This is a genomic window from Spirosoma litoris (genome assembly GCF_054776755.1).
The window spans coordinates 115,344-173,014 of sequence record NZ_BAAHBI010000042.1 but is presented as its reverse complement, the minus strand read 5'-3'; the positions used below and the strand labels follow the sequence as shown (position 1 = coordinate 173,014).

Below are 57,671 nucleotides of genomic sequence, written 5' to 3'. Positions count from 1 at the left end.
GAAAGAGTGAAAGAGTGAAAGAGTGAAAGAGTGAGAAACCTTCCAGCTAACTCAGTCTTTCGCTCATTCACTCTTTCACTCTTTCGCCAGTTTGTGGTGGAGACAATAACTCACCTACTTCAAAGCTAACCGCTACGCGATCGGCACTAGTGTGCAGGAGCGGATGACGCAGGTGATTGAGTGGAATTTCGTCGTCGTAATTATCGGCAATACGCTTGCGAGGAATTTTCACGAGTAGCGTATCGGGTAGGCCGCGCACTAGCCTTGCCGGACCATCAATCTGGATGCTATGGGGTGTCAGATTGATGACACTGGTCACCACAAAGCGGGGGGCCATATTAATGTGGAGACTATCGGCTTTTAACTGAATCGTTTTGGTCAATCGTCGATCGAAGTGAATGTCGAGTTTATCAGCAATAACGTAATTGACGTGTAGCTTTTTGATGTGTTCAGCCAGTGCTGCTGTTAAAGACGATGTGTTGATTGCAGATGTCTGAAGTGGGTTTCGAACAACATAGGTTACCGGGTCGATTCGAAAGGGCATCCAGGCATGACGGAGCAATCCCCAGCCATCGCTCGATACATTTACCCGGACCGTTTTAGGTAATTCCGTAGTGGGAATGAACAACGAGTCATCATAGGCAAAACGCAGCGGATAGTCGATATTCAGCGTATAGCCCGGTTTGTTGAGCGCATTCAGAATCCAGAATAACGTGGCTGCTACCAGACACAACAGAGCCTTCGTGGGTTGAAACGAATGGACGTTTTGAGGGTGAGAGTTCACGAAGGTGGGCGATGCTATAGGTTGATTAATGGAAATAGGTGGAATCAGTGGAAGAGTGACCAATTGGACTTACTTCACTTACTCCACCTATTTTACTTATTGATCAAAATTATTTCTTGTCGTCTTCGGCTGGCTTAACTGTTGCCTCGCGCGAAACCGATGTTTTTTCGAATACCATTTTAACTCCCCGGTCTACTTCCAGGGTAACGGTTGTACCATCGACAGAGGCAATTTTGCCATGCAACCCACCGATTGTAACAACGTTGTCCCCTTTTTTGAGGTTGTCGACAAAGTTCTTCTGATCCTTCTGCTTTTTCTGCTGCGGACGAATCATAAAGAAGTAAAAAATGCCAATAATGCCCACCCAAAGCAGCACATTATAAATCATGGATGTGTTAGAACCGGCTAAACCCTGTAATAAAATTGAATACATATAAATTTTGTTAAAAATCGTTTAATGTTTCAGGTTTCAAGCCAAAACCTGAAACATTAAACCTGAAACAAACTATGAGTTTTTGGTCGAATCAGCTTTCGGATTCACCATCGCTTTAAAGTGAAGGTCAGTCATGGCTGGTTCTGTATTGGCAAAGATGGTGATGGTTTTGCTCTGTTCACCACTTTTTCCGCGACTATTAAAGCGCACCCGTACCGACGATTTCGCGCCGGGAGCTACTGGCTCGTGTGGCCAATCGGGGGTAGTGCAACCACAGGAAGCGGTAATGTTATTGATGATTAGAGGAAATTCGCCAGTGTTTGTAAACGCAAACGTGTGCTCAACTGTATCGCCTTCGGTTAGTGTGCCAAAATCATAAATACCTTTTTCGGCAAATGTGATTTTGGGCATCTTTCCAGAAGCCACCTCTTTCGATTCTTTTCCTTGTTGACGATTATCGCAGCTAATCTGCCCAAAGCCAATGGTAGCTAAGGCTGTTATGAGTAGCCAATTTCTGAGATGCATTTTCAATGTACGGTTTACAGTTTATGGCTTACAGTTGATTGACACGTTAGCTATTCTCGCGTCAGCCAACTGTAAACCATAAACTGTAAACCGTAGACTATTTTATGTGTTCTGTTGCTTAATCTGGGCCATCAGCCGATCTACGTCTTCGAGTAGACGCTCGGCTTTTTCACGGGCATCATTTACGACGCGTTGTCCTTCGTTCTTCGATGAATTTTCGGGCTGATCTCTTGAGCTACCTAAATCTTCAAGCAACTGGTTGATCTGCTCTCTGTATTTTGACAAACGGAATGAAAGTCGATCACGAGTAATTTTACCCTTGTCGGGTGCATACAGTAGTCCAACCAGGGAGCCGGCAGCAATACCGGTCAGCAAAAAGGTTAAATCACGGCCAATTCTGCTCATTGTCTTTAAAGTTTGTGGTTTTGGATTTACGGTTTTTGGTTTACAGTAGTTAATCCATTAGTGATCTCGTAAGCCAACTGCTGTAAACCACAAACCGTAAACCCAAAACCATTTTATTTATTGTCCAACAACCCGCGTCCGCTTTTACGCAGACGGCCTGAGGCTTGTAACTTCTCAGACAGGTTGTCTAATATTCCATTGACAAACTTACCGCTTTTAGGCGTACTGTACGCCTTTGCTAGTTCGATATATTCATTAATCGTTACTTTAACCGGAATGTTTGGAAAACTAAGTAACTCACAAACCGCCAGTTTTAAAATGATTTTATCGAGCATAGCTACTCGTTCTACATCCCAGTTTTGAAGCTGATCGGCTAGTAACTGCTCATAATCAGCATCGTTTTCCAGCGATCGATCAAACAACGTGTTCAGGAACAATTCGTCTTCTTCCCAATCGTCGGTAAGCGGCTCCAGTTTCAGGCCAGTTGGCGTTTGGGCCGATTTAATTGTACGGATAGCTAATCCACGAACGACTTCGCTGTTTTCGGCCCAGCTTAAGTCGATTTCGGCCAGATGATCGCGAATGGTCTCGTGCTTGAATATTAAGGTACGTAGCACGTATTGTGCCAATGCCTGATCTTCATCTGCCGTGTGCGTACGCTGCTCGCAATAGGCCCGGTAGGTTTCATCGGCTTTCAGTACTTCACGGAGCGCTTTCCGAACAAAAGCGAGATCATCGGTCCACGAGATACCATGCCGAAGGGTTTCATTTTTAAGGGGCTGATGCTCGGCCAGTGCCTGCACAACCGTATTATCATTGAGGGTTGATTCGAACGGAAACGGGGCTTCGTCAACGTCCCGATATTTACGTTCGCTGTCGACATGGGCTGCGTGGCCGAGTTCGACGAGTAGCTGCATGACCAGCAAATAATCGTCGTAAATGCCGTTTACCTGCTTCAGCAGCATCTGGGCAAGGTGCTGACGATCTTTTTTTGTCCGAATCTGATAGAAAACAAAGCCATCGTTGGCTGCTTTCAGAACCTTGTTCGGAGCATCGTCGTCTTTCGCGGACTGATTGGTTTTGATAGCCTCCTCAAAGAGTAAGCTGGCGAGTTTCCGGTAGCCTTCGAGTTGCCGCTTGTCCTGCGGAAGCATCGAGTTTAGGTCGGGTTGGAAGAGATCATTAATGCCATCGAGGGCCATTTGCTGATTTGAAAATTCGGCCTGCCGAAGGGCGTATAACGCCTGCATGACCTTTATTCGGAGTAGTCGCCTGTTGAGCATCCGCCTAAGTCTAAAATCTACCGGTAAGAAAAGAACTGCATGTTTTAAATCGGGTGCAAAAATAGGGGTTATTTGGGAAAAAGGCAAGGGGGAAATTAGCAAGGGGCGGGGAGCATGGGGCAGGGAATGTAACTAGGATAGTGGTTTTTGACGTTCTTTGCCCCTGCTCCGCGCACCCTGCTCCATGCCATTCTGCAACTTTTCCAAACTACCTTCCGTTACAAATGAAACGCTGTTGGTTGTTCTGTGAAAGCACTTTCCTACCTCAATAAATATCTTCTCAAATACAAATGGTACCTGATTTTGGGAACGGTCTTTACCGCTATTTCCAATCTCTTTGGCATTTTTCCCGCGCAATTGGTGCGTTACGCGCTCGATCTGGTACGAGAAACGCTGGACGTTTACTACCTCTACGATAAATCGCCTTTGCAATCGGGACTTTATGAGGTGTTTGCCTTTAGTATCCTGCTTTTTGGTGTACTAACGCTTGTATTGGCCTTGTTGAAAGGGTTCTTTCTGTTCCTCGTTCGGCAGACGCTGATTGTTATGTCCCGACACGTTGAATACGACCTGAAAAACGAGATTTACGATCATTATCAAACGCTGCCGCTCAGTTTCTACCGGCAACACAACACGGGCGATTTGATGGCCCGGATTTCAGAAGATGTTAGTAAAGTCAGAATGTACGTTGGGCCGAGTATCATGTATGGGCTGAACCTGATTGTGCTGTTTATTCTGGTTATCAGCTACATGGTGAGCATCAATGCTCGACTCTCGCTGTATGTGCTGCTGCCGCTGCCGGTTCTGTCCGTAGCGATTTACATAGTCAATAATATTATCATTCGGCGGTCGGAGGAAATCCAGCGGTCATTGTCGCGATTGTCGACGTATGTGCAGGAAGCGTTTTCGGGTATTCGCGTTTTGAAGGCCTTTGTACAGGAGAATAATTCGGCAGCCAAGTTTGAAATTGAGAGTGACGAATACCGGAATAAATCGCTGAGTCTGACGCGAGTCGATTCATTGTTCTTTCCGATTGTCGCGATTCTGGTGGGCTTGAGTAACGTACTGGTTATTTTCGTAGGCGGTCAGGAAATTATGGCCGGACGACTCACTCCCGGTAACATTACGGAGTTCATTCTGTATGTAAACATGCTGACGTGGCCCGTGATGGCTCTTGGTTGGACCACGAGCCAAACCCAACGGGCAGCTGCCTCGCAGGAGCGTATCAACGAATTTTTGAGCATCAAAACGGACATCGTATCACAGAAAAATGTCATCCACACGATTCAGGGTGATATACAATTCAAGAATGTACGGTTTGTTTATCCTGATTCGGGAATTATTGCCATCAAGGATTTCTCGATGCATGTTCGGGCGGGCGAAACTGTCGCTATTTTAGGTACGACGGGTTCAGGGAAAAGCACACTGGCAAACCTGCTTACCCGTATGTACGATGTGACGTTTGGCGAAATTCTAATCGACGGTATTCCGATTAAAGATTACAATTTGACCTCGTTGCGGGAGCAAATGGGCTATGTTCCACAGGACGTATTCCTATTCTCGGAAACCATCAGCAACAACGTTCGTTTCGGTAAACCCGATTTGCCACAAGAGCGGGTCGATCAAGCCATTCGCGATGCTGATTTATACCAGAACGTACTGGATTTTCCGGAGCAGTTCGACACGCGTGTTGGCGAGCGGGGCGTTACGTTGTCGGGCGGTCAGAAACAGCGGTTAAGTATTGCCCGCGCCATTGCCCGAGACCCCAAAATCCTGATTCTGGACGATTGCCTGTCGGCGGTCGATACCAACACTGAAAACATCATTCTGAACAACCTCCAGCGTATCATGGCCGACCGAACTTCGGTTGTGATTTCGCACCGGGTTTCCTCCGCAAAACTGGCCGACAACATTATCATGCTTGACGATGGCGAAATCATTGAACAGGGCACGCATGAGGAACTCCTGGCCAAAAACGGTGCTTACCGAGAACTGTACGAGAAGCAGTTGCAGACGGAGGAGGTGTAGAAGAGTTACGATTTACGGCTTACGATTTTCGAATGGGCGAAGATATTTAGGTATCTTCGCCCATTGCGTTTTTAGTATAGCGTAGCCTGGACGGCCACGTCCGGGGTCAGCAGTAAGCTGACAATAGTTCCTGCTTAGAAAGGTATGCCTATAGAAAAATTCCAAATGCCTGATTTGCAAGAACCCTGTCCTTAGTAATCGTCTCAAACCACGCACAATACCTCGATCAGAAAACCGCCAGGAGCTGCTACGTAAAAGGAATAGGTTCCGCGACCGCTATAGTTATGCGGTTCTTTTCCAACATCGATGCCATCGGCTTTCATGGTCTGATAAATTTCCATGACTTGCTCAGGTGATTTTTGCACGAAACCAATGTGAAAGTCGGCTGGGTATTGGGGAATTACATCTTTCTTGAAATTACTGATCGACAGGATAAATCCGTCGTTGTCTTCCAGAATAGCGATAACATTATCGCCTTTTACTTCGTCTGTGTGAAAGCCAAAGTATTTCTCGAAAAAAGACACTGTTTGCGCCACATCAGGCACGGCTAAGTTTACGTGTTTAAGAGCCATAGTTTTATTGTTTTGTGAAGCGTTGTTGTCTGTGACGATGAGGTAATGTGAAGCGCATATAGATCCCCATCATCAGCGGCCGGGTAAATAAGATAAAGAAGGCAACGACGGGCATGAAAAAGGCAAAACCGATGGCAATCAGTCCATTAACCATACCCACGTTAAAATAAATTCGGTAGATTTTTACCTGCCTTTCAGGGATTGTGCCATCCAGATAATCAGGTTTTGCCGACACATAATCCCAAATGAAATTCTGACAGGCACTAATGCCCATTGTGTTGAGTACATAGATCATCGTAGCCACCCGCTCACCGAAGTGCGCACTTAGTAATGAGGCCGAAAAGGGTAGGAGAGCAATGAAAAATAACCAGGACACATTTATCCATACTAACGGTTCGTCTACTCGCTTTACGTAGCAGAATATTTGGTTATGAATAATCCAATACAGGGCAACAAGGATGAATGAGAGCAAAAAAGCGGCAAATTGTGGCATCAAAGTGCTTATGTCAGCCCACTGAACGATCCGCGAGGTAGGTATATCTAGCTTTAAATCAAGCACTAACAAGGTGATGGCAATAGCCACAACGGCATCACTGAAAAAGACGATTCGATCCAGGTTTAAATCCTTCTCTCTCATTTGAGTAGACGTTTAGAATGTATTGCTAGCTGTATAGATAAGAGTCTGTATTTCTTGTGACTTTGCAAATATAGTCCTGTTTGTTGACTAATTAGTAATCAATTAGGACTATATTTGTTGAAATTAGTTTAGCTGCGGAAAAATTATATCAGAAGCCAATGGGAGTGAAAAAAAAGAAAGCTATTCTGGCGGAACTAACCGACTATATGCAGCATAATGAGCGCAATTGGGTTCGGTTGATTGCCGTTACAAAACGATTGACAGATGGCTGGATGCAAAACGCCATGAATGTTTCGACAGATATACCCTTCAAGACATCGTTTATGAAGTTTCTGACCAATATTAGCCTGAAAGGAATTACGAATCAGGAGCTGGCGAAACGAGCTATGCAGCCTAAGCAAGCCATGAGCCGAACAGTGAAAGAACTGGAAGCCGAAGGCTTGATTAAGAGCGAAAAAAGCAAACTGGATGGACGTAGTTCTAAAATTATGTTGACTGATGAAGGGAAAAAATTATTGCTGGTGGCTAAACGTCAGCAGGAAAAGCTTACTGATACGTACAAAGAGTTGGTAGGTGAAGAGAACTTTGCTATTGCCGTGGAAGTGCTTTATCAGATAATTTCCTACCACGAGTCGATCAGTCAAGTGGAAGAGGATGAAGATTGATAATGAGAGATTAATTCAGATATATTTTTTGTCATCCCGACGCAAGGAGGGATCTCAAATTCGCCTGATGCTAGAGATCCCTCCTTGCGTCGGGATGACAAAAACACTCTTCAATGAAGATCATTCAATCACCCACCAGCCGTAACTCTCTGGCCCAATTTCCACCGGAATTTCCACCTCATAATTTCGATTCAGCCGATATGATTTTGCCTTACCTTCCCCCTGCCGTATCTGAGCCGTTTCGCGGAGGCCAGTGTAATAGAGAGGAAGCTTTATTGTTCGGGTGATTTTAGTTTTTAAGGGATTGAAAAGCATCACCAACCCCTTTACTTTCCCTGCTGGGTTGACGTGCAAAATGCCATCCCAATCACGGCCATCGGGTCGGCGAAGGTGAATTAAATCAGAATTGAGAATGGGACGGTATTTCTTGTACCAGCTAATCACGCGCTGAACAGTTTGTTTCGTAGCTTCAGTATCGTACAGGCGCGGACCTCGGTAACAGGCTTGAACGCCAGCCCCATAATATTGCATCATGAGTTGTTCATAATCAGACAGATGCTCGCTAAGTGGTTCCAGTACTGCTTCTGGGCCACCGCCCTGGTATTTGGTAAGCGGTACAAAACCCCAACCCATCGAAGGGGTTTTCTCCCAGGTTCCGTCGAAGATATTCTGGCGGTTCAGGAGTTTTTGCTGATCGCGGGAGAGCGAAAAATTGACTTCACGATACCCTAATGCAATCTTGTTGGTACCGTCCATGAAATACCAGTCGGGCGCGTTGATGTACACGCCTTTTTCATTCAGAAACCGATAAAAGCCTTTCTGCATGTCCATCTGTACCCACTGCGAATCGTCTAATCCTTTATGGCCTGGATGCTTGGTAGAGGCACAGACATCGCCGGGGTAAGGGCCATCGTGTTCGAGCAGATCAAAGCCGGTTTCGGTAATGAATTTTTTCAGACTGTTCAGGTAATTGATGCCCCATTGACTGGCCAGGCAGGGCGCGTGACCAAAAAAAGCACCTTTGTCGGGTAGTCCGGTTTTCGGATCAATTACATCATTCTCATCATCGATTCGGCGGCTGCTGAATAGCGAATAACCGCCCAACAAAATGCCTTTGCTATGGGCATAATCCGCCAGTGCCTTGAATTTCTGAATGTTCGCATCGCTGGCATCTTCCATGTTCAGTCCGCTGCCAAAACTAAGGATGACCATTTCATAACCCGTTTCGGCGCATTGATCGATCACGTTTTTAACCGTTGCTGGATCGGTACTGACCAGGTGCATGAAAATGGGATTCTGCGTTGTCCAGGGCGTAACCGTCGCGTAAAACCGACGACGAGCTAAGCCATTGCGTTCACGGTCGTAAGAGTCCAAAAGCAGTTCATAAGAGCGTATGGAGGTGTACGTTTGCGTTGGAGACAGATCAATGCCGACGCCCAGAGTTGGGTATACTTCCAGTAAACAGGGGGTTTCGTAGTTGTAATTTACCTGAGATGTGTAGAGCGAATCGGTTTTCCAATGCGTAGCCTGATCGGATAAATCATACCGCATAGCATTATTGAACGCGAAGTTGTTCTCGATGTAAATCCGTTGCGGCTTTTTCATCTGCTCTGGCTTGCCCACTACCGCCGATTCTTCTTCAGGTGTTGCCAGAATTTCGTTGATTACCTGATTGATATGAATCGATTTCTGACTTTTGTTCGCTATCGTTACCCATTTACAAAGCGTTGGAATTCCATCGTAAATCGCATAATGAACCTTTACTTCCACCCCTTGCAGTTCGGGTAAATTGGTGTTGAAAACCAACGCCAATTCCTGGCCGCTGGGTTGCTTTTGATTCGTCATCCAGGTTCGCGACTTCCAGTTGACGTACGGCTTAATGGGCGAAACGGAGAAAGTCTTAAACTGGAAATCAGCTGCGTTTCCAGTAAAACCATCAATCCATTCTTCGCGCAGATAAGCGTGTTCTTTCTGACCATAAAGTCCACCAACGTTATACGCTTTTCCGTTTAAAACGACCCTGGCTTCGGGCTTTACAGAACGGACAAATTGCTCGTTGGTCGACAGGTTCTGGTAATCGACTGTCGCCAGATTGGGACTAATCCGAAAGCGACGGGCAATCAACCCGTTTGATACGACTAAATCTTTGCCTCCATTAGCCTGATAGATACCCGCTTTCTGGCTGACAGGCGTAATAAGCCAGTCCTGCTTAACTGGGATAGGTTTATAAATTGGTAAAGATTGGAGTTGGGCAAACGCATTGGTTGCCAACAGCCAGCAATTGAAAAGCCAGAAGAAACGATGCATTTTTATATTTTTTGACAGGATTGACAGGATAAAACAGGATTTTCTAATTCACTTTTAAATCTTGTTTTATCCTGTCAATCCTGTCGAGAAAACAATCTACTCATCCAGTGCCTGATACACCAGTACATCGAATTTTTTGTCGAGTTCACCACCGTAGCTTGTTCCCCACATTTGCTTCATTAACACGACGCTGATTTTCTCCTTAGGGTCAGCAAAGTAGTGCGTGCTGAAAGCGCCACCCCACGAAAAGGTGCCAATGCTGTTGAGATCTTTTGAATGCCCTTTTTCCCCAATGACTTCAAATCCTAAACTGAAATAATTGCCCGGATCTGGAAACAATGTGCCGGTTTGGTTCGAATTCGTAAACAACTCAACGCCTTTTCGGCTGAGCAATCGCTTTCCATTATACACACCATCGTTGAGTAACATTTGCAGGAAAATGGCGTAATCATAGGCTGTGCTGGATAAGCCACCTCCACCCGAGTAGTACGTTTTAGCACCCATAATTGGGAAATCAGGATCGACGGGGAGCGTTTTAATCGAAGCGGTTTTAATCAACTTTTTGTCCTTATCTTCCGAATACAGTGCCACCAACCGATCCTTCTTTGCATCGGGCAGGTAGAAGTACGTGTCTTTCATGCCCAGTGGCTCGAAGATGCGTTTCTGGAAAAAATCGGCCAATGTTTGTCCCGACACCACTTCGACCAGATAGCCCAGCACATCGATGCTCAGTCCGTAAGTCCATTTTTCGCCGGGCTGGTGGTTTAGTGGCTGTTTGGCCAGTTTTTTCACCATATCGCCCAGTTTGATGTTGTCCGTAACGAAGGCGTCGGGAATGCCACCCGCTTTGGTATAAATCGCCCGCATTCTTGGATCGCTGGCAATCACATTGTAATTGATGCCCGACATGTGAGATAGCAAGTGACGAATCGTGATTTCTCGTTTGGCCGGAACGGTTGTATAGGTACTGTCTTTCTCGTTGAAGTTGTCGAGAACTACAGGTTTTGCAAACTCTGGGATGTACTTACTGATGGGATCATCGAGCATGATTTTGCCATCTTCGTGGAGCATCATGACGGCCAGTGAGGTGATGGCTTTGGTCATCGACGCAATCCGGAAAATGGCATCTTTTGCCAGTGGTTTATTGATTTCAAGATCCGATTTGCCGAAGGATTTGTGGTACACAATTTTGCCGTTTCGTACCACAATTGCGGCCACTCCCGGAAACGCACCTTTGTCGATGTAGGACTGAATAAGGCCGTCCAGTTTATTCAGTCGTTCGGGGTAGAAACCGGCGCTTTCAGGAGTGGCTACCGTCAAAACAGGTGGATTCTGTTTCGTGCCCGTTTGTGCACATAAGGGACTGGCTGTGAGCGCAACGAGCGCTACTGTTCTAACTATAGATTTGAGGAACATATCGATATGAGTAAGGCGTAGGAAATAGGTGAGTAAATTAGGGAAATGATTCAATTATCAACATCTTTTACAAGAGGTCGCGCATCGTTCAGCCGTTTTTCATAAGGTATACGAAACGCTTGTAAATTGGGTTTGTACTGGCGTTTACGCGTCAATTCGTATTGGTAAATCGTTTGCCCTAGCTGATACAAAAACGGGTGGCCGATTGTATCAAAATCATACTTGTCATCATTCAGAATGCCATCGCTGTTTACGTACAAAGTAGCTGTTAGCATGTACTCGATATTGTTCTTAAAATCGACCACGTACGACGCATCGGTTAGAAATCCATAAGCCCAACCCACTTTGTTGAACACACGAATATTGGCTGGCATCTGGTGATGCAGACTGTCCATGAAAAAGAATTTCACGTAGCTATCGTAATACTGATTCGCGTCGTATTTGGGGTAGTTGGTTTCGCTGGGGTACTGCGACAGGTATTGATACAAAAAGCGATAGTCATCTTTCGTTAGGTTGAACCGCTGCTTAGCCGGAACCGACATCGGAAACATAACCGACTGAAGAATTTGCTGGAAAGCCTCCAGCGGAAATTTATTGCGTTCGGTGAAGTCAAACGGTTGATGAACCAGGCTATCGCGGATATAATAGCCCTTGCCCAGCTTGGCTACCCGTCGGAAATCAAATGGGTCCTGATTAAAGGCTGCGGGTTGTGCGTAAATTAGTTTTCCATCGTCCTGAATAAACCGAACGGGGTTGGTATGCCGATTTTCGTCATTGGTCATGCGCACGAAACGGTGGGTGATGCGCGTGTCCAGATACCCTTTCGCATGGAGCGATCGGTTGATTTCGCTCTGCCCTACGAACTCATACATGCGGCTATACGGATCATTTTCGCTTACCAGAAACGCTTTTTTGATTAGGTGCGCTATGGATGGAAAACCGTTCTGTGCCGTTTTATCGGTCCACTCTTTCGTCTGCTTGCTATACGCGCTGTCGAACTGCATGGACGTGAATTTAGTCACGTTGGGCTTGTTGAGCCGGTTGAGCTTTTCCAGCGATAACAGCGCTAGCGGCAATTTCACCGTCGAGGCCGGGTTGAAATACTCGGTGCTATCGACGTGGAAGTAGTAGTTTGTAAATGAAGGAGTATTTGTCTTATCCCGGTTTATCTGGGTGTAAATGATTTGCAGTCGATACGTTTCCGGATGGTTGATGACCTCCTGAAAAATAGAATTCTTATTGGCCGAAAATAAGTTTGTCAGGAATGAGTCAGTGCGTGACTGGCCAAAGACGGGCAATACAAGACTGCATTGTAGCAAAAAGAGGACGAAGTGTTTCATGTTTGATGTAGCGCGGACATCCTGTCCGCATAGCTTAGGTTAAGTAATTCTTGCAAATGTTCACGGCTATGCGGACAGGATGTCCGCGCTACACGCTACAAAACCAATTGCGCAAATAACCTAGCCAGTGTTTCGCCTGCATCGGTACACAAGCCGGGGTGAACAGGCGAGGTCTGCACAACCGTACTACGAGTTGCCGTTAACCATCGGAAACGTTCAGCAATTGGTAGTTTGCCAATAGGGCCGCCCTGCGCACGACCCGCACAAATTCGCTCAAAAGCACTGAGCCGATCCGCTAGTTCCTGCATATCCAATTCTGCTGAAAACGCCCGAAGACGGTGCTCATTCAACGCAAATTTTGCTTGTAAAAAGCCCTGCGAACGACAATAAACAATGACGCCAACGTTCAGAAATTCCTCCCGATCAACACGCGGCATAACCCGAATAACGGCGTACTCAAACAAGTGCATTTCTGGCTTCGTTAGCTGCGTTGACAAAAATTTCTGATGCGGCCAGGCGATCCGTCAAAAACTGAGTATAGATGGCCCGCTGTTCGGATGGAGATTCTTCGACTCCGTTGTTTATAAGCCACTCATCGGGTACCAGCGACACAATCTGCTGGATGTGATCGGGCGTAAGCAGTTGGTGAAATTCCGTGTTAACGGCATCGAGCTGGGTGGCCTGGGACAGCAACACATGGTCCTTGATCTGCGCAAATGGTCGCCGACTTTGCTCGGGCCAGGTAGGACCGGTATGATGCACATAGAGCGATGCGCCGTGATCGATGAGCCACAATTCTTTATGCCACATGAGCATATTCGTGTTGCGGACAGTACGATCCACATTCATCACAAAAGCATCTAACCAGACAATCTTCGATGCTAGGTGTGGATCGACTTCGTTCAGAATCGGGTCGAATGTGATGGAGCCAGATAGGTAGTGAAGCCCAAGGTTCAAGCCTTCACTAGCCCGAAGCAAATCCTGAATTTCTTCATCGGGTTCTGTTCGGCCAAACGCTTCATCAAGGTTGACAAATACGATTTCGGGGATACGGAGACCAAGCGCGCGAGCGATTTCACCCGCTACTAGTTCGGCAATCAGGGCTTTGGTTCCCTGCCCGGCTCCACGAAACTTAAGTACATATAAAAACTCATCGTCGGCTTCGACAAGAGCAGGGAGTGAACCGCCTTCGCGCAACGGTTTGGCGTAGCGGGTCACATTGACGGTTCGGAGTTCAGGTTGAGTATACGGCACAATGTGTAGTTCGAAATGAATGCGTCTGTAGACTGCTGGTGTAAATGTACGTTCAGCGAAATCGTCTGGGAAATTTAGGGCTATTTTTAAAACAAACCTTTGTTAGCTGGACGAATAGAGGGTATGACCCCGACGGGGTCAAATGTTTATAGTTGCCATGGTTCTCTATAGACATCCGACCCCATCGGAGTCGTACCCAAAACATAGCCCAATTTAGACTGGCTTATTCATTCCTGCCCGATCAAGCGTTCGTATTAACTCAACATGACCCCTACGCTTTTAGAAACAATCAACCTTAATAAGCCAGAATCGGGTATCTGAGGCCTTTTCTGTACTTTTAAAGCTATTATACCCACTTAATTCAATGAAGAAAACAACAGGCTCAATCTTCCTGATACTGTGCTTTGCGATGACTATGGCACAGGCGCAAAACTGGTACAAAGGAAATCTTCATACCCACTCGCTCTGGAGCGATGGCGACGACTATCCAGAAATGATTATGGATTGGTATAAAGCTAACGGCTATCAGTTTGTGGGCCTGTCTGATCACAATATTTTGCAGGACGTCGATAAATGGGTTAACGTGCCGCACCAAAAAGACCGACGACGGACGTTTGACCGATATCTACGCACATTTGGGGCCGATTGGGTGGTGTATCAGAAAGGGCGAAATGACTCGCTTAAAGTTCGGCTAAAAAAACTGGACGAATACCGAAGTTACTTTGACGAACCGGGTAAATTTCTGATCCTGAAAAACGAGGAGCTTTCGACGGGTTATCAGGGCAAGCCTATTCACATCAACGTTACGAATGTAAAGAACCTCATTCGGCCGCTGCCAGGAAATAGTGTGGCCGATGTGATGCAGAATAATATCGATCTGGTGGTAGCCCAACGGCGATTGACTGGGCAGCCCATGTTTACGCACATCAACCACCCCAATTTTTATTACGCTATCAAAGCCGAAGACCTAATGCAACTTCGGTATGAACGATTTTTCGAGGTTTTCAACGGCCATCATCTGGTAAACAATTACGGCGATAGCACCCACGAAGGAACGGAGTCGATGTGGGATAAAATCAACCTTCATTTCGTGCAACAAGGCCGACCGTTGATGTATGGCATGGGTACCGACGATAGCCATAATTATTACTTTTTCGGCCCTTCGTTTGCCAACTCGGGGCGAAGCTGGGTTATGGTCAATGCACCTGTGTTAACCCCCAAGGCATTGATCGAGGCTATGGAAGCCGGTCGGTTCTACATCAGTTCGGGAGTGACGCTAAAGCAGTTGCCGCAGGTTGGTAATACGCTTTCTGTACGCGTTAAAACAGAGCCAGACGTAACGTATAAAATTCAGTTTTTCGGTATTCGCAAGGGGAGCCAACAGGCTGAATTACTGCGTGAAGTAGCGGATACCGTAGCCAGTTATGCCCTAACGGATGATCTGTTACTGCTTCGGGCCAAGATCATTTCCAGTAAACCTAAGTACAATCCATTTATGCCGGGTGACGTGGAAACTGCCTGGACGCAGCCTATAGCCCAGCGGGTTGTTCCGCAGCCAGTGGCAGGTGTAGTTGCTTTGCCAAACGCCCACGCACACAATGATTACGAGCAATCGCGGCCACTTTGGGACGCGCTGGACAACGGATTCACAAGTGTGGAAGCCGATGTCCATCTAATCGATGATACCTTGTATGTAGCCCACGACCAACCTTCGTTTAAAAACCCGGCGTCAACCCTTGAAAACCTGTATCTCAAGCCATTAGCCGAGCGAATCAGGCAAAATGGTGGTCAGGCGTTGGCTGGTTACAAAGGACCATTCTATCTGATGATCGATGCAAAGACAAGTGCTGATAGCACGTATCAGGCATTGGAAAAACTGCTGCAACGGTATCGCTCGCTGTTAACTACTGGAAATCCGACTAAAAATCAAGCGGGTATTGTTACCGTCGTTCTTTCGGGTAATCGACCTATACCAACGCTTGCCAAAGCCAAATCCAGACTCATGTCGGTTGATGGTCGTCCAGGTGATCTTGGCAAAGGGTACAATTCGGCAGTGATGACATTTATTAGCGATTCGTATCCCAATCAGCTTCAATGGCGGGGGACAGGGGAGATGCCTGCCGAAGAGTTCGAGAAGTTGCGTCAACTGGTTGAGCGAGTGCATAAAGAAGGCAAAAAGCTACGGCTCTGGGCGAGTCCTGAAGACCCTGTTGTTTGGGCAAAACTTCGAGAGGCTGGGGTTGATTTTATTAGCACCGATCAGCATGTGCTAGTACGGGATTTTCTGTTGAAAGGCACGGAAAAATAAGCTTATGAGGCTTTTTCTGTAGACGGTTATCAACTTAATGCCAACAACGTCTTAATTTGGGAACACGATACAACCTCTCCTCTATGAAAGCCAAAACCGCTACGATTTTAGTCATTCTCACGTCATTGCTGAATTTTATTGCTCAGGCTCAGACCAATTCGCCTACTGAATTAGGTAAAGAGTTGAATACGCTCTTCGCCAGCGTTCCCGATTTTAGCGGTGTAGTTCTCATTGCCGACAAGGGTAAACCTGTTTACCAGCAGGCATTCGGCTACAAAAATTTTGAGATGAAAGCGCCCATAACAACGTCGTCTATTTTCGAACTGGCATCGGTGTCGAAACAGTTTACCGCCATGACGATCATGATGCTAAAGCAACAGGGTAAACTGGCTTACGATGATCTGATTGAAAAATATATTCCGGGCCTGCCGTATCCAGGTATTACTATTCGACATCTGCTCAACCATACATCGGGTTTGCCTGATTATCAGGATGTAATGGATAAGCATTGGGACAAGAGCAAGGTGGCTAATAATGCCGATAACATTGCCTATCTGATTAAATACCATCCGGCTAAATTGGCTGAGCCGGGCGTGAAGTACGAGTACAGCAATACGGGGTATATGCTCCTCGCCAGCATTACCGAAAAGGCTTCTGGTCAGGACTTTATTGAATTTTGCCGGACGCGTATTTTTAAGCCAGTTGGCATGACGCATACCGACATTCGTACGCGTGCCGATAAGATTAAACTGCCTGATATGGCCTGGGGCTACATGTATGTGCCCGAGAAGAAACGCTACGTTCGGGCCGATTCCTTTCCTGAGTTCAACTATGCCATCTGGCTGGGAAACCGCAAAGGTCCAGGCCGAATTAGTTCAACGGTCGGCGATTTGTTGAAATGGGACCGTGCCCTTTACACCAATCAACTAGTGAGCCAACAAACCCTTAAAGAAGCATTTACGCCAGCGAAATTAAACGACGGTTCACTGACACACTATGGCTTTGGCTGGGAGTTGAAACAGAATGCTAAGCTGGGTAAAGTTGTCTGGCATGACGGCGATAACCCCGGCTACAAAACCCAGATTATGCGCTTTATCGATGCCGATAAAACCATCATTCTGCTTTGTAACAACGCTCACGAAAAACTGCCGGTTATATTGAAAGCTATTGAGGCATTGGTTGAGAAATAGGGTAGATACTTCTGATAGGCTCAACCCCCCTGGCCCTCCTTAGGGTAGGCGTTTTAGAGAACCTCGAAAGGCTGAAACGATGTGAGCTGATCTAGCATCGGTGTGTTTTGTCATCCCGAGGAACGAGGGATCTTCGGGTGGCTCTTTAAAATTATTCGTCCCCGAAGATCCCTCGTTCCTCGGGATGACAAAACGCTATTAAAACAAAAGTTTAAACAGACTTTTGATCAATTACCGGACAATTGGCCCTTTGTTCGAGGCTGGTTGAAGCACCTTATTGATGGAATAAACGACACCGTTGGTAGCCCGAACATTACCCTGAATGACATCGGCGACTGTACCGCGATCGTCTTCGATGGTAATGTAGTTTTCCTGCTTATGTACGGTTAGTATCTGGCCTACGAGGTTCGTAAGCGTCTGGCCATCCTTCAATTGATCGGAGGTGAGTCGCCCTTTTACAACATGGTAAGCCAGCAACTGAATGAGTCTATTTTTACTAGATGGAAGCAGTAAATCATCCAGCTCTTCCTTCGAAAATTCGGAAAAAGCGCCGTTGTTGGGGGCAAAAACCGTATAAGGTCCTGCGCCTGAAGCCTGTTTGGTCAAGCCAGAGGCTTTCAATAGCTGGAGCAACGTAGTATGGTCTGGCGATTCGGCGGCACTGAGGGCGAGCGTAGTACCCGTTTTTACCCCACTTGTTGTTAAGGTAGTATTGGTTGAAGCAGCTGCTGCTGAGGTCGTGTTCTGGGCAACCGCTTGAAAGCCGAAAATGACGAGTCCGGCCAGGCAAAAAACAATCGTATGAATCGATTTCATGGTAAGTCAGTTTTCATAATCCAGTGTAGGATACTAGACCATTGAGCGTAAGCTTAACCTTGACAATCGCTGATTGTTTTTTGCCGTATAATCAGTCGGGCGGATTTAAATCATTTTTAATGTGCGATACCTTGCTACAGCGTCATTTCCATGCGGATATCGGCGCGGCTGTACGGCGTAGGCACACTAGGAACTTCGCGAAAACCTACACTCGCATACATGGTTAGGGCGGGCGTAAGTATCCGATTCGATTCAAGCCAAACAGTTTTGACGCCCAATTGTCGAGCGTAGTCGATAGCGGCAATGCATAGTTTTTTGCCAATACCTTTTCCCTGTGTATTCGGCGAAACTGCCATTTTCGCCAGCTCGAAACCGGTTTCGCCCATGTTAACCATGGCTACACAACCAACAATTTCATCGCCAATTTTGGCCAGGAAAATCTGCCCATTGTTCGGCAGAATATAGGTTTCGGGTTGATCTAACTGCTCCAGATCGTGTGGTTCAACAGTAAAATAATGAGAAATCCACTCAATGTTCAGACGCTTGAAATCCGGTTGGTATTCGGGTGAGTAGGGAATGATAGAGATAGTGCTCATGGTTTTTTTTGTGTATTAATGAATAATGGTTGGCGTTTAACTTGTTGATATTCATTATTCAGTGTCATTTATTTAGTTCGGTTCAACTGATCCTGAATTCGGTCGTAGAAGTTACGTTTGGCCAATTGGTCTTCCATCTCCTGAAGCGAAGTCAATAGGTTATGCGTCTGATTACCAAGCATCTCCTGATTAACCGCAATAAAGGCATCCCACAGAGGCTGGAGCTTAGGAAGCATCGCCTGCCCCGTTTCGCTTAGTGTCAGCAATCGTTTTCGGCCATCCTGCTCCGACTTCGTTGAGGTAATCAGGTCTCGTTTCTCTAACTCGTTAATTACCTGAATAACAGCCGGGTGGGTAATGCCTAATCGTTCGGCTATTTCCATAACGGCTACTGGTCCCTGACGCGCGATGAGCACAAAAATGGTGGCCCAGCGCACATCAAAATCCACTCCCGATTGTCGGTAAGTGGCAGTTACTCCCTGCCAGTATAAATCACTTAATCGCCTGAGTCGGCTGGCAAGCGCTAACTCGGCCATTTCGGCCATAAAATCCATAGTATGTAAGAGCTTACGTAAGTTCTTACATAATTAGATAAAACTTTTATCTATCTCAAGAAACTGGTCAATTTTTTTATTATCGAGACTGTTTAAACTTTTGTTTTACTAGCATTTTTGTCATCCCGACGCAGGAGGGATCTTCGGTAGAGCCCATATACCTTCCACTTACCGAAGATCCCTCCTGCGTCGGGATGACAAAAACACACCGATTACAGCTTGATAATAGAAAGTTTCAAGAGCTTCATCCTTTGACAAAAGCGGAGGGCGTTTGCTGATAGAACTCCCGGAAAACTTTAGTGAAATAGGAGGGCGAGTCGAACCCCACCATATAGGCCGTTTCGGAGGCTCCGTGACCCGCCCGCAATAGATCGATGGCCTTCCGCAGTCGATACTGTCGGATGAGTTCAATGGGCGACAAATGTGTCAGACTTTGTATTTTCAGGTACAACGCTTTGCGGCTTAGTGCAAGTTCTTCCGCAAGCCATTCGACGCTCAACGTCGAGTCGTCCAGTCGTTGGTCAATCAGCCCATAGAATCGACGAAGAAATTGATCGCCAACGGGCTGGAGCGAAGACGAATTGGTGGGTTGAGCGAGCTGATTCCGATAATGATCCCGTAATCGTTGTTGGCGATCTAACAGGTTTCGAAGCCGCAATTGCAATTCTCCCAGGTGAAAAGGCTTGGTCAGGTACTCATCGGCCCCTACCGCCAGACCTTTGAGCCGACTCGCTTCATCGGCGCTGGCCGTTAGCAGCACTATAGGAATATGATCGGTAACGGGGTCGGCTTTGAGCTGTTCAATTAGCCCATAGCCATCCAGACGAGCCATCATCAAATCGGTAATAATTAGATCGGGCAATTCTTCTTTAGCCACCACCCAGCCCTGATGACCATTGGCCGCTGTCCGAACTCGGTATAGGGTGGTTAGCTCTGCTACCATGTATTCCCGTAGCTCAGTATTTTCCTCAACAATCAGAATCAACGGCGGAGCGTCTGACTCTGATTCTATTGGTCGGCCGGTTGATGGTTGAGGTAAGACGGGTAGTTCAATCAACAGGGAGGAAGCCGACAGTGACTGAACGGATTGATTGCCCCCAATCCGATGAAGCGGCAGTTCGACACTAAACTCGGTACCCACGTCGACCTGACTCGTCACCTGGATATGCCCGCCCATGCGTTGCGTTAAGGCCCGGACTAATGCCAGGCTGAGTCCTGTTGGATCGTTCGACCGAATGCGCTGGTTATCACCCTGATAAAACGGGTCAAAGACATGGGGAAGCTTATGGGCCGTAATGCCAATACCCGTATCCTGTACTACCAAACGAACACCCTGGGGTGACTCCTGTAACAGTACGGTGACTGAACCGGTAGGGGTGAAGCGAATGGCATTGGTCAGGAGGTTATAGAGAATGGTTTCCCACTTTCCCGCATCGAAGCGGTAGTTTCCGGTTGGTAGGTCGGTGTGAAAGTTGAGCGCCAGCCGTTTAATCTCTGCCGAGGGGCGAAACAGATCGACAATCTGGCTTAGAAAGCCCGCTAAGTCGCCCACTTCATGGACTTCCTCAAGCGGCTGGTCTTCAAGTTGGTGGAGGTCCATTAACTGATTAATGAGCCGCAATAGTTGCTGCGCGTTTCGGCGAATACTCAGTAACCGTTCCTGTTGAGGTGGGGTCAGCGTTGCTTGTTCCAGGAGTTGGTCAACGGGAGAAAGTATTAGCGACAGGGGAGCGCGCAATTCGTGCGTCATATTGACAAAGAACCGCGTTTTCATGGCATTAAGCGCTTTAAGCGCCTGGGTCTGCCGAAGCTGCTCGGCGTAGCGTCGAGCTTTGTCAATGGTGGCTTTAAGGTCGGCGAAGTCAATTGGTTTGGTAATGAAATCAAAAGCCCCCCGGTTCATGGCGGTCCGAATGTTGGCCATATCGCCATAGGCAGTGACCATCACAGTTGGCACTTGAGGGTAGCCAGTCGTAATGTGTTCCAGCAACGTAAGCCCGTCCATGCCAGGCATATTAATGTCGGTCAGTACTACATCAATCTCTGGTTGCTCCTGAAGTAAACTCAGTGCTTGCTGTCCATTTTGCGCCACGAAAATCTGGTAGGTACCTGCTATGATCAGTTGGCGGAAACGCTGCCGGAATAGCGCTTCCCAATCGGCTTCATCATCAACCAAAAGTATTTTCGTCGTCATCACGCAGAGCTGTTCTTTCTAACCAGTATGGCCGGTCCCGAGGCTAAGGTACGAATGAAGCGCTGATCTAATGTCAACAATCGGCCAGGTAGATACCTTAACCAGTTGTTGACATTAGATCAGCGCTTCGAGAACTGTTTGGATAAACTATCCTTAGTTAATGGCTACCAGTCGATTAACATCCACCGGTTTCTGAGTTTCCAGCGTTACGGTGTGTTGGTTGATTTCCTTGCCATCGGTGATGGTCAACTGATAAGCGCCATCGGGCAAATCACTAACATCGAATACTAAACGGACAGCGGTTTGTTTTTTGCCTACTCGTTGGGAAAAGACCATACGACCATCGGCACTAGTCAGGCGAATTTGCAGGGGTTGGCCTGATTGTTTATCAAGGGCAACCTGAAGTTTACCAGCCTTATTTGTAAAGATACCGCTTTGGAAAGCAGCAGGTTGTGGGTCGTTGGTTGGCTTGGCTAAAGAAGCATAGCTAGTAGACAGAACCAGAGCAAAAGCAACGAACAGAGGTTTGATGAGGGTTTTCATGATAGTTAATATTTAAGAGTTTGTTTTCGTTTTCCGTTTTGGATAGGTCAAAGGTCGGGTGAGTTCGGAAAACGGATTAGCTCAAATGAGTCAATTACTAGCACTTTTGAGATTGAGTGTTAAATCGGGGTGGACAACACTGACGAAAACACCCTTTCGTCGCTCAAAACGGTCTTTTTAACCTATGTCAACCGACAAAAACGCCAGTGCATTACTGTAATTTCAGCATAAAGATGTTCCGTCTCACCGGGTTAAAACCCGGCGCAAAAAACAAAATGGATGAACTGCGCCGGGTTTTAACCCGGTGAGATTGAAAAAGAAACTTGAATCGATACGAGTGAATCTTTGTCTTATAATAGCCAGATACTAAAGTATTTTGATTCAAATAGGGATTCTGCTGACGGCTTCTTATTTTTGCACTTTACTAAGAAACCAAGATCGCAGAGCAATACAGATCATATTGACTCTCGCTAATTCAAATTAATATGCAAACTTCAACCTACGTCCCCTACAAGGTTAAGGACATCGCGCTGGCCGAGTGGGGCCGCAAGGAAATCAAACTTGCCGAAGCCGAAATGCCCGGTCTGATGGCTCTTCGGGCTGAATACGGTCCATCGCAACCATTGAAAGGTGCACGTATTGCAGGCTGTCTGCACATGACCATCCAAACCGCCGTTCTTATTGAAACGCTGGTCGAATTGGGTGCTCAGGTAACCTGGTCGTCCTGTAATATCTTCTCGACGCAGGATCATGCCGCTGCTGCCATTGCTGCCGCTGGTATCCCAGTGTATGCGTGGAAAGGTATGAACGAAGAAGAATTCAACTGGTGTATCGAGCAAACCTTATTCTTCGGTGAAGAGCGTCAGCCATTGAACATGATTCTTGATGATGGTGGCGACCTGACTAATATGGTTTTCGATGTGTATCCTGAACTGATTCAGAACATCAAAGGCTTGTCGGAAGAAACCACAACGGGTGTTCACCGTTTGTACGAGCGGATGAAAAATGGCACGTTACACTTGCCTTCGATCAACGTAAATGATTCGGTAACCAAATCGAAATTCGATAACAAATACGGCTGCCGTGAGTCGCTGGTTGATGCGATCCGTCGCGCTACCGACCTGATGCTGGCTGGTAAAGTAGCCGTTGTAGCTGGTTATGGTGATGTAGGTAAAGGATCGGCTGAGTCGCTGCGTGGCGCTGGTTGCCGGGTTCTGGTAACCGAAATCGATCCAATCTGCGCGCTTCAGGCGGCTATGGATGGCTACGAAGTTGTACCCATGGACGAAGCCGTTCCTCGTGCACAGATTTTCGTAACGGCGACTGGTAACGTTAATATCATTAAAGGTCGCCATTTCAAAGCGATGCGCGATAAGGCTGTTGTTTGTAACATTGGCCACTTCGATAATGAAATCGACATGGCATGGTTGAACGAAAACTACGGTCATACCAAAAGCCAGATCAAACCACAGGTCGATATGTACAACGTTGACGGTCAGGAGATCATCGTACTGGCCGAAGGTCGTTTAGTGAACCTCGGTTGTGCAATGGGGCACCCATCGTTCGTGATGTCTTGCTCGTTCTCGAACCAGACGCTGGCACAATTGGAACTGTGGGCTAACTCGGACAAATACGAGAACAAAGTGTATGTTCTGCCAAAAATCCTTGACGAGAAAGTAGCTGCATTGCACCTGGCTCACGTAGGAGCTAAACTGGAGCCGCTGGAGCAGGTACAAGCCGATTATATTGGTGTTCCGGTTGCAGGTCCGTTCAAATCGGAAATGTATCGGTATTAATTGTCTGAACCGCACGGGCGGCCCCGCAGGATTTTTATGATTTAACTGATTCCCTTGATTTCTTTTGATTGCGCTTTCCTTGAAAGCCTTGTTATACAATCATATTCATTCAGTTAAATCATAAAAATCCTGGCTCAGAACTAAGCGCGACTTCGGAAACGGGGTCGCGCTTTTTTGTGTTAAATTTGTTAGTATTGATCGATGGAAACGACGCTCGACTATGATGTTCCCGTTAAACCCTACAATTCGCCGGGATGACCGCCTTACTGACGATGAGTTTTACGCATTCTGTCAGGCAAATCCCTCGCTTCGTATTGAACGCGAAGCAGATGGCCAGATTATTTTTGAAATGCCCACCAACACGAAAACTGGATTAAGAAATGCAGACCTCATTACGGAGGTTGTTCTATGGAACCGTAAAACGAAATTAGGATTGGTAGCAGATTCCAGCGCCGGATTCACCTTGCCCGATACCTCTGTTCGGGCTCCAGATGTTTCCTGGATTAGCCATGAGCGATGGAATGCACTTACTGAGAAAGATCAGGATAAGTTCGCCAAGATTTGCCCGGATTTTGTGGTTGAATTAATGAGCGACTCAGATGAGAAATATACGCTGCCTGCTAAAATGGAAAAATATCTCCAAAATGGCGTTCAATTGGGCTGGGTAATTGATCCATTTAATCAGCAAACAACAATTTATCGACCTGATAGCGAGCCCGAAGTACTAAATTTTGCCGAAACTCTGTCTGGTGAGGCTATTCTGCCTGGTTTTGAGTTGACGTTAAGTGACTTGTTATAAGTGACTTAGCGGTGTATTTTAGCCTCCCATTCGTGCATATGAAACACCTGTCTCTACTCCTGTTACTGTCTCCTTTACTCGTTTCGGCACAGGTAACGATCGATACACTGCACTGGAGTGCGACCAGGCGTTTGCAACTTTCTGACTTTCATTCCCCCACGCAACTAGGTTTAGGCGGTTCCGAGTTTTATTATCAGATTGGTTACGAAGTACGCCCAACGTCTATCTGGAGCCCACCAGCCATCGAGTCATTTTGTTTAATGTTTCGGAATCTGTCGTGGGTATCAGAAACCGCCAGAAATGAGCGAACCCTGGCCTATAATCAGATACTCTTCGATCTGGTAGAGGTGCATACGCGTCAGATGAAGGCTAAATTGATTGCGCTGGAGACTGATCGCCGTTTTAAGGAAAAAGCGCGGCAAATTGAGTATCTGACGAATTCTGAACTAGGGGCTGAGGTCAATCGGTTTCGCGCAGAAACCGGTGGGGGCGATGATTTACAAGCGCTGGAGCGATGGGAGAAGCAGATTGCTCTACGACTTTATGATACGCCCGATCTCGTGACTACGTTTAGTATGTCAAAATTGGGGTATGGTGTATTTTTGGGGGGTGGGGGAGTTTTGACAACGGGTTTGCTGGCACAGACGCTTAATAAGTCGGTAGGGGCTGTATTCGGGATCGATATTGCCTTACAGCGAACCATGATCATGCTGCATCCTACTCTGTACAACGGAACATTACGGTCGGGCTTCTGGCACAATAACCAACAATGGGAAAAGGATATGCCCATAAGCCCGATGCTGTTCGAACTAGGTTTGGGGCGGGTTATTTACGAAAGGCCACGCAGTCGGTTAATTCCGTATGTCGGCTATCTTTTGTTCGATTTATCACCCCGAGACAAGAACGACGAACGCTATAAGGGATTGTCGCTACTGACGCATTCACCAACGCTCGGGCTTGTGTTCGATGTTAAGCTGGGCGATAACACACCTAAGCCGGATCTCTCCGAACATAGCTTCTGGTTTATCCGAACGAAAGTATCCTACAGCCCACTATTAGACGAAAAGCCGTTTACAGGGGGGATTTTTAACATTCAAATCGGCTTGGGCGGTTTTGGGCGAATGCGTAAAGTACACTACAAACCAGAGCATACCGTGATTATGGTACCGGGTAAGGTCATATAAGACCAGTTCATCAACTTCTACGAATGCATTCTAACGATTTGTTAACGCAGGTTTGCCAAGAGTTTCCGAACTTGCGAATACGTATGAAAAAATACCTTCTACTGCTGGCGTTAGCTGGCTTGTCGGCCTGCCACTCGGGCTATCACCTTTCTCAACGAACGGCTAACCGCATTGGTGTAGACTCGCTGGCTGCGTCGTCTGATCCGGCTGTTGCCAGTTTCCTAGTACCTTATCGGGAGAAACTCGATAAGGCTATGAACGAGGTACTGACCAGTTCAACCAAGCCTGTTGAAAAAGCCTTACCCGATGGTCCACTCAACGATTTATTGACCGACGCGTTGCTCCAGCAGGCATCGCAACGATACGGCAAACCCATTGATTGTTCGCACCTGAACTACGGGGGTATTCGGGATAATTTACCCCAGGGCAATATCACCATCGGTTCGGTTTTTGGTGTCATGCCGTTTGATAACCAGTTAGTTATTTTGACTGTCAAGGGCGATATGTTGTTGCAGTTACTCAATCATTTTGCCAATTCGCACGGACTGGTTGTGGGTGGCTTACGGGTTAAAATTCAGAATAAAAAAGTGCAGTCCGTAACCTTTACCAATGGCCGGACGCTACAGCCGAATGAAACCTATACAGTGGCTATGAGCGACTACATAGCCGATGGGGGCGACAATGCTAACTTTCTGAAAAACGCCGTCAAACGCGAAAATATGAATTACTTAATTCGTGATTCCCTAATCGATTATTTCCGGCAACAGGGCAAAAGCGGTCAACCTATTAATCCCGTTTCTGATGGACGCATTAGCATCGAATAGACGCCAGTTTCTGAAACTATTGGGCACGGCTGCCGTTGTCGGCTCTGTGGCGCCAGACGTGCTTGCTACTACAGGGCGGGCCAATAAAACAACCTCGCTGACGGTTCTGCATACCAACGATGTGCATAGTCGGCTGGACCCATTCCCGATGGATGGAAGTCGGAATGCGGGTAAGGGTGGTGTTGCCCGACGAGCGACGCTGATCAAAAAAATCCGACAGGAGCAACAAAACGTCTTGCTGTTCGATGCGGGAGATATTTTTCAGGGAACGCCTTATTTCAATCTCTACAAAGGGGAGCCCGAAATTCTGGCCATGAACCAGCTTGGCTACGACGCTGGAACTATCGGTAATCACGATTTTGATGGCGGCATTGACAACATGGTCACCCAATTCGGGAAGGCTACGTTCCCTTTGCTGATTGCCAATTACGACTTCAAAAACACGGTTATGGACGGGCGAACCATGCCGTACAAAATCTTCGAGAAAGATGGCGTTCGGATAGGGGTGTTCGGTTTGGGAATTCAGCCGGCAGGTTTGATTCCGAAAGAGGCTTATAAAGAAACCAAATACCTCGACCCCATTGAGTTAGGTGGGGATACCGCTGCTCAGTTGCGGAATGACAAAAAATGCGACTACGTAATTTGCCTGTCGCACTTAGGATTTAAATATAACAATGAGCCTACGGTTTCTGACAACGTACTGGCGGCCAAAACCAAAAATATCGATCTGATCATTGGTGGCCATACGCATACATTCCTGGATGCGCCCGTAGCCGTCAATAATCTCGATGGGCAGCCCGTCTGGATTAATCAGGTTGGGTTTGCAGGCATCAATCTGGGACGAATTGACCTGTCATTTGAGCGAGGTAAAGCTGTTTCAAGTGCTGGAAAGTCCGTTGAAGTGAAGTAACTTTGCAGAAAGAGCGAAAGAGTGAATGAGCGAAATGCTAGCGCCGAATGATTCACCCTTTCGCTCATTCACTCTTTCGCTCTTTCACCATTATGAAATTTGGCGTTGTTGTTTTTCCCGGCTCTAACTGCGATCAGGATGCAGTGGATACGCTGGAATTGATGGACCAGAAAGTCGTTAAACTCTGGCATAAAGATCACGATCTGCAAGGATGTGATTTTATCATCCTACCGGGTGGGTTTTCTTACGGTGATTACCTTCGTACAGGGGCTGTGGCCCGGTTTTCGCCCATTATGAATGAAGTCATTGCTCATGCCAATCGTGGCGGCTACCTGATGGGCATTTGCAACGGATTTCAGGTGCTGGCCGAAGCGCGATTGGTACCAGGAGTATTGCTGCGTAATGCGAACCAGCAATACGTCTGCAAAAATATTTACCTAACTCCCCAATCGCCCGACGCGTTGTTGACGGCCGGTCTTGATCGCCCCGCTTATAAAATTCCGATGGCGCATGGCGAAGGACGTTATTTTGCTGATGCCGATACGCTAAAATCGTTGAATGATAATGGGCAGGTACTGTTCCGGTATTGTGACGAAACCGGAGCCATTACCGATGCGTCTAACCCAAATGGCAGTCTGGAAAATATTGCCGGTGTGACCAACAGTGGCAAAAATGTATTTGGCATGATGCCTCACCCCGAACGTGCTGCCGATCCAGCTCTTGGCAATACAGACGGGCGACTAATCATGGATCAAATTCTCAAAGCCGTACTGGTTTAATAGTCAAAAATAGTCAGGGGTTGTCAAGACTAGTCAGGTGTTGAAAAACAATGCTTGACTAGTCTTGACAACCCCTGACTATTTTCTGACAACTTTACTTCGCTGGTTCGTTAGGTCTTGCTGGTCGGGTGTCGATGACCTTTCGGGTTTGCAGATCAAATTTTTGCCCTTTGCCTAAAAAATAAAAAGGCCCGCCCGTGCTATTCTGACCAGACGGATACTTGGTGCTATTGGCAATTTGATTCGCTTCGTAGATGCCCACATAGGAGACGCCCAGCACCTCGAAGGTATTTTGCTGCACAACAATGGCCGTCCCTTCGTCAATCGCAATGCCGAGTAATTCGGGACGAGCTTTAATGACGTCGATGAGATCAAATTGACGGTTTCGTCGCAGGAAATGCTGATCGATGGTGACATTATGGATAAAATCCAGCCCTTGTGTGTGATCTCCTACCATAATTGAGTTACCCTTTGTATCGCCACGAACCATAAATGATCCCTGAATCGTAGCCCCCGCCGATGTACCACCAATAACACCCCCTCGACTCAGAACGGCGTTAAATTCTTTGTGCGCCAACGTATTTAAATACGAATCCGTCAAACGCCAATGGCGACCACCAACGAACCAGATACCTGTGGCTTTCTTCAACGGGGCTACAAATGATTCCTGGTTTGCTACTTTCGGATCGCGGGTATGGAGGATCGTTATGTTTTGGACACCTAAACTGATTAATTTTTCCTTCTCACGGGGAGCACTTGCAGCCGACGAGTCTTCGCCTGCGGTTGGAATAATTACAATATTGGCAGTAGCTGGGCCGCCCGCCAGTTCGACGAAACGAGTCCATAAGTCGGTGCCCATAGCACCTCCTCCCACAATCATCAACGAACCTTTTTCGGGACCTACCATCTTGGAGAGAGAGGTAGTTTGGGCATGGCTTAAGCTGGCCAGCAAAGCAAGGAGGAAGAAAAGAGTAATGCGCTTTTTCATATCAGATTGTCGTTTGGTTTTACGGGTCGGACACCTCGTATCCAAAGTTAACCAATACGCCTGATTTTGCGCAAATTACCTGATTATGTTGTACTCACGGGCTGAAGCTGTGAGTACAACCTAGTAATCCAATACGAATATGGTTTTAAAGAAAAGCTTAGGTCAGCTTCGCTAGGAAATCGGATAATTGCCGGGTTGTGTCTTTGTTCAAACGTAGATGAACATTACGCCCTTCTTTGGTCGCAGCAACCAACTCGCTTTCCGTCAGCAGGCGAACGTGGTGCGATACGCAAGGCTGCGACAAGCCCGTTAACTCCTGAATCTCAGACGGAGTCATGCTTTCTCGTTGGGCTAATTCCAATAAAATCGAGAGCCGGTATTTATCGGCAATAGCGCCCGTTGCTTTCTCGCATGATTTAGAATCCATAGTACAAACCTAACAAAAAACGGTTTAGTAAGGTGCGTTCAATACAGAATGAGTAGGACCACTAGTGCTTTGGCAAAATAGATTCTATAGCTTCTCGGGGCCGCCCGCGCGGTTGATTCTATCGTTTCTGATTGTCAGTACAATAGAATTGAAAGAATCAAAAGAATCTATTTTGGACGAGTACTAGGTGGCCAAATACTCCCAAATATTTGATTTTGTACATTTCATGTGAATAGCAATTATGACTTAGTAACAAATTGAGGGCTAATTAACAATTGGTACGTAATTTGTTAGGGAATAATAGCAGTGGAAAACCAAAACACTAAGTATACAGATTAGAAATCGGGATAAACCAATTGACATAGAGTAATAGATTAGTCATGCGCTTATATGGCCATTTGGCCATTTGGCATAGCCTTTGTGTTCATTTGAGGAGCACAAAGGCTATTTCTGTTTGGCGCTTTTATATCTATTTATCTCCCACCTCTATGATTAATTTTACTGATTTAATTCTCTATTATCTCTATTGTATAAGAAAAAATTACACAAGCTTTTTAGGTAGATTTATACAAATTCAGCTAACCTGTAGAGCTGTAGCATTAGGAATTTTCGGTCTATTTTGCCTTGGGAGTGGCATTGTACAGGCTCAGTCGCTACAGTGGAGCATGGCAATCTCGAATAGATCCTCAAATCAGGGAGCGGTACAGAAAATTGGTTCGGATGGTTCTATTTATGTGTTAACCGAAGGTCGAAATAATGCTTCTGGTTATTCTGTTGCCGATATTAAAGAGTTTGGTCCCCCTTTGTCGGGGGCTAACGATGGCTACAATGCAGTGTTATCCAAGTATTCGCCGGATGGCAATACCTTACAATGGGTACGCTTATTCAATGGTGATAATAGTAGCTTCACTCCCCTTGCTTTTGATTTTTCGCCAACGGGCGAAATCGTCCTCTTGTGCGTAAGTAATGGAGGGGCTTCGGCCTCTGCCCTGATCACCCCTAATGGTTTTCAAACAAGTCGCCCTAATACGGCGGGGGGTAATCTGGCCGTTTTGATGAAATTATCGGCTGATGGGAAAACGATTAACTATGGCTCCTATCTGGGGGCTGTTGGTGGTTCGTCTAACGTGCGTGTTCGATTGTGGAATGAAGATCCCTATTTTCAAAATCTGATTATTACGCCGGATGGATCGATGATTCTAATGCTACAGAACAGTGGCTCGGGCGTATTGCCGACTACATCAAATGCCTACCAATCAACGCCAAAAGGGGGTAACGATGATCCCTATATGGCCATTTTTAACGCCGATGGCACCCTTCGTTACGCATCTTATTATTCGACAAGCGCTTCGGTTCCGGTTCAATACGCGACCGATATTGTTCCTGATACGGATGGTAGCTTTTACGCAACGTACCGGAATGGCAACGGAGCCATATTGCCAATAACAGCAGGAGCCGCTTATGCGAATGTTTCGCTGGCAAATCAGGTAGGCTACATCGCGCATTATGGCGCTTCGGGGCAATTGTTACAATCAACGGCCTTGCCGGGTACGCAGGTCATGGGCATTCGCAAGCGCCCCAACGGAAATATTGTAGTCATGGGCGTTATCACAACGCCCGCAGAATTTGTACAGGTCGGTTCATCGCCAAATATGGCCTGGACACAAGGACAGCTAACCCTAACCGAATTCAACTCAACCCTTACATCCGTAATCCGAAGTGCCGTGGTAGGGAATGGGAGCGTAGAAGCATCGGATATGGAACTCGATGAGCAGGGAAGAGTGCACATCAGTGGCAAAGCAAATGCGGCTTCCAGTATTAGTCCAACGGCTGGTGCCCTGTATTCTATATTTGGCTCGAGCAACGCTACTTACCAGATTATTGACTGCGATTTTAGTAAAGTACTCTATGCTACCTATTTGAATTCGGGAGAGAATGGGAGCACTACCGGAAACTATGATGTCGAATTAAAGGGTTGTCGGGCAACGATTCTGGCAACGGCAGGCTCTAGTGTTAATTATCCAGTTACGCCAGCTGGTCTGGCTAGTGATGGCACGACTACCTTAACAGGCTATAACGTGGTGCCGAACTCTGGCGGGATGACGGTTTACCTCACCGCTTTTAACTATGCGAAGTACGTAGAGAATACCAACACAATTGCAGCAACAGTTACCAACTATTGCGAAGGAGCCGGTTTGTTTCCCATAATAGGCTCTAAACCAACGTACAAAACGCCAAACGTTAGAGGTGCTTCCGATGCGAATCCAGCCCCTGCATCAATTTATTATCAGTGGCAACGCAGCGGTTCCGCGGCCGGTCCCTGGGTTGATATTGTCGGAGCAACGGCAAAAGATTACACACCTAATGGCCTAACTGTGGCAGGATCGGTGTTTTTTCGACGAGCGGTCCGTCAGTCGCCTTTCGATGCGGTTTGTTCGGTCGCGGGTAGTTGCGATTTGGTTAACTACAGCAATACGGTTGAATACATCCTGTCGACCAGTAAAGTCCATTCGACTGATTTGGCCAGTAAGCCCTACGGATTTTGTGCGGGGACGACATTAGCCATAACCGCTACCATTACCCCTGGGGGGGATGGCGATCAGGGGGCTTATACCTATGCACTGACTCCATTGGCTGGAGGAACCCCCATCCTTTCGGGAACTGTGGCAACGGCGGCAACACCAATTTTACTAAACCTGACCACCGAAGGGACTTATCGGTTAAGCGTGACGGATAGCCGGGGATGTACGAGTTATGATACCCTGAAAACGGTTCAGTTTAAGGTAACAGTGCCTTCGAGAACGATCTTTACCTGTGGCAACCCGACGGTAAAACTTGGACCTGTTTCGGTGCCCCCAGCTTATGCCAACGTGTCGACAAACACATTTACCTGGACGCCATCAACGGGCTTAGATACGCCTAATGGCGTTAATCCTACCTTATCGGACTTGCCAGCTAATGGAGCGTCGAAGGATTTCTACCTGGATTTTAACGGTTGCCGGGTTGATACCGTAACCGTGACAGGCCAGAGTGTAACGCCTTTGCCAGCCTTGCCTAGCCTGACGTTATGCCAGGGAGATAGCGCCCGGTTAGGGCAGGGACTTACCGAACAGGCTGGTGTTAGTTATGGCTGGTTTCCGGGCATTGGTATTAGTCAGCCTACCGTTATACGACCCGTGTTTACGGCTACCTATGCGCCACAAGGGGTAAACATACTACCGTTTACCGTTCAGGCATCAAATGGTATATCGGGTTGCGTGCAGACGACAACCCAGCAGGTTACGGTTTATAAAACACCAAACAACGTATTTAATCAGAAAGAACCCTATGTCTTCTGTCCTACCTCGGGTTTTGTGGCGAAGACTAGTTTCGGGACTCCCAACGAGAGTGGGATCAGTTATAGCTGGCGCGCTGTCATTACCAGCGTGTCGGCAACACAGGGAGTACCCTCGCCCGAACAAGCCCTTACATACCTGAGTAGTACAACGGCTTCGCAGGTATCAATGCGCATGCCCGGTACCAGTATACCCAATGGCGGACTGGCCGATGGACCGTACACGATTTTATACATTCGGACTAGTCAGAATGCGATAAACCCATCCTGCGCACGGGCCGATACCGCCGAAATCAGATACATCGTAGGCTGCGGCCCCGGCGGTACTGACTTCTGTAAATTAGATCAGCAGGGGGGAGCCGATGGGCAATGTGGCGGAAAAACTACTACCATTGGGCCTATCACTGCTGCCAGCAACGGAACCTATACCTGGTCGCCAGTGGCCGGATTGTCGGACCCGAACACCGGATTGCCTTTAGTGGAGGGAGTACCCCACCCAGCTAAAGTTATTGCGAATCCATCGGGGCTGGTTGCTGTTACTTATACGCTTTCGCTGGTATTAGAAGGCGTGCCGGATACATGCCGGATTTTTGTGAAAGTATTTCCGGGACAATCCTCATTACCCGTTACAAACTACACATCGCCGTTAGCTGCTTGTAAAGGAGGTACCGTACAGATTCAGCAGAATGCTATTCCGGGCTACACCTACAACTGGTCTGCCGGAACACTGGTCTCGGATTCTACCATTGCCAATCCGACCACAGTCGCGTTGACTACCGATAAAACGCTCTACGTAAAAGTAACAGATGCGTCGACAGGCTGTTCGATTCGGGATACGGTGAATATTCAGGTTACACCAGTCGACAACAATGCAGGATTGGATGGAACCTTTTGTGTGACATCGGGTGGTACCTACACCGTTGGCTCTGCGGCAAAAGCAGGTTATACCTATGCGTGGACTTCGCCAACGCCGGGGGTTGTGTTTACCTCGCCTGGTAGCGCTACATCATCTGTCACAATTCCACCGAATGCCGATAGTCCCGTACTTTTGATTCGTAATGCCACGAATGGAAATACGGCAGCTAACTGTGCGTATGCCGATACAGTTCAATATACATCTTTCACGGCCCCGGCATTGACTATTCACGCGCCCGGAAGTTTATGCGATGGGGGAGGAGGATCGGTAACCATAGGCCCCGTGCCTGATCCCAATATGACCTATCTATGGTCGACTGGAGAAACGACTGCGCAAATCAGCGTATCGGTAACGGGACCGTATAACCTAACGGTTGGGCAGGGTTCCTGTTCGGCTACAACGACGATAAACGTTAACTCCGCTACGCCACCGACTGTCAATTTTGCCAATGATCCAATTCCCGCTCCGTGTAATGGACCGATTACAATTGGTGTAAACAACTCGCCCGATGGCGGATGGAGTTATTCATGGGCTCCATTTACAGGCATCGTAGCATCGGCTGGTAATTTGTCTACTGTACAGGTTTATCCCGAAACACCCACGTCCTATACATTGACTGCAACGCATGCGACGGGCTGCGTAAAAACGTTTGTATTTCCTGTACCAGCAGCCACCTATGTGGCCACGCTGCCCGGTTCACTCAACTTCTGTGAAGGCGATGGGGCATCAACCGTATTGCCTTTAAGTAACCCACCTGCCGGAAGTACGGTAGCGTGGACGGCCAGCCCATCCAGTGCATTGGCCTACTTAAGTTCTACGTCGGCCAGTCAGCCAACACTGGATGTTACAGCAGCCGCTACGGGAACCTATACCTATACCGCTACCGTAACCTACGGAAGTGGCTGTACAACATGGGCGTCGATAACGGTGAAAATTGGCAAGCAGAAACTTAATCTCGCTGGCGACGATCAGTCTGTTTGTTTAGGAAACTGTGTTCAGATTGGCTCCTCTCCTCTACCTGGGTTTAGCTATAGTTGGACGACATTGCCTTACAACGCAACGAAAGTAGGGCAGATTTCGAACCTCAGCTCATCGCAGCCTGTCGTTTGTCCCAGCGAGACAACAGTTTATAAACTAAGTTATTACGATGCCAATACAGGTTGTACGTTCGGCGATGAGATGATAGTTCAGGTAACGACAGTGAATCCAACTCTGACGGTCAAAGCGCTGAACACCACTTGTCAGACCGCCGAAGGAAACGCCACCTTCGATTTGGCCAACGCGGTCATTTCGAATACCGGGGGCAGTATCGGTTATTATGCCGATGCAGCCGCTACCATTCCGGTTTCGAACCCGGTATCGTTGCCAATCACGTATTACATCAAGTCGTCATCAGCCGATAACTTCTGTTCGACTGTTAAACCCGTTAGCGTTTCCTTTACGGCTTACTCGAACTTTGTGGTAACGCCAACATCGCCGGTTTGTAGTACCAATGGAACCGGTACTTCGGTGAAAGGTAATGTCACGTTGTCGAACTATGCGGCTGGTAGCACGTATCAGTACGTAGAGGGAACGGATTTCTCGGTAGGTACCAAAGTACCTGCTGCTGCCACGTTGCTGAGCGGCAACTCGCAGGTAATTATTGCCAATTTAGACGACAGTGTATTGCCGAAAACCTACACCGTTCGGGTATTTAATCCGGCTGATCCGACCTGTTATGCCGAGCAACAAGTAACGGTACTACCGTCAAATTGCTGTATTAAGCCCAATTTTCAGGCGAGTACAGTGGCCGCTACCTGTTTAGGCAGTACTGTACAAAACAATGGACAGATTGTGTTAAGTGGCTTCTCGGCTGGTCATACGTACCAGTACTCGGCAGGAACGACCTTTACCACTTCGTCGTCGGGACCCACTCAGGTGATTCCGGCCAATGGGGTAATCGCGAACAATCTGGCAAATCCGGCAACGGCTCAGGATTATACCATTCGCGTGTACAGCGGTTCGGGTTGCTACACGGATGTGACCGTACAACTGACATCAACCTCCTGCCCTTGTCCGCCAAACGTGTGTGTGCCTTTGGTCATCACCAAGATACGATAAGTCTGCAGTAGCGATTATGGGAAAGCGATTCATGGAGAAAGGAACTCTTCATGAATCGCTTTTTTGTTGGCCTTTGGATTAAAATTCAGACTAGAGGAAAAGGTTTAACCACATAGACCAAGAGGATATATAGCCTTACTAATGAAGGTGTTTAAACTTTTCTTTTCTAGAGAATACTAGCCAATTTTTTGTCATTCCGACGCAAGGAGGAATCTCGAGCTTGACTAATACACAACATTGAGATTCCTCCTTGCGTCGGAATGACAAAAAATGCTACCCTTTCTGGAGGGCATCCTGAAGTTTAAACAGGTTCAGGATAATAGCCAGGCTTTTACTCCCTTGTGATCCCTGCGTCTCGGTGGTTAAACAATATACTATCAGGTATTTTTGTTAACCTTCTTCTTTTTCCATAGTTATACTAGAGTAACTAAATTCTCAACGTATTATGGAAACGCAGCAACGATTGCAGGGTAAGAAAGTGGCGATTCTGCTAACCGATGGATTTGAACAGGTCGAAATGACCGAACCTCGTGAAGCATTACAGGATGCCGGTGCTACAACGCACCTGATTGCACCAAAAGGGGGCGAGGTAAAAGGGTGGGACGAAACCGATTGGGGTGATACCTTTCCTGTTGATTTACCCGTCGCCGGAGCTGACCCCAACCAGTATGATGCCTTGCTTCTGCCCGGTGGTGTCATGAATCCTGATAAACTACGGACAGATCCGAAGGCGGTGCAGTTTGTGCGTCATTTCTTTGAAGCCCATAAACCCGTAGCCGCCATTTGTCACGCGCCAATTATGCTCATCGAAGCGGGTGTGGTGAAGGGACGAAAACTTACGTCGTACCCATCGATTCAAACCGATCTGAAAAATGCCGGAGCGAACTGGGTTGATGAAGAAGTGGTGACCGATCAGGGCTTAGTAACCAGTCGTAGACCTGACGATATTCCGGCCTTTAATCGGAAGATGATTGAGGAAATTCGCGAAGGTGAACACGCTCGGCAGCATGCATAGCTAAATTGATTCTGTAGATTCTATGGGTCCTTACTTTAGTATTAAAAGGACCCATAGAATCTACAGAATCAATTCATTACTCGCTTTTCAAACTTTTTACGGGATTTAGCGACCCGGCTTTAATGGCTTGGTAACTAACTGTCAATAACGTAATAACCATCGCCGTCACAAGAACTATCAGGAATACCCCAGCCCCGATGTTTATTTTGTAGGTATAACTTTCCAGCCACTGATTCATAGCATACCAGGCAATGGGCGAAGCGACCAGACAGGAGATCAGGACGAGCTGAATAAAGTCTTTGGATAGTAATCCCCAGACGCTGGTAACACTGGCTCCCAATACCTTACGGATACCAATCTCTTTGGTGCGTTGCTCGGCCATAAACGAGGCCAGACCGAATAGACCCAGGCACGAGATAAAAATAGCCAGGAGCGAAACAATGGCCGACAGATTACCAACGAGTTCTTCGTAATAGAATTTCTTGGCGTATTCAGTATCCGAAAAGTTATAATCGAAGGGATAGGCCGGATTGTATTTATCAAAAATGGGCTTGATTTTCTGGATAGCCACCGAAGGCGACATGTTCGGATTGATGCGCATGTCGATAAAATTGACCCAATCCTTTGCGAAAATAATCGTCATTGGTGCTACAGAACGGTAAGGAGACCATTCCAAAACAATATCGGGAATGACCCCAATGACCGTCCAGGTTCTTCCCGCCCATTTTACAAGTTCGCCCACCGGATGTTTTAAACCCATGCGTTTAACAGCTGCTTCATTTAAAATGACACCCGACGAATCGGTGGTAAAGTCCCGCGAAAAATCACGTCCTTGTTTGAGTTTGATTCCCATCGTTTTCGTGTAGTCGTAACTTGTAGCGATGGTCGTGAAAATGACTGATTTATCTTCGAGCGTTGATCCTTTCCAATCCCAGCCGCTGTTGCTGCTCCACCATTGCGTTGGTGGTGAATTCGTTTTACACATAGAGGCTACTGCTCCCGTAGCCAATAACTCGGCCCGAAGCGCTTCAAAATGGTCGAGTAAGTCTTTCGAAGAATTGACAGAAATGAGGCCCTGTTTGGTAAAACCAAGCGGGCGGTTTTTGCCGTGTTGGATCTGCTGATAAATAATGATGGTACCAATCATCAGCACAACCGAAAAGGTAAACTGCACAACCACCAGAATTTTACGAGGCAACGAAGCACGTTGACCAACGTGAATCCCTCCTTTCAGAATCCTGACTGGGTTGAATGACGACAAATAGAGCGCTGGATAACTGCCTGCCAGTAAGCCGGTAAATAAGGTAAAGACTAGTGTAATAGCCCAAAAAATAGGATTGCCGAATTCAATGGACATTGTTTTGTTGGTCAGCGTATTGAAGTAGGGCAACGAAATCAGGACAATACCCAATGCTATTACCAGGGCCAGGAGCGCAATCAGGATAGACTCACTCAAAAACTGCCCGATTAACTGCTCTCTACCTGAACCAACTGCTTTTCGAACGCCCACTTCTTTGGCTCGTTTTTCGGAACGGGCCGTGCTCAGGTTCATGAAATTGATGCAGGCAATCACCAGAATAAATAAGCCGAAGACGCCGAAAAGCCGAACATATTTAATGAAGCCGCCTGTGTTTTTTCCTTCTTCAAAGTCCGAATAAAGCCGCCATTTGGCCATCGGATGCAGGAAGATCTCGGGTTTGACCAGGCTCTTTGCATTAGGGTCCGTGTTTTGATGAGCCAGCACCACATCTTTTATTTTGGCGTTGGTTTGGGCTGGATCAATACCCTCTTTGAGTTGGGCGAAAACACCCCAGTCGTTATTTCGCCAATCCGTTTTTGCTTTGTTTCTTACCCAATCATACCTGGCCTCCTGCAATTGCCAGGGCAGTAAATAATCAAATTGAAGCGTGGCATTCGTGGGTTGTTTGGCGATTACGGCAGTTACTTTTAAATCGACCGAATTATCGATTTTTACAATCTTGCCAATCGGGTCCTGATTCCCAAAAAGAGTATGGGCGGTTTCATCCGTCAGCACAATTGAATAAGGCTCCTTCAATGGTTTTTTATCGCCATTGAGGATGTTCAGCGAAAACATATCGATGGCATCTTCGCCAATGTAAATCCCGTGTTTGAGGAATTTCTGATTGCCAACGATTAGCGAACGCTTATTATCTGAACGCTCATACATCGCTACAGCCTTAAAGTCGGGGTATTTTGCCCTTAATTCATCGCCGAGCGGAAATGGTATAGCGTCCTGCGTGCCCCGGTGCCCATCGAAGGTTTGATTCATTTTGACCTGATACAAGGTCTCGTAATTTTTGTGGTGCTTGTTGGCCGATGCTTCATCATCGATCCAGATGCCAATCAGCATCGCCACCGCCATGCCTACAGCCAATCCACCAATGTTGATGGCCGAATACGATTTGTTTTTGAACAGATTGCGAAAAGCAATTTTTAAATAATTTCGGATCATGGCAAGTTGAAAAAATGAGGGGTTAGAAACATCATTATATCGGCTGTAACGGGGTTTGAAGGCCGTCATGGATTCTTGTCGCCAGAGTCGGGGATGCAGCAACAACAGAAAATCCCACACATATAGGAGCCGGGCTTTGGCATAGCCATAACGCCGAGCTCGTTTATAAAATAGCTCATCCAGATCGCCCGCGAGTTCTTCGTACAGATGCGGGGCCGTAATGCACGCCATTAGGCGTTGCACCCAGCGGGGTGGGTTTTGTGGCATAGTACGAGGGTTTATTGTAACGCGGGTGGTCCATCGCAACGGCAGAGCATCCGAGTTACAACATTATTCGCTTTTTAGACTCTTCACAGGGTTTAATAAAGCGGCTTTGATGGCCTGATAGCTAACCGTTAATAAGGTAATTGCCAGGGCCATAATAAGGACTATCAAAAACACACCAAACTGAATATCAATTTTGTAGGTGTAATCTTTGAGCCACTGACTCATGGCATACCAGGCAATGGGGGAGGCCACTAAACAGGAAATAATGACGAGCTGGACAAAGTCTTTCGAGAGTAATCGCCAGACATTGGCAACACTGGCTCCGAGTACTTTACGAATACCAATTTCCTTAGTGCGCTGCTCAGCCATAAACGAGGCTAGCCCAAATAAACCCAGACACGAGATAAAGACCGCTAGCAGCGAAACAATGGCCGACAGGTTACCAATAAGTTCTTCATAGCTGAATTTCTTAGCGTATTCGGTATCCGAAAATTTATAATCGAACGGAAAGCCTGGATTGTACTTATCGAAAATCGGAGCGATTTTTTTGATAGCTTCCGAAGATGCTACAGTTGGATTTATACGTACACAAACAAAACTTACCCAATCCTTCTCAAAAACAATCGTCAGCGGTGAGATGGCCCGATAAGGCGATTCCATCATGATATCGGGGATAATGCCAACTACCTTTCGATCTTTCCCATTCCATTTGAGTATTTCACCTACCGGATGCTTTAAACCCATGCGTTTAACGGCGGCTTCATTTAAAATGACGCCGGAAGAATCGGTCGTGAAATCCCGCGAAAAATCCCGACCTTCCTTGAGCTTAATACCAATGGTTTTGATGTAATCGAAATTGGTGGCAATCGTACTGAAAACGACAGATTTGTCTTCGGGCGTTGAGCCTTTCCATTCCCAGCCATTGTTGTTGCTCCAGATTTGTGTTGGCGGTGAATTGGATTTGCAAATAGACGTTACCGCTCCCGTAGCCAGCAATTCATTACGAAGTGCGTCAAAATGCTCAATTAAGTCTTTGGAGGAATTCACCGAAATAAGGCCGCTATTGTTAAAGCCAATTGGTCGGTTTTTGCCGTGTTGGATCTGCTGATAAATAATGATGGTACCAATCATCAGCACAATGGAAAAGGTGAATTGAACAACCACCAGGATTTTTCGGGGTAAGGAAGCACTCTTCCCGACATGGATACCCCCTTTCAAGATCTTGACGGGATTGAACGACGACAAATAAAGCGCCGGATAACTGCCTGCCAGCAGACCCGTGAAGAGGGTGAAAATTAGTACAATGCCCCAGAAAACAGGATTCCCGAATTCGATAGCCATCGTTTTTTCGGTGAGGGTATTGAAGTAAGGCAGCGAAATTAATACGATCGCCAGCGCCAACACCAATGCCATAGAGGCAATCAAAATCGACTCACTCAAAAACTGCCCAATCAACTGCTCCCGACCCGACCCAACGGCTTTCCGAACACCCACTTCTTTGGCTCGTTTTTCGGAACGGGCCGTGCTGAGATTCATGAAGTTAATGCAGGCAATCACCAGAATAAACAGGCCGAAGACGCCAAACAGTCGAACATATTTAATGAAGCCTCCCGTATTTTTTCCTTCTTCAAAGTCCGAATAAAGCCGCCATTTGGTCATCGGATGAATGAAGACTTCGGGCTTGATGAGCTTTACCGTGTTAGCATCATTTGATAAATGAGACAAGACCACATTTTTTATTTTGGCATTGGTTTGCTCGGGACTGATGCCGTCTTTGAGTTGGACGTACGTTGCCCAGGAGTTATTACCCCAGTTTGTTTTATGGAATTTGGCGATCCAGTCATACATTTTTTCCTGTAGGTGCCAGGGCAGCAAATAATCAAACTGGAGCGTGGCATTTTTGGGTTGCTTGGCCACTACGGCTGTTACTTTCAAGTCGACGGTATTGTCGAGTTTAAGCATTTTGCCAATCGGGTCCTGATTTCCAAACAGAGCATGAGCCGTTTCATCTGTCAACACAATTGAATAGGGCTCTTTTAAGGGCTGCTTATCTCCATTGAGAATGTTCAGCGAAAACATGTCAATAGCATCTTCCCCAATAAAATGGCCATCTTTTAAAAACTTCTGATTGCCAACAACCAGCGAGCGATTGCTCCCCCAATCGCACATGGCTACGGCTTTAAAATCAGGGTATTTAGCCTTCAATTCGTCGCCCATTGGAAACGGTAGCGCATCCTGCGTCCCCCGATGACCATCGAAGGTCTGGTGCATTTTGACCTGATAAAGGGTCTCGTAATTTTTGTGGTGTTTATTGGCCGATACCTCATCTGTTATCCAGATACCAATGAGCATTGCCACCGCCATACCTACGGCCAATCCACCAATATTGATAGCCGAATACGACTTGTTTTTGAGTAGATTACGAAAGGCGATTTTTAAATAATTACGGATCATAGTAGGGTGAAAAAAAAAGGTTTTAGAAATGTCATTATATCGGGTGTGTCGAGGTTTGAAATAGGGGGTAGGCTCTTGTCGCCAGAGTCGGGGATGTAGCAACAACAGGAAATCCCACACATACAGGAGCCGGGCTTTGGCATAACCGTAACGCCGAACTCGTTTATGAAACAGCTCATCCAGATCGCCCGCTAGTTCTTCGTATAGATGCGGGGCTGTGATGCGCTCCATCAGGTATTGCGCCCAGCGGGGAGGACGAGGAATTTCTTCACGCTTTGGGGTTGACTGTTCTTCGTTCATAAAACACCCCCTCCAAAAGCGGCTTTAGAAATGCCCGCCCACAACTCATCGCGGACTTTACGAGCTTCCTGCAAAATCTGCTCGCCCGCTGTGGTGACGGTAAAGAGCCGTTTGCGCCGACCTCCCCGCTCGGCTGTTGACTCCCCGAAACGGGATTGTACGAGTCCTTTTTCTTCCAGCCGCTGCATGGTTCGATGAACGGCCCCTAAACTCATTGGCCGCTCTAATCGCTGAGCGAGTTCTTCCACTACGGCCACGCTGTAGGCGTCATCGTAAAGCAGCGCAATAGTTAGCAGAACCAATTCTTCAAATTCACCCAGTTGTGTGCCTTTCATAACTATGGGATGGCGTAATTTCTGGCATAGACTTATATGCTCCACATTTGTATAGCAAATAAATTGCCAACTCCCTAAAAGGCCATTCTGAGCGTATTAATAGGCTTTTTGACTAAAATAGAGCAGAAAGGCTTGTCCATTAACGGACATATTCTGTACGATACAGGACAGCTTCCAAAGCTGGAAACTTGCCTGTGCGCAATTCGTTACAGTCAATAGGTTGACTAATGAACACTAGAAGATAATGTGAGTTATATGGTTTTTTATCATCCCGACGAAAGGAGGGATTTCAAGGTCTCTTGGCTCTCTAACAGGGATGCTTTAAGATCCCTCCTTTCGTTGGGATGACAAAAAAGTCTAGGCTTTACAGGAATGCTAAGAGTCGAAAAGTAGGCCATATTGTTTTACTGCCTGGAAATATTATCCATTTTTCGTCCCATTTTTAGCTCAATTCATCCCATTTTTTCATTCGATTTATAGTTGCCGAGTATACTTGCAGTAGGTTAATCAACTGGATCATGATCGGAAGCTATATCAAAACGGCACGACGCAACTTACTGCGCAACAAGCTGTTCTCGTTCATTAATATTGTTGGCCTTGCCATCAGTATGTCCGTCGGGTTACTACTCATCGCGTTCGTACTCGACCTGCGTTCATACGATAAATTCCATAAGAATGGGGAGCGTATTTATCGCATCACTAGCGTACTGACCGAAAATCGGGAACAGAACCAATCGCGGTCCGGCAACAAGTATGCTACCACATCTTTAAAGACCGGCAAGCTTATTCGGGAGAAAGTCACGGGCGTTGAGCAGGTGGCAATTCTACGTAACGACTTTTCGCAGGACGCAACGGTTGGCGATAACATTCTCCCGATCAAAGGCTTTTGGGCTGAGCCTTCTGTATTCAGGGTCTTTACCTTGCCGATGTTGGAAGGCAATCCCGAAACGGCGTTGAAAGATCCTTACTCAATTGTTCTGACGGAGAGCGCAGCGAAAAAGCTATTCGGTAACCAATCGGCGCTGGGTAAGGCAGTCCGGTTCGATACGCTTGATTACCAGGTGACTGGCGTCATGAAAGACGTTCCTTTCTTTTCGCACATCAACTTCGAAGCGTTAGTCTCGCTGTCGACGGCTGAGCAACTCAACCGGAACAACCACAACTTCGAAAAATGGAGTAACATGTCGTCGAACTCAGTGTACCTCCTGCTACCAGAAAACGCCGACTTAGCGTCAATCCAAACACAGCTCGATGCCATTGCCGAGCAGGAAAACCACGCCGAAGAAAACACGAAAATCCAGCTCGAACTGCTGCCGTTACACAAGATTGTGGTTGGCGAGAACCTCCATCGCTCCGAGGGAGGGCCTGGCTCCGTGGGTCCTCACATGCCGCCAATTGTGCTGTGGATACTGGGCGGGCTGGCACTCGTGGTGATTCTGTCGGCCTGTTTCAACTATACCAATCTGTCGATGGCCCGCGCCATACGACGCTTTAAGGAAGTGGGTATTCGTAAGGCGATCGGCGCCGGGAAGAGTCAGGTGTGGCAACAGTTTCTGGCAGAGGCCATCCTGATTTCTCTGGTAGCCCTGCTACTTTCATTCGTGCTATTTCTGGTACTACGGCCACAACTGATAAACCTGGCCCCCGAGATGCAGCGTACGGTGAAGCTTGAGCTTACGCCCACTATGGTCATCACCTTCATCCTATTTTCAGTTACCGTAGGGGGTATTGCTGGTTTTATGCCTGCCCTATTCTTTTCGAAAGTCAGTGCGATCAATGCGCTTAGGAACGTATCCTCTGTGAAAGTATTCAAACACCTAACACTTCGGGCCGCGTTCGGTCGGTGGGCTCTGGTAGTGGTCCAATACACGCTCACACTGATCTTTATCACAACAACTGCCATTGGCTATGTTCAATATAAAAACATACTGGCCTTCGACTTGGGATTCAATACCGCGAACATCTTGAATATCAATATGCAGGGTAACAAGCCCGACGCATTTATGAAGGAATTGAGCGAGATGCCCGAAGTAACGTTTCTATCCCGCTCGTTAATTGTGACCAGTGTTGGAAACGCCTGGGGTGGCTATATGAAATATGCTGATTCGCGCGACTCTGTTTTGGTGATGACCAACCACGTCGACGAGAACTACCTGCCGTTGCATGGGTACAAGCTTATTGCCGGGGGAAATTTCAGGGCACGACCCACGACAACCGCAGCCGCCCGAGAAGTGATCGTTAACCAGCAAATACTAAAACGATTTAACATTGCGAACAACGATCCCGAGAAAGCTATCGGGCAGGAGATCACCTTCAGCAACTTTCATGGAACACGCAAGATGACCATTATTGGGGTCATGAAAGACTTTCACTATGGCAAAGTCGACAACCTCATTGGGCCGGTAGCGTTCATGTTCTGGACGCCCGAAGACCGAGCCATTATCAATGCCAAAATACAAAGCAAAGACATGCTGACCACCCGAGCCAAGATCGAGTTGGTCTGGAAGAAACTAGATCGTGTGCATCCATTTCAGGCTGAATTTTATGACGAAGCCATCGAAGAAGCTTACAGTGAGTTTTCGACAATGATCAAGATCATTGGCTTTCTGGCCTTCCTCGCTATTTCAATCGCATCGATGGGCTTGTTCGGCATGGTGGCGTTCACGACCGAAACCCGGCTGAAAGAGATCAGTATTCGTAAAGTGATGGGTGCAAGTTCTGGTAGCCTTATTTACTTATTGAGCCGTGGTTTTCTCGCGCAGCTGTCCATATCGGCATTGATCGCGCTACCTGTAACGTACTTTTTCTTCGAAAACGTGGTACTTACCCGTTTCCCGTATCACACACCCGTGCATGTCGTCGAGCTACTAGCTGGCTTGTTGGTCGTCTTGTCGATCGCGTTCCTACTAATTGGCTCACAGACGATGAAGGCGGCAAAGAGTAATCCAGTAGACGTTTTGAAAAGCGAGTAAGGGTTGCGGATTTCCTAGATGACGTGGATGATGGTGTAAAACTGGACTGGAGGCTATACCGCTGTAAGCTTTGAACAGTGAACCTGTTTAAACTTTTCCTTTTATAGGAAATGCTAGATTGTTTTTGTCATTTCGACGTCAGGAGAAATCTCAAGGTCCCTTAGAAGTCAAGTTTAAGATTTCTCCTGACGTCGAAATGACAAAAAACTATTCACTTACTCGCGCTATCCAAACGTTGCAGATCATCGGCATCCAGCACCAATTGGGTTGCCTCAAATAAGCCTTTCAATTGCGTACTGGATGTCGCGCTGGCAACGGGTGCCAGAACCTGATCCTGCGCCAACAACCAGGCTAAAGCAACCGTGCCGGGTTGCGAGTTGTGTTTACCCGCAACCTGATCAAGCGCGTTTAATACGCCAAGACCTTTTTCGTTCAGATACTTTGCGGCTCCACCTCCGCGCACACTTTTTCCTAAATCAGCCTCCGATCGGTATTTGCCCGTCAAAAAGCCAGCGGCTAATGCCCAATAAGGCATCACCGACAAATTATATTGTTTGGCAATAGGAGCTAAGATTTCTTCGTACGATTGTCGTTCCAGAAGATTATAGTGTGGTTGAAGCGCCTGGTATCGCGGAAGTCCTGATTGTTCAGCTAGTTGCAATGATTCAATCAACCGGGGGGCCTTCACATTGGAAGCCGCTATATAGCGAACCTTACCCGCCTGAATCAACTCAGCGTAGGCCCCCAGGGTTTCTGCCACCGGTGTTACTTCGTCATCGATATGGGTGTAATACAGATCCACATAATCCGTCTGCAATCGACGTAATGAATCCTGAATAGCAGACTGGATATAGGGAGCATTGATACCCTTTCGACCGTCTCCGAAATCCCAGCCAACCTTGGTGGCGAGCACGATCTTATCTCGATTTTTCCGAAGCTGCATCCATTTGCCCAAAATAGTTTCCGACTCGCCACCCTGATTACCGGGTTTCCAGGCGGAATAGACATCGGCGGTATCGATAAAATTGAAACCATTCGCTACAAACTCATCCAGAATCGCGAATGATTCCTTTTCGTCCAACGTCCAGCCGAACACATTCCCGCCCAAATTCAAAGGGGCTACCAACAGGTCTGAATTACCAATTCGTTTTTTCATAACTACGCTATACGTTTCATTTTTACGCTTGTAATCAGGCAAGCGTAGTTCAGGCTGCTTAGTTCATTTACAAACTAGTGCTTTATCATAGTGGATTCTCGGGTTCGCCCGTGCGGTTGATTCTATCAGATTCTATTGATGATATTCTACTGGTAATCAATACCTAAACTGTCAATTAGAATCATAGGAATCTCTAGAATCTAAATTGAAAGAGTACTAACAGGAACAGCCCCTTCGATGAGCATTCGGAGGGTTGTTTTTTCGTAGACAGCCAGATTCGCGTCGCGTACACGGACCATAATGGGCCGGATTTCACACGTTTCCTCGTCGTCGCAGTCATCGCAACGAACGTAGAAGTTGAGTGAGACACAGGGTGTTGGCGCAATTGGGCCATCAATGACTCGAATTACCTGAGCCAGATTGATTCGTTCGGGCTCAATTCTCAAGCTGTAGCCACCACCTTTCCCTTTCTGACTTTGTAGCATGCCATGATTCCGTAATTCGAGCAGGATGCTTTCCAGGAATTTTTTTGGGATGTTTTCCTGAGCCGAGATAGCGGCAATCAATACAGGCCCATTCCCAAATTCCTGGGCTAGCACTTTCAGCGCCTTGATGGCGTACTTCGCTTTTTTTGAAATCATTTTTGTGGGTAGTTAATGAATTGTGTCCCTTGATGTAAAGGAAAATGTAAATTTTATGGCTAATAACGACTGCCCTCACTAGGCAGCAACGTATACTGGTATATCTCGATAGGGTATTAGGTAATAGTCTGTTTTTCAGATTTTTGCATCATTTCTTGTGAAAAGAAAAATTGATAACCACCTTTGTCTATAAATATAGGGGATTTATAAAAAGTTTCCAATTGTCGAATTAAAAATCGAAAAGCAGGTGATCTCTTTAGAAAGTAGGCCAGCCAACACCATGAACTGGCACCAGATAAGCTACCGAGTCGCTGGGTTCGACCGACTGAATTTTGTTAACGACGTTACCAACGCCATCCCGCAGGACGATGCCTGCCAAATTGCCCGACTGGATTTTGAGGCTGATGGCGTACAAGCCCGCGGCTGGCTTATTATCCGGGTACGGCACCAGCAATGGCTTACGACCATACACGACCGATTACGATCGGTTCGGGGCATGGTAAGCGTGCAGGCTGACCCAATTCATTCGGTATAACCACACTGATTTAAGGATAAATTGTTGATTTACTGCTCACTGAAATCTCGACTCAACACAGTGAATGGTTGGTTTCGGTATCTTTGGCGCAGTGCCGCAAATCGACAAGGATAAATAGGGGTAAACTTGATGGAGAAGCGTGATTACGATGCAGTCGTTGTAGGTTCTGGGCCAAATGGTTTGAGTGCAGCCATTGTGCTGGCGCGGGCTGGTTTATCCGTAATTGTCCTCGAAGCCAGACCAACAATTGGCGGAGGCACGCGCTCTGCTGAACTGACGCTTCCTGGTTTTGTGCATGACATTGGCTCAGCGATTCATCCATTGGCGGCTGGTTCGCCTTTATTCCATAGTTTACCCTTAGCCGAACATGGTCTGGAGTTTATTTATCCACCTGTTGCAGCCGCTCATCCTTTCGATGCGGGTAATGCAGCCACCTTGGTTGGCTCGGTAGCCGAAACCGCCCAAACCCTCGGGGTTGACGAACGGGCCTATCATAAACTGTTCGATTCTGTTGTGCGGCACTGGCCTACGATGGCTGCCGATGTGCTGGGGCCGCTACGTTTTCCTAAACACCCGCTCGACCTGGCTCAGTTTGGCCTGGATGCCCTGCTTCCATCAACTGTCGTCGCGAATCGATTTCAAACAACAGAAGCAAGAGGATTGTGGGCAGGCATGGCCGCTCATTCGATTCAGCCACTGACAAATCTGACTACGGCAGCCATTGCGCTGGTGCTGATGACGGCGGGGCACCTTCACGGTTGGCCCATGCCCAAAGGTGGTGCCCAGTCAATTGCCCATGCGCTGGCTTCGTATTTTAAATCACTAGGGGGGAGCATTGAGGTTGATCGGCCTGTTCGTTCCCTGAATGATCTGCCTAAATCCCGAGTTGTGCTCTTCGACCTTACACCGAAGCAACTTTTGTCGATTGTCGGGGATCGATTTTCAAGTGGCCTGACGAACCAGATTTACCGAAAACAGCTCGAACATTACCGCTACGGGCCGGGTATCTTCAAAATAGATTGGGCATTGGATGGGCCCATTCCGTTTACGGCTTCCGAATGCCATCGGGCCGGAACGATTCATCTGGGCGGTACGCTCGAAGAAATTGTTGATGCTGAGCAACGTACTTATAACGGCCAGCATCCCGATCGGCCTTTTGTGCTGCTGGCTCAACAAAGCCTGTTCGATCCGACCCGTGCTCCGGCGGGCAAGCACACCGCCTGGGCGTATTGCCACGTGCCCAACGGCTCAACACTTGATCGTACCGACGTTATTGAAAAGCAGGTTGAGCGGTTCGCACCGGGTTTTCGCGACCGAATTCTGGCTCGTCATACCATGAACACGGCGCAAATAGAAGCCTGGAATCCGAATTATGTTGGGGGCGACATCAACGGGGGAATCATCGATATTGGCCAATTGTATACCCGCCCAACTATTGCGCTGTCGCCTTACCAAACGTCGGAACCCGGTATGTTTATCTGCTCATCAGCCACTCCTCCAGGTGGTGGCGTTCATGGCATGTGTGGGTATCATGCGGCCCGCGTTGCGTTGCGAGAAGGCTTTGGGAAATCCGTGCCTATTGAATTAGCTAGGGGGTGATTCTAAGTGAATAGTTAAATTAGCGTTCTGTCTTTCTTTCCTTCGAAGTGGTTGCTCATTCCGAAAGCAATCCTTATTGTTGTATAAACTCTAAAAACGGCTAATAAATAGTACTAATGCTTCGAATTTCATTGGGTCTGGTGTATGCCTTGCTGGCGCTGATTGGTTTTGTTGATAAATTAGGAACTACGGAACCGCTACAAGCGCGGCAGTTCAGTGTACCGATGGAAGGCCCTGCCGATATTCGACTTACTAATTTCGCGGGTCCCGACCTGACCCCAAGCCCTGCCTGCCTGGCGGTTGCTCCAACCGGCGAGGTTTTCGTGGGTGTTGATATGATTGGATCGCTGGGAAAAGAACCTGGTAAAGGCTACATTATCAAGCTCGTTGACAAGGATAACGACGGCAAGGTAGATCAACATACCAAATTTGCTATGGTCGATAATCCTCGCGGTATTATTGCCCTTCGTGATCAAGTTTTTGTGCTGCACACGACGTTCTCGAAAGAAACCGGCAAAGCCAGCAATATGGATCTGGTTGTCTTTGAGGATGCCAATCAGGATGGTGTTACCGATGGGCCATCCAAGCCGCTTATTCAGAACCTGAGCAATCCGAACTTCCTACAGAGCCGGGGAACCGACCACGCAACGAATGGCATTCGTATGGGCATTGATGGCTGGATTTACATTGCCGTTGGTGATTTTGGTTTCCACGATGCCGTTGATCGCAGTGGTAAAAAACTGACAATGCTCGGTGGTGGGATTGTTCGGGTGCGGCCCGATGGCACCGAAATGGAGATTTTCTCGCACGGTATGCGCAATATTTACGACATCGCCATCGATCCGTACATGAATATTTTCACGCGGGATAACACCAACGATGGGGGCGGCTGGAACATTCGGTTTAGCCATCAGATTCAATCGGGTGAATACGGCTATCCCGTTTTGTTCAAGCACTTTACCGACGAAATTATTCCGGCGCTGGTCGATGTAGGTGGCGGTTCGGGTACGGGGTCGTTGTTTATGGACGATGCCAGTTGGCCAGACAAGTACAACCATGTGCCCATGATGGCCGACTGGGGACGAAGCCAACTGTACATTCACCGGGTTACGCCCGATGGGCCAAGCTACACCCAAAAGGAAGAGGAGTTTATTAAGTTGCCTCAGATTACGGATGTCGACATCGATGCGTCAGGCCGTATGTACCTGGCCGCCTGGGATGGCGCGGGCTATTCGGGTAGCCCATCCAAAGGATATGTTATGCGAGCCGTTCCGGCCGACTGGACATATAAAGCGTTTCCTTCGCTTAAAAAGGCGTCGGTAAAAGAGTTGACCAACTACCTGAAATCGGGGAGTGCCGCAGCCCGACAGTATGCTCAGCAGGAATTGCTGGCTCGCCCTGCCGATAAAATTACGAAAGCCGTCTGGAAACTAGCTGCCGACAAAAGCGTTCCGCTATATGCCCGAATCGCTGCGATGTACACCTATGCACAGGCTGCGGGCGAAGCAGGAATTGCTAATCTGGTTAAACTAACCGAAGAACCTGAGTTTAGAGAATACGCCTTACGTGCGCTCAGTGACCGAATGCCATACATCAAATCAGTTCCGGTTGAACCATTCATGCAGGCGCTGAAAGACCCATCAGATCGTGTTCGGCTAGCAGCTATGATTGGTTTGGGTCGGTTGGGTAAGGTAGAAGCGGCACCTGCGCTGCTACAAGTTGCCGTTCCGGCTTCGTTTGTTGAACCCGCTAAAGGAACAGAAGGTCCACATGCTACACCCAATGCAGCTCTTGTACCTGCCCATATTGCCGTTCGAACCTTGGTGAAATTGAACGCTGTAGATGCTTGTTTGAGCGCCATCGGAACGGGTAATTCGACCCTCGCGCTCTGGGCATTGCGTTACATGCACGATCCGAAAGCAGTAGACGGCTTGATTGCCGTCTATCAGCGTGCTACTGATGCAATTTTGAAAAAACAGATATTGGTTACGTTGGCACGTCTGTACAAAAAAGAAGCTGATTACGACGGCTCGTGGTGGTGGGGCACGCGTCCTGATACGCACGGGCCTTATTATAAAGGCGTTACCTGGGAATCATCGACGGCTATCGAAAAACTATTGAAATCAGAATGGGCGAAAGCCGATGCCAATGGAAAGCCATTTTTCATTGATCTGAATAGTCGCCTTCGGATGGACATTCCTGAATTTGGGGTCGAAGAAGTGGTTGCGACCAAAGAAGAACCCAAAGTTGATCTGGAGAAAATCAGAAACCAGAAAGGTCAGATTGGTAAATCGTCTATCGAGGACATCATGCTGGCAATGGCCAAAATTCCCGGCGATCCCGTGAAAGGAAAAGCACTATTTACCCAACAGGGTTGTATTGCCTGCCATAGCCTCACGAAAGGCGAAACCATGAAAGGTCCGTTTATGGGACAGATTGGGTCGATCATGAACCGTGAGCAGATTGCCGAGTCGATTCTGAAACCTAATGCCTCTATCTCGCAGGGTTTTGCCACGGTGTTCATTACAGCTAAAGGGAATAAGAGCTACACCGGTTTTATTACCGAAGAGTCGGCAAACAGAATCGTTCTGCGGACAATTACAGGAGAGGTATTCACGATCAAAGCCAGCGACATTCTGACGCGTAAAGAGATGGAAACATCCATGATGCCAGATGGGCTGGCCAATGCGCTGTCGTACGAAGAGTTTGCCTCGCTGATTACGTTCCTGTCGCAGCAGAAGAAGTAGAATAGGGGAGAGCAGTGGTGTCAGCTACTAATAGCTGACACCACGCCAATGGTAGTCACGGTGATCATCAGGGAATGTGTTGGTTTTCGTTACTTTTATATTGATAGTGTTCAGTCGAAAATACTGAACGAGAAGCGGAAGGTCTGGGTCCATATTCCCGATAGTGGACCTGATGGTTTGTATAGCAAAAAGCGCTATCCGGTTGTTTACCTGTTAGAAGGTTTCAAAAATAGGTTTACTATCTCGCCACTTGAATTATCGGCAAATAAACCTGAAAGGTGGAGCCTTCGCCGGGCTGGCTGGTGGCCGTAATCGCACCACCGTGATTGATCGCCACTTTTTGGCAAATGGCCAGCCCGACACCCGTGCCCACAAACTCATTCTTGCCGTGTAATCGCTGGAAAACCTGGAAAATGCGGTCCAGGTATTTTTCGTCAAAACCAATCCCGTTATCACGAACCTCAATTCGGTGATAGATTGACGATTGGCGTGCTGGCTTAACGGTGTCGGGTAAATCGGTAGCGGAAATTTCCTGCGATTGGATGTGAATTTGGGGAGGTACGCCCTGTTTATGAAACTTAAGGGCATTGCTCAATAAGTTTTGAAACAACTGGCCAAGCTGCGACGCTTCTCCTTCAATAATCGGGAGCGTGCGTATATGAATTTGTGCCTGCGTTTCCTCGATCGGTAAAGATAAATTCTCCAGACAGCTGTTAATCAGGGCTGTAAGTGCCACTGGAGTTGGCGCTTCACGACGGGTAGATAAACGGGAGAAACTCAACAAATCTTTGATCAGAACCGACATCCGGTTGGCCGCAGACTGCATCCGACTCAGATACGTTCGTGAATCACCTGATAGTTCATTGTTTCGAGTCTGGAGCAGATCGCCGAATTGCTGGATTTTGCGTAGGGGCTCCTGTAAATCATGACTGGCAATGTAGGCAAACTGACTTAAATCCTCATTGCTCCGGTTCAGTTCACGCACTGTTGATTCTAATTCTCGTTGCGATTGTTCCAGTTTTTCTTTTGCCTGAGCTAGTTCTTCGTTTTGTTGAAGTGTCTGTGTAACAAGTGTCTGTGCGTGGATGTTCACCACAAAGCCCGTCCAGGCGGCTACTTTTTCAACGTCGCTTTTTACGGGTTGCGCGGTGAACAGATGCCACAAATAGGTTTGCGTGGCTGCGTCGCGCAATCGACACTCATACTGAAACGGCAAATAGTTGGCGGCTTGTTTATTCCACAATGCCCAGAAACCCTCGTAATCGCTGGGATGGATGATTTTTGCCCATTTGGTCTGATTAATGGCCTGGAGGGTGTGACCGGTAAGTTCTGTGAGCCAGGAATTGGCATACAGCAACTGCCCCGCCTGATTCGCCGTAAAAATGAGTAATGGCAACGAGTTGGTTACCCGTTGGTAATGCTGCTCACTGGCTTGTAATCGCAAAGCAAGCTCCTGTAGCTGCTCGTTTTTTCGTTTGATTTCATCATAAGCCGAAAGAGAGTGATTGACATCGAATTGGGCCCGCCAATAATCGATCTGCTCAGGACTCGGTTTTCGGGAAGTGGGTAGACTATAGTACAGGATGATTTTCCCCCCTTTGCCCGTGTTGGTGATCTCCATTTTCTCGACTAGCCGTTGCGCATAAAGCAACCCCTGATTGAGTGGATTTGCCACGGGAAGATTCTTGTCTTCGATAACCGCCACTAGGAACTGTTTGCCCCGAAGCCGATCGGTGCTGAGCGACAATAGCGGGCCGGTGCCCTGCTCAATGGCATAACGGGCTACTTCTGATACAGCCGTAGCAAAGGTAGTTTGGGAGGCTAAGGACAAACCAACCAATTCGGCCAGTTTCATGGCCCGTTTATGAGCCAGAATCAGGTCCATCTCGTTGTCGAGCGAAATCTTAATTAGTTCCTCCATGATCTCCGTGAGCACGCCCAACAACTAAGGATGTATCGTCCGTTTGTCGGGAATAATCTTTGTATAAAGCTGCGGCCAAAATAGTCAAATCATACCGATGAATTAGCGGATATTTGGTGTGATCCCAGCGCGATTGTAACCCATCTGAACACATAATGAGTAATTGCCCTCGCTCGAAAGGCAGCATGTGGTCGTTCATGGTATTCGGCAGATTCATCCCAATAATTCCGTTATAAGACAGGAAGTTTTTGGAAGACGTTGCACCACTAAGCCGGGTTGAAATATTACCCACACCACACCAGTTCCATTGCTGAGTTGCTACATCATAAACAATCACCGATCCCACTAAGCCGCGGGTTTTAGTAACCGAGCGGTGCATCGACCGTATAATATCGACCGGGCGATGATCCGGACATAGCCGAAATGAATTGATGGCAGTTTGTACGGCTAGGTTAGCTTCGGGGCCGTGACCTAAACCGTCTCCCAGAAATAGCTTGATGTGGCCCGGTGTCATTTTCAAATAACAACCATCGCCACACATAGTTTCGCCGGGTTTTGCAACTAGTAAGGAGCGGAACTCAAATCCAGACGATCGTTCGGCTTTAAGCGCAGCAGCTGGATTGAGAAATATCCGGGCTAACAGGATTGTGCCCCAGCCCTTTAATGAGTAAATCTGCGTCTGATCTGCCAACCGGTTGATTGTTCCCAGGCCGTGTCCCAGCGTGCTGGTTGTCGAAACGCCATCCTTTGCCATTTTGGCGGTATCGGCCATGCCGGGGCCGCTATCAATGCTAATCAGTTCAAGACCCGACTGGTTGGTTGACTGGATATGGCGTACGAGGATGTCGCCCCCTCCTGCATGTTTGATTAGATTCGTGGCCATTTCAGCCACAATCAGGTCAATTTCGCTAAGACGTTGGTACTGAAAACCAGCCTGTACCGCTAGCTGATTAATTCCTTTCTTGAGTAGCGCTACATAACTCCGATCGGGTGCCTGAAAGCGTACATGTACGGAGTTATCCATTTTTCCATTTTAAAATGGTAATTGTTGTTCCCTGACCAACGGTGCTTTTAATGTCAAATTCATTGACCAGGCGTTTGGTACCAGGTAAGCCTAAACCCAGGCTTTTACCAGTAGAAAATCCATCCTGCATAGCCAGATTAATATCGGCGATACCAGGGCCTTTATCTATAAATGTCAGGCGTACACCCGACTCGCGTCCTTTGCTTACGGCTTCGATCAAGACTTCTCCACCGTTGGCGTAGCGAAGCATGTTGCGTAATAACTCACTGGCTGCCGTAATGAGCTTCGTTTGGTTAACGAGGCCCATCCCGATCTTAACCGCCACCTCCTTAACCCGATTGCGGCAGGGAACAACGTCCTGCTCGCGGGTAATGGTCATACTGTCTTTATTCAGTATCGTCAGCGTCGTCGTCATCATCCGTCAGTTCGTCGTTTGGGCCAAGCTTTGTTTGTAACAGACTCATCCCCCGTTCTACGTCGAGTGCGGTATACACGCCACTGAGTGATAATCCTAACTCAATCAGAGTAATAGCTACAGCTGGCTGCATACCAACTACCACTGTTTCGGCATCCAGCACCCTGGTCATGCTGGCAATATTTCCCAAAATTCGACCCATGAATGAGTCTACAATGGATACAGCCGAGATATCGATCAATACACCACGAGCTCCTGTTTTGTGGACCATATTGATCAAATCGGTTTCCAGAGTCAACGCCAGCCGGTCATATAAATCAACTTGAATGGTGACTAGCAGAAAGGCACCCATTCGAAGGATAGGTATTTTTTCCATGGGCAGGGTGTTTTAACGTATAGACTTGTCCGTTCCCACTTGCTTAACGATCAGCTTATGCATACTAAACGCATGTTTAAGCGCACTGGCGAGGGAGGCTTTGGTGATGATATTGGACAAGTCGATGCCTAGATGAACAACTGTTTGGGCAATTTCGGGCCGAATGCCGCTAATGATGCAGTCGGCTCCCATCAAGCGGGTTGCGCTAACGGTCTTCATCAAATGCTGCGCTACCAGCGAATCAACGGCGGGTACACCCGAAATATCCAGGATGGCAATGCTACTGCCAGTATCAACAATTTTTTGCAGTAGACTTTCCATCACAACCTGCGTTCGGGCGCTATCCAACGTGCCAATGATGGGAAGTGCCAGAATGCCATCCCATATCTGAATCACTGGAGTCGATATATCGGTGATTTCTTCGGTTTGACGGAAAATGACTTCTTCCCGGCCTTTAATAAATGTCTCGAATGTAACAACGGAGAAACTGTCGAGGAGCTGGTTTATTTTTCGGACCTCTGTAAAAAGCTGCGTTGGGTCATCAGCTAATTTATCCTGTAGCAAATCCAGAATAGCCTCTTTCAGACCGAAGATATACAAGCCTGTTTCGCGGGGAGAAAAACCTTGTCGGGCGCGGGACAGTGAAATGGCCGATAAGATTTCAAATATCTCGTCGAAGTCTGTAGAATCGACTTGATTTATATTGGTTTCTGTAATGGTCTTGGCCAGGGCATTGACTAACTCCTCCGATTGCGCTCGCAATTCGTCGTTCGTCATCAGATCGTCCCGCAGGCTTTCACTGGCTAATTGCTTTTGAATCCAGCTATCCAGTAACTGGGCCTTGTTCTTTTTAAGTAATTCCGAAATTGTAGTAGCCATTAGTAGAGATGGAAGAGGGAGTGAGTGGCAAAAATAGATGACATATGATTAAATCAGAATTAAATAATATCAAGATCACTAATCAGGGCTTTTATTCGATCAGACAGGAACCAGTGAGGTAGTACCGTTAAATCGTGAGCTGATAATGTTACACTTTGTGCTCTTGTATTTCTTATTAAATTAACAGGAATCCTTGCAATGGTTTACATGAACGCAAGTTAAGAAATATGACGCTTTATGGGTAACATACATGTTTATAAATCCACTGGAAGTATAATTTTACTACTTCCCCAACCCAGCCAAATTAAGGAACGAACTCATCAGTTAATAGTTTCGTATCAGCGTTATTTAAGTTGACGTAAGGCAGTACATTAGAATGTTGTAGGTTGGACTGAATAGGGCTTACGCAAAATCAGAGTATGAGAATGGTGTTGGTTAGCAAGTTATTACTGTGTTTTTGTGCCTGCCAATGGATAGCCGGTAGCTATTGCTTCGGACAAGCCCCTGAAATGCGCTCGTCCGGTCGTGCTGTGTCTACTACTAAGCCCGCTGAATTGCCGCTGAGTATTTACATTCTGTACTTTGACCAAAGTAGTCCCAAACTACGACCCGGCGTTAAAGTCACACTGGATTCAATAGCCCAACAACTTGCTGA

46 protein-coding genes (1 of these 46 only partly in view) are annotated in these 57,671 nt (G+C 47.3%); 17 read left to right on the top strand and 29 right to left on the bottom strand.

The genetic code is table 11. From position 1 onward, the window contains the following. Positions 1-67: 67 nt before the first annotated feature. The 5 genes from ACYVGR_RS25730 to nusB form a co-directional block, all read right to left on the bottom strand. Entirely contained in the window at positions 68-784 is a 717-nt protein-coding gene (locus tag ACYVGR_RS25730; protein ID WP_460962186.1) for a YbbR-like domain-containing protein, read from the bottom strand. A gap of 109 nt (positions 785-893) precedes the next feature. Then, complete coding sequence (gene yajC / locus ACYVGR_RS25725; RefSeq protein ID WP_460962184.1) at positions 894-1,217, bottom strand: preprotein translocase subunit YajC; 324 nt, start codon at positions 1,215-1,217, stop codon at positions 894-896. Positions 1,218-1,289: 72 nt separating this feature from the next. Beyond that, positions 1,290-1,742, bottom strand: a complete 453-nt coding sequence (locus tag ACYVGR_RS25720; protein WP_460962182.1) for a DUF1573 domain-containing protein — start codon at positions 1,740-1,742, stop codon at positions 1,290-1,292. 102 nt (positions 1,743-1,844) lie between these two features. After that, positions 1,845-2,147: a YtxH domain-containing protein gene (locus ACYVGR_RS25715; RefSeq protein ID WP_460962180.1), complete on the bottom strand. Its 303-nt coding sequence runs from the start codon at positions 2,145-2,147 to the stop codon at positions 1,845-1,847. Between the two features lie 113 nt (positions 2,148-2,260). Further along, complete coding sequence (nusB, locus tag ACYVGR_RS25710) at positions 2,261-3,397, bottom strand: transcription antitermination factor NusB (protein ID WP_460962178.1); 1,137 nt, start codon at positions 3,395-3,397, stop codon at positions 2,261-2,263. Between the two features lie 279 nt (positions 3,398-3,676). Between nusB and ACYVGR_RS25705 the strand changes: the two genes are divergently transcribed. Then, a complete protein-coding gene (locus ACYVGR_RS25705; RefSeq protein ID WP_460962176.1) occupies positions 3,677-5,458 on the top strand; it encodes an ABC transporter ATP-binding protein in 1,782 nt (593 codons plus the stop codon). Between the two features lie 203 nt (positions 5,459-5,661). On the opposite strand, the gene ACYVGR_RS25700 is transcribed toward ACYVGR_RS25705, so the two are convergent. After that, on the bottom strand, positions 5,662-6,030 hold the full coding sequence (locus ACYVGR_RS25700; protein WP_460962174.1) for a VOC family protein: 369 nt from the start codon (positions 6,028-6,030) through the stop codon (positions 5,662-5,664). A 4-nt stretch (positions 6,031-6,034) separates the two neighbouring features. Further along, positions 6,035-6,667 carry a TMEM175 family protein gene (locus tag ACYVGR_RS25695; RefSeq protein WP_460962172.1) on the bottom strand — a complete coding sequence of 211 codons (633 nt, stop codon included), beginning with the start codon at positions 6,665-6,667 and terminating at the stop codon, positions 6,035-6,037. Positions 6,668-6,831: 164 nt separating this feature from the next. Here ACYVGR_RS25695 and ACYVGR_RS25690 point away from each other — a divergent pair, with 164 nt between their 5' ends. Next, complete coding sequence (locus ACYVGR_RS25690; RefSeq protein WP_460962170.1) at positions 6,832-7,332, top strand: MarR family winged helix-turn-helix transcriptional regulator; 501 nt, start codon at positions 6,832-6,834, stop codon at positions 7,330-7,332. A gap of 120 nt (positions 7,333-7,452) precedes the next feature. On the opposite strand, the gene ACYVGR_RS25685 is transcribed toward ACYVGR_RS25690, so the two are convergent. From ACYVGR_RS25685 to ACYVGR_RS25665, 5 genes are all read right to left on the bottom strand, one after another. Beyond that, positions 7,453-9,639 carry an alpha-galactosidase gene (locus ACYVGR_RS25685; protein WP_460962168.1) on the bottom strand — a complete coding sequence of 729 codons (2,187 nt, stop codon included), beginning with the start codon at positions 9,637-9,639 and terminating at the stop codon, positions 7,453-7,455. A gap of 96 nt (positions 9,640-9,735) precedes the next feature. After that, a complete protein-coding gene (locus ACYVGR_RS25680; RefSeq protein WP_460962166.1) occupies positions 9,736-11,055 on the bottom strand; it encodes a serine hydrolase domain-containing protein in 1,320 nt (439 codons plus the stop codon). A 50-nt stretch (positions 11,056-11,105) separates the two neighbouring features. After that, positions 11,106-12,395, bottom strand: a complete 1,290-nt coding sequence (locus tag ACYVGR_RS25675) for a serine hydrolase (RefSeq protein ID WP_460962164.1) — start codon at positions 12,393-12,395, stop codon at positions 11,106-11,108. 95 nt (positions 12,396-12,490) lie between these two features. After that, positions 12,491-12,865 carry a DUF3037 domain-containing protein gene (locus tag ACYVGR_RS25670; protein WP_460962162.1) on the bottom strand — a complete coding sequence of 125 codons (375 nt, stop codon included), beginning with the start codon at positions 12,863-12,865 and terminating at the stop codon, positions 12,491-12,493. After that, on the bottom strand, positions 12,852-13,649 hold the full coding sequence (locus ACYVGR_RS25665; protein ID WP_460962160.1) for a HipA family kinase: 798 nt from the start codon (positions 13,647-13,649) through the stop codon (positions 12,852-12,854). The genes ACYVGR_RS25670 and ACYVGR_RS25665 overlap by 14 nt, the downstream gene beginning before the upstream one ends. A 364-nt stretch (positions 13,650-14,013) precedes the next feature. Between ACYVGR_RS25665 and ACYVGR_RS25660 the strand changes: the two genes are divergently transcribed. Both ACYVGR_RS25660 and ACYVGR_RS25655 read left to right on the top strand, forming a co-directional pair. After that, positions 14,014-15,957 carry a histidinol-phosphatase gene (locus tag ACYVGR_RS25660; RefSeq protein ID WP_460962158.1) on the top strand — a complete coding sequence of 648 codons (1,944 nt, stop codon included), beginning with the start codon at positions 14,014-14,016 and terminating at the stop codon, positions 15,955-15,957. A gap of 83 nt (positions 15,958-16,040) precedes the next feature. Beyond that, complete coding sequence (locus ACYVGR_RS25655) at positions 16,041-17,147, top strand: serine hydrolase domain-containing protein (RefSeq protein WP_460962156.1); 1,107 nt, start codon at positions 16,041-16,043, stop codon at positions 17,145-17,147. 231 nt (positions 17,148-17,378) lie between these two features. Here ACYVGR_RS25655 and ACYVGR_RS25650 read toward each other — a convergent pair whose 3' ends face one another. From ACYVGR_RS25650 to ACYVGR_RS25630, 5 genes are all read right to left on the bottom strand, one after another. After that, on the bottom strand, positions 17,379-17,963 hold the full coding sequence (locus tag ACYVGR_RS25650; RefSeq protein ID WP_460962154.1) for a fasciclin domain-containing protein: 585 nt from the start codon (positions 17,961-17,963) through the stop codon (positions 17,379-17,381). A 134-nt stretch (positions 17,964-18,097) separates the two neighbouring features. Then, a complete protein-coding gene (locus tag ACYVGR_RS25645; RefSeq protein WP_460962152.1) occupies positions 18,098-18,559 on the bottom strand; it encodes a GNAT family N-acetyltransferase in 462 nt (153 codons plus the stop codon). A gap of 68 nt (positions 18,560-18,627) precedes the next feature. Beyond that, positions 18,628-19,113: a MarR family winged helix-turn-helix transcriptional regulator gene (locus ACYVGR_RS25640; RefSeq protein WP_460962150.1), complete on the bottom strand. Its 486-nt coding sequence runs from the start codon at positions 19,111-19,113 to the stop codon at positions 18,628-18,630. Between the two features lie 244 nt (positions 19,114-19,357). Further along, positions 19,358-21,307 (bottom strand): hybrid sensor histidine kinase/response regulator transcription factor, encoded by a 1,950-nt coding sequence (locus ACYVGR_RS25635; RefSeq protein ID WP_460962148.1) that lies wholly within the window; start codon positions 21,305-21,307, stop codon positions 19,358-19,360. Positions 21,308-21,460: 153 nt separating this feature from the next. Next, positions 21,461-21,850, bottom strand: a complete 390-nt coding sequence (locus ACYVGR_RS25630) for a hypothetical protein (protein WP_460962145.1) — start codon at positions 21,848-21,850, stop codon at positions 21,461-21,463. Between the two features lie 485 nt (positions 21,851-22,335). On the opposite strand from ACYVGR_RS25630, the gene ahcY reads away from it, so the two are divergent. The 6 genes from ahcY to purQ all read left to right on the top strand — a co-directional run bounded on the left by ahcY (position 22,336) and on the right by purQ (position 28,142). After that, on the top strand, positions 22,336-23,646 hold the full coding sequence (gene ahcY, locus ACYVGR_RS25625; protein WP_460962143.1) for an adenosylhomocysteinase: 1,311 nt from the start codon (positions 22,336-22,338) through the stop codon (positions 23,644-23,646). Between the two features lie 220 nt (positions 23,647-23,866). Then, positions 23,867-24,445, top strand: coding sequence for a Uma2 family endonuclease (locus ACYVGR_RS25620; RefSeq protein ID WP_460962141.1), 579 nt, complete (start codon positions 23,867-23,869; stop codon positions 24,443-24,445). A 38-nt stretch (positions 24,446-24,483) separates the two neighbouring features. Then, positions 24,484-25,629, top strand: coding sequence for a hypothetical protein (locus tag ACYVGR_RS25615; protein ID WP_460962139.1), 1,146 nt, complete (start codon positions 24,484-24,486; stop codon positions 25,627-25,629). 83 nt (positions 25,630-25,712) lie between these two features. Then, positions 25,713-26,453, top strand: a complete 741-nt coding sequence (locus ACYVGR_RS25610; protein ID WP_182460845.1) for a 5'-nucleotidase C-terminal domain-containing protein — start codon at positions 25,713-25,715, stop codon at positions 26,451-26,453. After that, positions 26,431-27,363 carry a bifunctional metallophosphatase/5'-nucleotidase gene (locus ACYVGR_RS25605; protein ID WP_460962137.1) on the top strand — a complete coding sequence of 311 codons (933 nt, stop codon included), beginning with the start codon at positions 26,431-26,433 and terminating at the stop codon, positions 27,361-27,363. The genes ACYVGR_RS25610 and ACYVGR_RS25605 overlap by 23 nt, the downstream gene beginning before the upstream one ends. Positions 27,364-27,455: 92 nt before the next feature. Further along, positions 27,456-28,142 carry a phosphoribosylformylglycinamidine synthase subunit PurQ gene (gene purQ / locus ACYVGR_RS25600; RefSeq protein WP_460962135.1) on the top strand — a complete coding sequence of 229 codons (687 nt, stop codon included), beginning with the start codon at positions 27,456-27,458 and terminating at the stop codon, positions 28,140-28,142. Between the two features lie 94 nt (positions 28,143-28,236). Here the strand turns inward: purQ and ACYVGR_RS25595 are convergent, their stop codons facing one another. After that, the gene (locus tag ACYVGR_RS25595; RefSeq protein ID WP_460962133.1) at positions 28,237-29,130 is read right to left on the bottom strand and encodes a cyanophycinase; all 894 of its coding nucleotides are present in this window, start codon (positions 29,128-29,130) and stop codon (positions 28,237-28,239) included. 157 nt (positions 29,131-29,287) lie between these two features. Continuing rightward, entirely contained in the window at positions 29,288-29,557 is a 270-nt protein-coding gene (locus ACYVGR_RS25590) for an ArsR/SmtB family transcription factor (protein WP_182460849.1), read from the bottom strand. A gap of 665 nt (positions 29,558-30,222) precedes the next feature. Between ACYVGR_RS25590 and ACYVGR_RS25585 the strand changes: the two genes are divergently transcribed. Next, positions 30,223-35,907: a hypothetical protein gene (locus tag ACYVGR_RS25585; protein WP_460962130.1), complete on the top strand. Its 5,685-nt coding sequence runs from the start codon at positions 30,223-30,225 to the stop codon at positions 35,905-35,907. A gap of 445 nt (positions 35,908-36,352) precedes the next feature. Further along, positions 36,353-36,922, top strand: a complete 570-nt coding sequence (locus tag ACYVGR_RS25580; protein WP_460962128.1) for a type 1 glutamine amidotransferase domain-containing protein — start codon at positions 36,353-36,355, stop codon at positions 36,920-36,922. 76 nt (positions 36,923-36,998) lie between these two features. On the opposite strand, the gene ACYVGR_RS25575 is transcribed toward ACYVGR_RS25580, so the two are convergent. From ACYVGR_RS25575 to ACYVGR_RS25565, 3 genes are all read right to left on the bottom strand, one after another. Next, positions 36,999-39,662 (bottom strand): ABC transporter permease, encoded by a 2,664-nt coding sequence (locus ACYVGR_RS25575; protein WP_460962126.1) that lies wholly within the window; start codon positions 39,660-39,662, stop codon positions 36,999-37,001. A 63-nt stretch (positions 39,663-39,725) separates the two neighbouring features. Continuing rightward, positions 39,726-42,416, bottom strand: a complete 2,691-nt coding sequence (locus tag ACYVGR_RS25570; RefSeq protein ID WP_460962124.1) for an ABC transporter permease — start codon at positions 42,414-42,416, stop codon at positions 39,726-39,728. Next, entirely contained in the window at positions 42,413-42,751 is a 339-nt protein-coding gene (locus ACYVGR_RS25565; protein WP_460962122.1) for a PadR family transcriptional regulator, read from the bottom strand. The genes ACYVGR_RS25570 and ACYVGR_RS25565 overlap by 4 nt, the downstream gene beginning before the upstream one ends. 518 nt (positions 42,752-43,269) lie before the next feature. Between ACYVGR_RS25565 and ACYVGR_RS25560 the strand changes: the two genes are divergently transcribed. Then, on the top strand, positions 43,270-45,723 hold the full coding sequence (locus tag ACYVGR_RS25560) for an ABC transporter permease (protein WP_460962120.1): 2,454 nt from the start codon (positions 43,270-43,272) through the stop codon (positions 45,721-45,723). Positions 45,724-45,934: 211 nt separating this feature from the next. Here ACYVGR_RS25560 and ACYVGR_RS25555 read toward each other — a convergent pair whose 3' ends face one another. Together ACYVGR_RS25555 and ACYVGR_RS25550 are read right to left on the bottom strand one after the other, a co-directional pair. Continuing rightward, the gene (locus ACYVGR_RS25555) at positions 45,935-46,879 is read right to left on the bottom strand and encodes an aldo/keto reductase (protein WP_460962118.1); all 945 of its coding nucleotides are present in this window, start codon (positions 46,877-46,879) and stop codon (positions 45,935-45,937) included. Positions 46,880-47,079: 200 nt separating this feature from the next. Continuing rightward, on the bottom strand, positions 47,080-47,520 hold the full coding sequence (locus ACYVGR_RS25550) for an RrF2 family transcriptional regulator (protein ID WP_460962116.1): 441 nt from the start codon (positions 47,518-47,520) through the stop codon (positions 47,080-47,082). Positions 47,521-47,800: 280 nt separating this feature from the next. Between ACYVGR_RS25550 and ACYVGR_RS25545 the strand changes: the two genes are divergently transcribed. The 3 genes from ACYVGR_RS25545 (at position 47,801) to ACYVGR_RS25535 (ending at position 52,401) form a co-directional block, all read left to right on the top strand. Beyond that, positions 47,801-48,055, top strand: a complete 255-nt coding sequence (locus ACYVGR_RS25545; protein ID WP_460962113.1) for a hypothetical protein — start codon at positions 47,801-47,803, stop codon at positions 48,053-48,055. 129 nt (positions 48,056-48,184) lie between these two features. Then, positions 48,185-49,654 carry a phytoene desaturase family protein gene (locus ACYVGR_RS25540; RefSeq protein WP_460962111.1) on the top strand — a complete coding sequence of 490 codons (1,470 nt, stop codon included), beginning with the start codon at positions 48,185-48,187 and terminating at the stop codon, positions 49,652-49,654. Positions 49,655-49,770: 116 nt separating this feature from the next. Further along, positions 49,771-52,401: a DUF7133 domain-containing protein gene (locus ACYVGR_RS25535; RefSeq protein ID WP_460962109.1), complete on the top strand. Its 2,631-nt coding sequence runs from the start codon at positions 49,771-49,773 to the stop codon at positions 52,399-52,401. Positions 52,402-52,639: 238 nt separating this feature from the next. On the opposite strand, the gene ACYVGR_RS25530 is transcribed toward ACYVGR_RS25535, so the two are convergent. Genes ACYVGR_RS25530 through ACYVGR_RS25510 form a run of 5 tightly spaced genes read right to left on the bottom strand, consistent with a single transcriptional unit; the run spans position 52,640 to position 57,016 of the window. Then, complete coding sequence (locus tag ACYVGR_RS25530) at positions 52,640-54,322, bottom strand: sensor histidine kinase (protein WP_460962107.1); 1,683 nt, start codon at positions 54,320-54,322, stop codon at positions 52,640-52,642. Then, positions 54,306-55,346, bottom strand: a complete 1,041-nt coding sequence (locus ACYVGR_RS25525; RefSeq protein ID WP_460962104.1) for an ATP-binding SpoIIE family protein phosphatase — start codon at positions 55,344-55,346, stop codon at positions 54,306-54,308. Before ACYVGR_RS25525 ends, ACYVGR_RS25530 begins: the two co-directional genes overlap by 17 nt. Next, a complete protein-coding gene (locus tag ACYVGR_RS25520; protein WP_460962102.1) occupies positions 55,339-55,764 on the bottom strand; it encodes an anti-sigma regulatory factor in 426 nt (141 codons plus the stop codon). Before ACYVGR_RS25520 ends, ACYVGR_RS25525 begins: the two co-directional genes overlap by 8 nt. Further along, a complete protein-coding gene (locus tag ACYVGR_RS25515) occupies positions 55,733-56,137 on the bottom strand; it encodes an STAS domain-containing protein (protein ID WP_182460876.1) in 405 nt (134 codons plus the stop codon). Before ACYVGR_RS25515 ends, ACYVGR_RS25520 begins: the two co-directional genes overlap by 32 nt. A 12-nt stretch (positions 56,138-56,149) precedes the next feature. Continuing rightward, the gene (locus ACYVGR_RS25510; protein ID WP_460962100.1) at positions 56,150-57,016 is read right to left on the bottom strand and encodes an STAS domain-containing protein; all 867 of its coding nucleotides are present in this window, start codon (positions 57,014-57,016) and stop codon (positions 56,150-56,152) included. A gap of 530 nt (positions 57,017-57,546) precedes the next feature. Here ACYVGR_RS25510 and ACYVGR_RS25505 point away from each other — a divergent pair. Continuing rightward, a protein-coding gene (locus ACYVGR_RS25505) for an OmpA family protein (RefSeq protein WP_460962098.1) crosses the window boundary here: on the top strand, positions 57,547-57,671 show its 5' end (the start). 241 nt of this gene lie beyond the right edge of the window; only the first 125 of its 366 coding nucleotides appear in the window; it begins with the start codon at positions 57,547-57,549; its stop codon lies off the right edge, out of view.

What these genes read in the sequence shown, in the direction of transcription:
- yajC (WP_460962184.1), bottom strand. Translation starts at nt 1,217, where the DNA reads ATGTATTCAATTTTATTACAGGGTTTAGCCGGTTCTAACACATCCATG.
- ACYVGR_RS25720 (WP_460962182.1), bottom strand. Translation starts at nt 1,742, where the DNA reads ATGCATCTCAGAAATTGGCTACTCATAACAGCCTTAGCTACCATTGGC.
- ACYVGR_RS25715 (WP_460962180.1), bottom strand. Translation starts at nt 2,147, where the DNA reads ATGAGCAGAATTGGCCGTGATTTAACCTTTTTGCTGACCGGTATTGCT.
- nusB (WP_460962178.1), bottom strand. Translation starts at nt 3,397, where the DNA reads ATGCAGGCGTTATACGCCCTTCGGCAGGCCGAATTTTCAAATCAGCAA.
- ACYVGR_RS25700 (WP_460962174.1), bottom strand. Translation starts at nt 6,030, where the DNA reads ATGGCTCTTAAACACGTAAACTTAGCCGTGCCTGATGTGGCGCAAACA.
- ACYVGR_RS25695 (WP_460962172.1), bottom strand. Translation starts at nt 6,667, where the DNA reads ATGAGAGAGAAGGATTTAAACCTGGATCGAATCGTCTTTTTCAGTGAT.
- ACYVGR_RS25685 (WP_460962168.1), bottom strand. Translation starts at nt 9,639, where the DNA reads ATGCATCGTTTCTTCTGGCTTTTCAATTGCTGGCTGTTGGCAACCAAT.
- ACYVGR_RS25680 (WP_460962166.1), bottom strand. Translation starts at nt 11,055, where the DNA reads ATGTTCCTCAAATCTATAGTTAGAACAGTAGCGCTCGTTGCGCTCACA.
- ACYVGR_RS25675 (WP_460962164.1), bottom strand. Translation starts at nt 12,395, where the DNA reads ATGAAACACTTCGTCCTCTTTTTGCTACAATGCAGTCTTGTATTGCCC.
- ACYVGR_RS25670 (WP_460962162.1), bottom strand. Translation starts at nt 12,865, where the DNA reads ATGCACTTGTTTGAGTACGCCGTTATTCGGGTTATGCCGCGTGTTGAT.
- ACYVGR_RS25660 (WP_460962158.1), top strand. Translation starts at nt 14,014, where the DNA reads ATGAAGAAAACAACAGGCTCAATCTTCCTGATACTGTGCTTTGCGATG.
- ACYVGR_RS25655 (WP_460962156.1), top strand. Translation starts at nt 16,041, where the DNA reads ATGAAAGCCAAAACCGCTACGATTTTAGTCATTCTCACGTCATTGCTG.
- ACYVGR_RS25650 (WP_460962154.1), bottom strand. Translation starts at nt 17,963, where the DNA reads ATGAAATCGATTCATACGATTGTTTTTTGCCTGGCCGGACTCGTCATT.
- ACYVGR_RS25645 (WP_460962152.1), bottom strand. Translation starts at nt 18,559, where the DNA reads ATGAGCACTATCTCTATCATTCCCTACTCACCCGAATACCAACCGGAT.
- ACYVGR_RS25640 (WP_460962150.1), bottom strand. Translation starts at nt 19,113, where the DNA reads ATGGATTTTATGGCCGAAATGGCCGAGTTAGCGCTTGCCAGCCGACTC.
- ACYVGR_RS25635 (WP_460962148.1), bottom strand. Translation starts at nt 21,307, where the DNA reads ATGACGACGAAAATACTTTTGGTTGATGATGAAGCCGATTGGGAAGCG.
- ACYVGR_RS25630 (WP_460962145.1), bottom strand. Translation starts at nt 21,850, where the DNA reads ATGAAAACCCTCATCAAACCTCTGTTCGTTGCTTTTGCTCTGGTTCTG.
- ahcY (WP_460962143.1), top strand. Translation starts at nt 22,336, where the DNA reads ATGCAAACTTCAACCTACGTCCCCTACAAGGTTAAGGACATCGCGCTG.
- ACYVGR_RS25620 (WP_460962141.1), top strand. Translation starts at nt 23,867, where the DNA reads ATGATGTTCCCGTTAAACCCTACAATTCGCCGGGATGACCGCCTTACT.
- ACYVGR_RS25615 (WP_460962139.1), top strand. Translation starts at nt 24,484, where the DNA reads ATGAAACACCTGTCTCTACTCCTGTTACTGTCTCCTTTACTCGTTTCG.
- ACYVGR_RS25610 (WP_182460845.1), top strand. Translation starts at nt 25,713, where the DNA reads ATGAAAAAATACCTTCTACTGCTGGCGTTAGCTGGCTTGTCGGCCTGC.
- ACYVGR_RS25605 (WP_460962137.1), top strand. Translation starts at nt 26,431, where the DNA reads ATGGACGCATTAGCATCGAATAGACGCCAGTTTCTGAAACTATTGGGC.
- purQ (WP_460962135.1), top strand. Translation starts at nt 27,456, where the DNA reads ATGAAATTTGGCGTTGTTGTTTTTCCCGGCTCTAACTGCGATCAGGAT.
- ACYVGR_RS25595 (WP_460962133.1), bottom strand. Translation starts at nt 29,130, where the DNA reads ATGAAAAAGCGCATTACTCTTTTCTTCCTCCTTGCTTTGCTGGCCAGC.
- ACYVGR_RS25590 (WP_182460849.1), bottom strand. Translation starts at nt 29,557, where the DNA reads ATGGATTCTAAATCATGCGAGAAAGCAACGGGCGCTATTGCCGATAAA.
- ACYVGR_RS25585 (WP_460962130.1), top strand. Translation starts at nt 30,223, where the DNA reads ATGGCAATCTCGAATAGATCCTCAAATCAGGGAGCGGTACAGAAAATT.
- ACYVGR_RS25580 (WP_460962128.1), top strand. Translation starts at nt 36,353, where the DNA reads ATGGAAACGCAGCAACGATTGCAGGGTAAGAAAGTGGCGATTCTGCTA.
- ACYVGR_RS25575 (WP_460962126.1), bottom strand. Translation starts at nt 39,662, where the DNA reads ATGCCACAAAACCCACCCCGCTGGGTGCAACGCCTAATGGCGTGCATT.
- ACYVGR_RS25570 (WP_460962124.1), bottom strand. Translation starts at nt 42,416, where the DNA reads ATGAACGAAGAACAGTCAACCCCAAAGCGTGAAGAAATTCCTCGTCCT.
- ACYVGR_RS25565 (WP_460962122.1), bottom strand. Translation starts at nt 42,751, where the DNA reads ATGAAAGGCACACAACTGGGTGAATTTGAAGAATTGGTTCTGCTAACT.
- ACYVGR_RS25560 (WP_460962120.1), top strand. Translation starts at nt 43,270, where the DNA reads ATGATCGGAAGCTATATCAAAACGGCACGACGCAACTTACTGCGCAAC.
- ACYVGR_RS25555 (WP_460962118.1), bottom strand. Translation starts at nt 46,879, where the DNA reads ATGAAAAAACGAATTGGTAATTCAGACCTGTTGGTAGCCCCTTTGAAT.
- ACYVGR_RS25550 (WP_460962116.1), bottom strand. Translation starts at nt 47,520, where the DNA reads ATGATTTCAAAAAAAGCGAAGTACGCCATCAAGGCGCTGAAAGTGCTA.
- ACYVGR_RS25545 (WP_460962113.1), top strand. Translation starts at nt 47,801, where the DNA reads ATGAACTGGCACCAGATAAGCTACCGAGTCGCTGGGTTCGACCGACTG.
- ACYVGR_RS25540 (WP_460962111.1), top strand. Translation starts at nt 48,185, where the DNA reads ATGGAGAAGCGTGATTACGATGCAGTCGTTGTAGGTTCTGGGCCAAAT.
- ACYVGR_RS25535 (WP_460962109.1), top strand. Translation starts at nt 49,771, where the DNA reads ATGCTTCGAATTTCATTGGGTCTGGTGTATGCCTTGCTGGCGCTGATT.
- ACYVGR_RS25530 (WP_460962107.1), bottom strand. Translation starts at nt 54,322, where the DNA reads ATGGAGGAACTAATTAAGATTTCGCTCGACAACGAGATGGACCTGATT.
- ACYVGR_RS25525 (WP_460962104.1), bottom strand. Translation starts at nt 55,346, where the DNA reads ATGGATAACTCCGTACATGTACGCTTTCAGGCACCCGATCGGAGTTAT.
- ACYVGR_RS25520 (WP_460962102.1), bottom strand. Translation starts at nt 55,764, where the DNA reads ATGATGACGACGACGCTGACGATACTGAATAAAGACAGTATGACCATT.
- ACYVGR_RS25515 (WP_182460876.1), bottom strand. Translation starts at nt 56,137, where the DNA reads ATGGAAAAAATACCTATCCTTCGAATGGGTGCCTTTCTGCTAGTCACC.
- ACYVGR_RS25510 (WP_460962100.1), bottom strand. Translation starts at nt 57,016, where the DNA reads ATGGCTACTACAATTTCGGAATTACTTAAAAAGAACAAGGCCCAGTTA.